General features: G+C 46.6%; 49 protein-coding genes (2 of these 49 only partly in view). 30 read left to right on the top strand and 19 right to left on the bottom strand.

Annotated elements, in window-relative coordinates; genetic code table 11:
* The 4 genes from FXO21_RS02120 to FXO21_RS02105 all read right to left on the bottom strand — a co-directional run.
* On the bottom strand, positions 1 to 1,159 hold the 5' portion of the coding sequence (locus tag FXO21_RS02120; protein WP_149638548.1) for a RagB/SusD family nutrient uptake outer membrane protein. 533 nt of this gene lie to the left of the window's left edge; 1,159 of the gene's 1,692 nt are visible here — the first part of the coding sequence; the start codon lies at positions 1,157 to 1,159; the stop codon falls past the left edge of the window.
* 10 nt (positions 1,160 to 1,169) lie between these two features.
* On the bottom strand, positions 1,170 to 4,157 hold the full coding sequence (locus tag FXO21_RS02115; protein ID WP_149643329.1) for a SusC/RagA family TonB-linked outer membrane protein: 2,988 nt from the start codon (positions 4,155 to 4,157) through the stop codon (positions 1,170 to 1,172).
* 375 nt (positions 4,158 to 4,532) lie between these two features.
* Entirely contained in the window at positions 4,533 to 7,076 is a 2,544-nt protein-coding gene (locus FXO21_RS02110) for an ABC transporter permease (protein ID WP_149638547.1), read from the bottom strand.
* 12 nt (positions 7,077 to 7,088) lie between these two features.
* Positions 7,089 to 7,757: an ABC transporter ATP-binding protein gene (locus FXO21_RS02105; protein WP_149638546.1), complete on the bottom strand. Its 669-nt coding sequence runs from the start codon at positions 7,755 to 7,757 to the stop codon at positions 7,089 to 7,091.
* Positions 7,758 to 7,949: 192 nt separating this feature from the next.
* Between FXO21_RS02105 and FXO21_RS02100 the strand changes: the two genes are divergently transcribed.
* Complete coding sequence (locus FXO21_RS02100; protein WP_149638545.1) at positions 7,950 to 8,648, top strand: arylesterase; 699 nt, start codon at positions 7,950 to 7,952, stop codon at positions 8,646 to 8,648.
* Between the two features lie 77 nt (positions 8,649 to 8,725).
* Here the strand turns inward: FXO21_RS02100 and FXO21_RS02095 are convergent, their stop codons facing one another.
* On the bottom strand, positions 8,726 to 8,890 hold the full coding sequence (locus FXO21_RS02095; protein WP_131959176.1) for a lmo0937 family membrane protein: 165 nt from the start codon (positions 8,888 to 8,890) through the stop codon (positions 8,726 to 8,728).
* Positions 8,891 to 9,065: 175 nt separating this feature from the next.
* Between FXO21_RS02095 and FXO21_RS02090 the strand changes: the two genes are divergently transcribed.
* The 4 genes from FXO21_RS02090 to FXO21_RS02075 all read left to right on the top strand — a co-directional run bounded on the left by FXO21_RS02090 (position 9,066) and on the right by FXO21_RS02075 (position 13,535).
* Complete coding sequence (locus FXO21_RS02090; RefSeq protein WP_149638544.1) at positions 9,066 to 9,896, top strand: alpha/beta hydrolase; 831 nt, start codon at positions 9,066 to 9,068, stop codon at positions 9,894 to 9,896.
* A 95-nt stretch (positions 9,897 to 9,991) separates the two neighbouring features.
* Positions 9,992 to 11,236 carry a sugar MFS transporter gene (locus tag FXO21_RS02085; RefSeq protein WP_149638543.1) on the top strand — a complete coding sequence of 415 codons (1,245 nt, stop codon included), beginning with the start codon at positions 9,992 to 9,994 and terminating at the stop codon, positions 11,234 to 11,236.
* A 184-nt stretch (positions 11,237 to 11,420) separates the two neighbouring features.
* Entirely contained in the window at positions 11,421 to 12,320 is a 900-nt protein-coding gene (locus FXO21_RS02080) for an ROK family protein (protein ID WP_149638542.1), read from the top strand.
* 39 nt (positions 12,321 to 12,359) lie between these two features.
* A complete protein-coding gene (locus tag FXO21_RS02075) occupies positions 12,360 to 13,535 on the top strand; it encodes a DUF1624 domain-containing protein (RefSeq protein ID WP_149638541.1) in 1,176 nt (391 codons plus the stop codon).
* Positions 13,536 to 13,767: 232 nt separating this feature from the next.
* Here the strand turns inward: FXO21_RS02075 and FXO21_RS02070 are convergent, their stop codons facing one another.
* Positions 13,768 to 15,873, bottom strand: a complete 2,106-nt coding sequence (locus FXO21_RS02070) for an alpha-amylase family protein (RefSeq protein ID WP_149638540.1) — start codon at positions 15,871 to 15,873, stop codon at positions 13,768 to 13,770.
* A gap of 153 nt (positions 15,874 to 16,026) precedes the next feature.
* Between FXO21_RS02070 and FXO21_RS02065 the strand changes: the two genes are divergently transcribed.
* Positions 16,027 to 17,157 carry a BamA/TamA family outer membrane protein gene (locus FXO21_RS02065; RefSeq protein WP_225865532.1) on the top strand — a complete coding sequence of 377 codons (1,131 nt, stop codon included), beginning with the start codon at positions 16,027 to 16,029 and terminating at the stop codon, positions 17,155 to 17,157.
* Between the two features lie 4 nt (positions 17,158 to 17,161).
* On the opposite strand, the gene FXO21_RS02060 is transcribed toward FXO21_RS02065, so the two are convergent.
* On the bottom strand, positions 17,162 to 18,298 hold the full coding sequence (locus FXO21_RS02060; RefSeq protein ID WP_149638539.1) for an MFS transporter: 1,137 nt from the start codon (positions 18,296 to 18,298) through the stop codon (positions 17,162 to 17,164).
* Between the two features lie 120 nt (positions 18,299 to 18,418).
* Between FXO21_RS02060 and FXO21_RS02055 the strand changes: the two genes are divergently transcribed.
* Both FXO21_RS02055 and FXO21_RS02050 read left to right on the top strand, forming a co-directional pair.
* Positions 18,419 to 18,649: a DUF433 domain-containing protein gene (locus FXO21_RS02055; RefSeq protein ID WP_149638538.1), complete on the top strand. Its 231-nt coding sequence runs from the start codon at positions 18,419 to 18,421 to the stop codon at positions 18,647 to 18,649.
* Positions 18,649 to 18,984: a DUF5615 family PIN-like protein gene (locus FXO21_RS02050; protein ID WP_149638537.1), complete on the top strand. Its 336-nt coding sequence runs from the start codon at positions 18,649 to 18,651 to the stop codon at positions 18,982 to 18,984. The genes FXO21_RS02055 and FXO21_RS02050 overlap by 1 nt, the downstream gene beginning before the upstream one ends.
* Before the next feature lie 45 nt (positions 18,985 to 19,029).
* On the opposite strand, the gene FXO21_RS02045 is transcribed toward FXO21_RS02050, so the two are convergent.
* Positions 19,030 to 20,751: a GMC oxidoreductase gene (locus FXO21_RS02045; RefSeq protein ID WP_149638536.1), complete on the bottom strand. Its 1,722-nt coding sequence runs from the start codon at positions 20,749 to 20,751 to the stop codon at positions 19,030 to 19,032.
* Positions 20,752 to 20,781: 30 nt separating this feature from the next.
* A complete protein-coding gene (locus FXO21_RS02040; RefSeq protein ID WP_149638535.1) occupies positions 20,782 to 21,312 on the bottom strand; it encodes a gluconate 2-dehydrogenase subunit 3 family protein in 531 nt (176 codons plus the stop codon).
* 400 nt (positions 21,313 to 21,712) lie between these two features.
* Here FXO21_RS02040 and FXO21_RS02035 point away from each other — a divergent pair, with 400 nt between their 5' ends.
* Positions 21,713 to 22,762, top strand: coding sequence for an aldo/keto reductase (locus FXO21_RS02035; RefSeq protein WP_149638534.1), 1,050 nt, complete (start codon positions 21,713 to 21,715; stop codon positions 22,760 to 22,762).
* A gap of 10 nt (positions 22,763 to 22,772) precedes the next feature.
* On the opposite strand, the gene FXO21_RS02030 is transcribed toward FXO21_RS02035, so the two are convergent.
* Positions 22,773 to 23,411, bottom strand: coding sequence for a LuxR C-terminal-related transcriptional regulator (locus FXO21_RS02030; protein ID WP_149638533.1), 639 nt, complete (start codon positions 23,409 to 23,411; stop codon positions 22,773 to 22,775).
* A 674-nt stretch (positions 23,412 to 24,085) separates the two neighbouring features.
* Here FXO21_RS02030 and FXO21_RS02025 point away from each other — a divergent pair.
* Positions 24,086 to 26,647, top strand: coding sequence for a T9SS type A sorting domain-containing protein (locus FXO21_RS02025; RefSeq protein WP_149638532.1), 2,562 nt, complete (start codon positions 24,086 to 24,088; stop codon positions 26,645 to 26,647).
* Between the two features lie 161 nt (positions 26,648 to 26,808).
* The gene (locus tag FXO21_RS02020; RefSeq protein ID WP_149638531.1) at positions 26,809 to 27,309 is read left to right on the top strand and encodes a hypothetical protein; all 501 of its coding nucleotides are present in this window, start codon (positions 26,809 to 26,811) and stop codon (positions 27,307 to 27,309) included.
* A gap of 507 nt (positions 27,310 to 27,816) precedes the next feature.
* Here the strand turns inward: FXO21_RS02020 and FXO21_RS02010 are convergent.
* Positions 27,817 to 28,374 carry a YfbU family protein gene (locus FXO21_RS02010; protein WP_225865531.1) on the bottom strand — a complete coding sequence of 186 codons (558 nt, stop codon included), beginning with the start codon at positions 28,372 to 28,374 and terminating at the stop codon, positions 27,817 to 27,819.
* Between the two features lie 138 nt (positions 28,375 to 28,512).
* Here FXO21_RS02010 and FXO21_RS02005 point away from each other — a divergent pair, with 138 nt between their 5' ends.
* Positions 28,513 to 28,734, top strand: a complete 222-nt coding sequence (locus FXO21_RS02005; protein WP_149638529.1) for a hypothetical protein — start codon at positions 28,513 to 28,515, stop codon at positions 28,732 to 28,734.
* Here the strand turns inward: FXO21_RS02005 and FXO21_RS02000 are convergent.
* The 4 genes from FXO21_RS02000 to FXO21_RS01985 form a co-directional block, all read right to left on the bottom strand.
* Complete coding sequence (locus FXO21_RS02000) at positions 28,728 to 29,999, bottom strand: replication-associated recombination protein A (RefSeq protein ID WP_149638528.1); 1,272 nt, start codon at positions 29,997 to 29,999, stop codon at positions 28,728 to 28,730. The two genes, FXO21_RS02005 and FXO21_RS02000, sit on opposite strands and share 7 nt — an antisense overlap.
* Before the next feature lie 89 nt (positions 30,000 to 30,088).
* A complete protein-coding gene (locus FXO21_RS01995; protein ID WP_015815162.1) occupies positions 30,089 to 30,670 on the bottom strand; it encodes an RNA polymerase sigma factor in 582 nt (193 codons plus the stop codon).
* A 162-nt stretch (positions 30,671 to 30,832) separates the two neighbouring features.
* On the bottom strand, positions 30,833 to 32,470 hold the full coding sequence (gene ade, locus FXO21_RS01990) for an adenine deaminase (protein ID WP_149638527.1): 1,638 nt from the start codon (positions 32,468 to 32,470) through the stop codon (positions 30,833 to 30,835).
* The gene (locus FXO21_RS01985) at positions 32,467 to 33,375 is read right to left on the bottom strand and encodes an AraC family transcriptional regulator (RefSeq protein ID WP_149638526.1); all 909 of its coding nucleotides are present in this window, start codon (positions 33,373 to 33,375) and stop codon (positions 32,467 to 32,469) included. Before FXO21_RS01985 ends, ade begins: the two co-directional genes overlap by 4 nt.
* 158 nt (positions 33,376 to 33,533) lie before the next feature.
* Here FXO21_RS01985 and FXO21_RS01980 point away from each other — a divergent pair, with 158 nt between their 5' ends.
* The 7 genes from FXO21_RS01980 to FXO21_RS01950 all read left to right on the top strand — a co-directional run bounded on the left by FXO21_RS01980 (position 33,534) and on the right by FXO21_RS01950 (position 40,006).
* Positions 33,534 to 35,189: a UxaA family hydrolase gene (locus FXO21_RS01980; RefSeq protein ID WP_149638525.1), complete on the top strand. Its 1,656-nt coding sequence runs from the start codon at positions 33,534 to 33,536 to the stop codon at positions 35,187 to 35,189.
* Between the two features lie 80 nt (positions 35,190 to 35,269).
* Positions 35,270 to 36,043 carry an SDR family NAD(P)-dependent oxidoreductase gene (locus tag FXO21_RS01975; RefSeq protein ID WP_149638524.1) on the top strand — a complete coding sequence of 258 codons (774 nt, stop codon included), beginning with the start codon at positions 35,270 to 35,272 and terminating at the stop codon, positions 36,041 to 36,043.
* 173 nt (positions 36,044 to 36,216) lie between these two features.
* Positions 36,217 to 37,086: a fumarylacetoacetate hydrolase family protein gene (locus tag FXO21_RS01970; protein ID WP_149638523.1), complete on the top strand. Its 870-nt coding sequence runs from the start codon at positions 36,217 to 36,219 to the stop codon at positions 37,084 to 37,086.
* Between the two features lie 154 nt (positions 37,087 to 37,240).
* The gene (locus FXO21_RS01965) at positions 37,241 to 38,071 is read left to right on the top strand and encodes an amidohydrolase family protein (protein WP_149638522.1); all 831 of its coding nucleotides are present in this window, start codon (positions 37,241 to 37,243) and stop codon (positions 38,069 to 38,071) included.
* Positions 38,072 to 38,076: 5 nt separating this feature from the next.
* Positions 38,077 to 38,427 carry an L-rhamnose mutarotase gene (locus tag FXO21_RS01960; protein ID WP_149638521.1) on the top strand — a complete coding sequence of 117 codons (351 nt, stop codon included), beginning with the start codon at positions 38,077 to 38,079 and terminating at the stop codon, positions 38,425 to 38,427.
* 65 nt (positions 38,428 to 38,492) lie between these two features.
* Complete coding sequence (locus FXO21_RS01955) at positions 38,493 to 39,227, top strand: endonuclease/exonuclease/phosphatase family protein (RefSeq protein WP_225865530.1); 735 nt, start codon at positions 38,493 to 38,495, stop codon at positions 39,225 to 39,227.
* Between the two features lie 2 nt (positions 39,228 to 39,229).
* Positions 39,230 to 40,006 (top strand): (Fe-S)-binding protein, encoded by a 777-nt coding sequence (locus FXO21_RS01950; RefSeq protein WP_149638520.1) that lies wholly within the window; start codon positions 39,230 to 39,232, stop codon positions 40,004 to 40,006.
* A gap of 54 nt (positions 40,007 to 40,060) precedes the next feature.
* Here FXO21_RS01950 and FXO21_RS01945 read toward each other — a convergent pair whose 3' ends face one another.
* Positions 40,061 to 40,456, bottom strand: a complete 396-nt coding sequence (locus FXO21_RS01945) for a hypothetical protein (RefSeq protein ID WP_149638519.1) — start codon at positions 40,454 to 40,456, stop codon at positions 40,061 to 40,063.
* A gap of 243 nt (positions 40,457 to 40,699) precedes the next feature.
* Here FXO21_RS01945 and FXO21_RS01940 point away from each other — a divergent pair, with 243 nt between their 5' ends.
* From FXO21_RS01940 to odhB, 9 genes are all read left to right on the top strand, one after another.
* Complete coding sequence (locus tag FXO21_RS01940; protein ID WP_149638518.1) at positions 40,700 to 42,076, top strand: lactate utilization protein B; 1,377 nt, start codon at positions 40,700 to 40,702, stop codon at positions 42,074 to 42,076.
* Between the two features lies 1 nt (position 42,077).
* Positions 42,078 to 42,665 carry a LutC/YkgG family protein gene (locus tag FXO21_RS01935; RefSeq protein WP_149638517.1) on the top strand — a complete coding sequence of 196 codons (588 nt, stop codon included), beginning with the start codon at positions 42,078 to 42,080 and terminating at the stop codon, positions 42,663 to 42,665.
* 3 nt (positions 42,666 to 42,668) lie between these two features.
* Entirely contained in the window at positions 42,669 to 43,175 is a 507-nt protein-coding gene (locus FXO21_RS01930) for a GNAT family N-acetyltransferase (RefSeq protein WP_149638516.1), read from the top strand.
* A gap of 137 nt (positions 43,176 to 43,312) precedes the next feature.
* Positions 43,313 to 44,023 (top strand): (d)CMP kinase, encoded by a 711-nt coding sequence (gene cmk / locus FXO21_RS01925; protein WP_149638515.1) that lies wholly within the window; start codon positions 43,313 to 43,315, stop codon positions 44,021 to 44,023.
* Position 44,024: 1 nt separating this feature from the next.
* A complete protein-coding gene (locus FXO21_RS01920) occupies positions 44,025 to 45,092 on the top strand; it encodes an NAD(P)/FAD-dependent oxidoreductase (RefSeq protein WP_149638514.1) in 1,068 nt (355 codons plus the stop codon).
* A 17-nt stretch (positions 45,093 to 45,109) separates the two neighbouring features.
* Positions 45,110 to 48,322: a hypothetical protein gene (locus FXO21_RS01915; RefSeq protein WP_149638513.1), complete on the top strand. Its 3,213-nt coding sequence runs from the start codon at positions 45,110 to 45,112 to the stop codon at positions 48,320 to 48,322.
* A gap of 111 nt (positions 48,323 to 48,433) precedes the next feature.
* Entirely contained in the window at positions 48,434 to 49,357 is a 924-nt protein-coding gene (locus tag FXO21_RS01910; RefSeq protein ID WP_149638512.1) for a PorP/SprF family type IX secretion system membrane protein, read from the top strand.
* A 110-nt stretch (positions 49,358 to 49,467) separates the two neighbouring features.
* Positions 49,468 to 52,230: a 2-oxoglutarate dehydrogenase E1 component gene (locus FXO21_RS01905; protein ID WP_149638511.1), complete on the top strand. Its 2,763-nt coding sequence runs from the start codon at positions 49,468 to 49,470 to the stop codon at positions 52,228 to 52,230.
* Positions 52,231 to 52,278: 48 nt separating this feature from the next.
* Positions 52,279 to 53,889, top strand: a complete 1,611-nt coding sequence (gene odhB, locus FXO21_RS01900; protein ID WP_149638510.1) for a 2-oxoglutarate dehydrogenase complex dihydrolipoyllysine-residue succinyltransferase — start codon at positions 52,279 to 52,281, stop codon at positions 53,887 to 53,889.
* 63 nt (positions 53,890 to 53,952) lie between these two features.
* On the opposite strand, the gene FXO21_RS01895 is transcribed toward odhB, so the two are convergent.
* A complete protein-coding gene (locus FXO21_RS01895; protein ID WP_149638509.1) occupies positions 53,953 to 54,276 on the bottom strand; it encodes a nucleotide pyrophosphohydrolase in 324 nt (107 codons plus the stop codon).
* A 168-nt stretch (positions 54,277 to 54,444) separates the two neighbouring features.
* Positions 54,445 to 54,897, bottom strand: a complete 453-nt coding sequence (dtd, locus tag FXO21_RS01890; RefSeq protein ID WP_149638508.1) for a D-aminoacyl-tRNA deacylase — start codon at positions 54,895 to 54,897, stop codon at positions 54,445 to 54,447.
* A 134-nt stretch (positions 54,898 to 55,031) separates the two neighbouring features.
* Here dtd and FXO21_RS29060 point away from each other — a divergent pair, with 134 nt between their 5' ends.
* Complete coding sequence (locus FXO21_RS29060; RefSeq protein ID WP_255485718.1) at positions 55,032 to 55,166, top strand: hypothetical protein; 135 nt, start codon at positions 55,032 to 55,034, stop codon at positions 55,164 to 55,166.
* Positions 55,138 to 56,562: an L-serine ammonia-lyase gene (locus tag FXO21_RS01885; RefSeq protein ID WP_149638507.1), complete on the top strand. Its 1,425-nt coding sequence runs from the start codon at positions 55,138 to 55,140 to the stop codon at positions 56,560 to 56,562. Before FXO21_RS29060 ends, FXO21_RS01885 begins: the two co-directional genes overlap by 29 nt.
* An 8-nt stretch (positions 56,563 to 56,570) precedes the next feature.
* Here the strand turns inward: FXO21_RS01885 and mgtE are convergent, their stop codons facing one another.
* A protein-coding gene (mgtE, locus tag FXO21_RS01880) for a magnesium transporter (RefSeq protein ID WP_149638506.1) crosses the window boundary here: on the bottom strand, positions 56,571 to 57,671 show its 3' portion. It continues 252 nt past the right edge of the window; 1,101 of the gene's 1,353 nt are visible here — the last part of the coding sequence; its start codon lies off the right edge, out of view — the gene reads right to left on this strand; its stop codon occupies positions 56,571 to 56,573.

The raw sequence follows: 57,671 nt of genomic DNA, 5'->3' as shown, positions 1-57,671 counted from the left end.
TATCGCCCGCGCACCTTACAAATGCGCCATTTACCCGCAAAGCACCATATTGCTGGCCTCTCAAAATACCACGGTTGATCTTGTAATCGGCATCACTGATGCAAGTGTCCGCAGCGTTGGTATAAATCGACATATTCTGCTGATAGAATCTAGGGTCGCGGCTTGGGTCCACCGCACCGTAAGCCTGCACCCAGGATTGGTAAAAGTCCGAAGTGATACCGGGGCCGTCTGTACCGTTTGCGCCGGGAAACTCGGCAAGTGGGAACTGGTCACCGGAAATTGAAAAGTACGCCATCCTGTTATGACCGTTGAGATCAGCCCGTTGATCCACAGCAAAAATAAGCTCTTGATTGCTGTGGTTATCATTTGAAAAAATCGAAAAGTAATCAGCTGAAAGTTTAGCCTGACCGGATGTGATCACTTTGTCGGTGTATTGGATCACCTTGTCTAAATCTTCCGGACGAAACTCGATCGTAGGGGCATATACATTACGGTAAACGCCGGCATTGATATACAACCTCGCCAGCAAGCTCCATACAGCAGCCTGATTCAGGCGCCCGGGACCTACCGCCGATTTGGCCTGAACAAGTGGCTCCACGGCCAGTAATTCGCTTTCAATGTATTTGACGGCTTCGTCGCCCCTGACGATTTTGGACGTTGTTCCCGGATCCTCTTTAATAAAAACAATCCCGAACATATCCAGCATGACCATGTTATAATAAGCCCGCATTCCCCGTGCCTCAGCCAGGTAAATCGCTGCATTCGGATCGGAAGATTCCTTGAAACCGGTAATTGCAGTAATTGACCTGGAAATAGACTGTACCAGTGAGTTCCAGGTATTGTTCACGTTAGGATCTGTGCTGGTTGTATTGTGCTGGTGCAGGGCGAGGTAAATTCCATTGTCGCCCCAGTCTGTGCCGCCTCGGTACGGCAGGATCGCCTCATCGGTCGTGATTTCCTGTAAAGCGAAATAGGTTGTATGTTGAAACAAATTAGGCAGCAACGCGTACACTGGCGCAATCAGCCCGTTTGCAGCCGCCTGGTCAGAGAGTTCTACGCTCAGTGTTTCATCGAGTACTTGTTCTTTCAGATCGGTACAGCCATTTGCAAACAACAACAAACCGGCAGCCGTAAATATGAGTGATAGTTTCTTTTTCATCGGGTAATAATTAAAAACCAACATTTAGACCAAAAAGGACAGTTTTAGCTTTCGGATAGCTCAGATAGTCAATGCCGTACGATGTAATTCCATTGATCTGGCGGTCATTGTTTACCTCTGGATCGTAGCCGTCATACTTTGTCCACACAAACAGGTTTTGACCGGTAACCGACAAACGCACTGTCTGTATCCACTTATTGATACCCAGTTTGGTTGTATTCAGATTGTATCCCAGGACCAGGTTATTCAGCCTCAGGTAAGCGCCGTTTTTGAGGTAGCGGGTTGAAACAGGGGCTGAATTATTAACTGATTCTGCCGCGTCGTTAAGTGCTTCTCTTGTAACATTCACACCCTTTGACAATTTCAGTTTATAAAAATTCGAATTGGCCGTGTTATCGTAAACCTTGTTTCCGGCTACACCGTTGAAGTTGGCAGCCAGGTCAAAACCTTTAAAGCTTACACTGCCATTGAAATTGTACATCCGGGTAGGGATTGCGGTGCCGGCGGCAATCCGGTCTTTATCCGAAATAATCCCGTCGCCGTCCACATCCCTGAACTGGCTGATCCCTTTTTCGTCAAATCCGATGTGCTCTTTCAGGAAAAATGTACCGATCGGTTCGTTGTTGATATAGCCATTGATTGTCGCCGAAGTAAGTCCTGAGCCCTGTGCCGAACCCGAAGGAATTACTGAATAGGGTGAGTTAGTCACATTATTTTTCATAAAAGTAATGTTACCGCCGATGGCATATCTAAGCCCGCTTTCGGTCGAGTTCCGGTAGTTCAGATCCAGTTCAAGTCCCTGGTTTACAATTTTCATGTCAGCGACATTGGTCCAGAACGTACCTGCTGGCTGCACGGGATCGGCTGGAATCACTTCCAGCAGAATTTTTTGGGACGTTTTGGAGAAATAATCGATTTCCCCGCTCAATGCGCCTTTGAACAATGCGAAATCAAGTCCGATATCGGTTTGCTGTGACACTTCCCACTGGATATTCGGATTGGCGAGGCGGGTGTAAGTGGTTCCTGCCGGATACGTTCCCGAGCCGTCGAGCGGATAGCTCGTTGTTCCTGAAACAACGGAAGTGAAACGGGCCTGCGTGATTTTCGATGGAATCTCCTGATTACCCGTCGAGCCCCAGCCTGCGCGCAATTTTAAGTCGGAGAAAGGAGAGGATTTCATGAAGGGCTCTTCCGAAATGCGCCAGCCAAGTGAAAAGGAAGGGAAGTACCCATATTTATTATTGGCCCCGAACTTCGATGAACCATCGACACGCAATGTTGCAGTTGCCAGATATTTATCCTTGAATCCATAAGTAGCCCGTCCAAAAAACGATTGCAGCTCATTGATTCTGGCAAAGCCGCCGGGCTGGTTCAATACCAGGTCGATTTGCTGTCCCAGGCCGGGGTTATAGATCGGCTCAATGTCGGAGATCGGAAATTTATTAACACTGAAATTACGCTCCTGTAAAAAAATGTGCTGGTAGGAATGCCCGACAAGTGCACTGAAACTGTGATTTTTCGTATTCGTTGTGTAAGTCAGATAGTTCTCGATCAGCCTGTTGGAGTTTTTGGTGCCCCAGTTTTCAAGCCGGCCCATTTCATAAGGGATTTCGTTTGGCAAAGTTTGCTTGTCCTGCACGGAGGTAGCGTGATCGAGGCCGAAGTTCAGCTTGTAGATCAACCCTTTTATGATCGTTACCGAAGGCGAAATACTTGCCAGGACCCGGTTCGTACTCAGAAGTTCTTTGTAAAGTGCCAGGTGAACCAGCGGGTTGGTGCCGTCCTCATACTGAAATGGCTTGCCGTCTTCTTTGTAAGGAGCGTAGGTCGGGTTGGCGGTGACGGCACCGCCGATGATACCTTGTACGTTTGGTTTTTTATTCTTGGTGTTGGTTGCGTTCAGGTTGACATCGAGTGTTACCCGGTCGTTCAAAAGTTTTTGGGAAAGGTTTACCCGGCCTGAAAAACGGTCCTGCTGACTGCCTTTCAGGATACCCTGTTGCTTTTGCGCTCCGAACGAGCCGTAATAGGTCATTTTTTCAGTTCCCCCGCCGATCGCTATATTGTGGTTGTGCGTGGTTGCTGTTCTTGAAATTTCCTTCTGCCAGTCGGTATCCGCACCTCCGTTGATCACGGTACTGCCCAGCTTGCCAGCCTCGGTCAGAAATTCGGGTCCGGACAAAACGTCGAGCGGACGGGCCAATGTAGATATACCGAGCGTTCCGGAGTAATTGACGCTTGCCTGGCCGGATTTCCCTTTTTTGGTAGTGATCAAAATGACTCCGTTTGCTCCCCTTGCTCCGTAAATGGCGGTTGCAGAGGCATCTTTCAAAACGTCCATCGACTCAATATCCTGGGGATTAAGAAAGTTGAGCGGGTTGGTGTCACCGCCGGTACCGCTATTGTCAAGCGCCATTCCGTCGACCACGAAAAGTGGGGTACTGCCTGTCCGCACGCCGCCCGGGCCGCGAATGGTGATATTGGTTTTCGCGCCTGGCTCACCTGTGGCCGAAGTAACGTTCACGCCGGATACCTTTCCCTGTAAAAGCTGTTCCGGCGAATTAATGATACCGGAGTTGAATTCGGTACTTTTCAGTGATTTGACGGAGCCGGTAATGTCTTTTTTGACGGTTGTGCCATAGCCCACTACCACTACTTCACCCAGGTTGGACGCTGCTTCTTTCAGTTTGATCTGAATGGAACTGGCGTTTGCTTCCGTCAGCAGGAAGTTGCTGAGAGATTGCTTCTCAAAGCCAATGTAGCTGAATTCGATATTATACCGGGTATCTGTTTGCAGGTTGGCGAACGAAAATGCACCTGCTTCATCGGTGGTTGCGCCTTGTTTGTTCCCGCCGTTTAAATCGGAAATAACAACAGTTACGCCAGGCAGAGGCTCCGAACTCGTTTCTGTGAGCACTTTTCCGGAAAGCGTTATCTCTCTGAGGGCAAATAGGGGCGCGGCATTCGCCTGCATACTTAAAGCAGCAGCGAAAATCATCACATAACTTCGCCATAGGCCGGATCTGACCAATCGGGATAGATTTTTCATCATACTTGTGAATTATTGATTTTGAACAACATAAAGAGATGGAGTAGTGATAGAGGATTAGCTGCAAGATTGCATTTGTATTTTTAAAATAAATTATAGAATAAAGTTGATGTGCATTTCAAACGTTTGAAATTCTATGCAAACGTTTGAAAAAAATCCAAGATTAAATTGGATGAAATTGATATCACGTCAACGCCCCGGTTTGGTCGGGGCGCGCAAAAGTGATTCTTGCATCCGGAAAGAATGCAAAAGAGGAGTTTAAGGAATTGTTAAATTGTAATGTCCGGGAAGTAAAGTGGTATCAGGCAGCGCTTTCCAGCTTCCTCAAACATCCTGCCGTAAAACTTCGAGTGGTGGCCTTGACAAAATGCCGCGGCTGTTGATCAGGCCAATGAAAACTGTTAATAGCGAAACAAAGAAGAACACGCCAAGAATTGGTAGTATCTCAGGTTTGAATTCAGCTTCAAAGCTGAATTTGGCGAGTGCAAAGCTTCCTATTATGGCGATCAGAATGCCTGTAACCGCAGCAAGAGCGCCTAGGAAGAAATATTCAAGCGCAGTAATTGCAAAAATCTGCTTCCGGCTCGCCCCCAGCGTTCGTAGTAAAACACTTTCTTGCAAACGCTGGTACTTACTGATCAGCACGGAGGATATCAGTACAATCAATCCGGTCAGAATACTGAAACCTGCCATGAAACGGATTACAAAGCCAATTTTGTTGAAAATGTCATCCAGCAAGCGCAAGACCAATGCAAGGTCGATGATCGCGATATTCGGATATTTACGAACTACCGCCTGCTGAAAAGTGGCTGAAACCTGTGGGTTCGGAACGTGTGTAAGCATGGCGTGAAACTGGGGCGCTTCTTCCAGTACGCCGGTCGGGAATACCACCAGGAAATTGGTTTGTACCTTTCCCCAATCCACCTCCCGGAAGCTCGAAACCCGCGTTTCCATTAAAGTACCCTGTACATTGAAGACCATCGTATCGCCCAGATCAATGCGGCTGCGTTCGGCAAAACCTTTTTCTATGGAAATAGGGACTAATCCTCTGGCCGGATCATACTTACCTTCCCATTTTCCCTTTACCACTTTTTCGGAGGAAGTAGTGGAATCGCGGAAGGTGACACGGTATTCACGGCCGAAAATCCGTCTCGACTGTTCCGCGGTTGTATCGCCCTCAAAGTCGGAAGCTGTTTTGCCGTTCAATTCTTCCAATCGCATATTGACGATGGAGACACTCTGGTTCACAGGTACATTTTGTGCCTTCGCAATCGCAAGGACACCTTCTTTCTGATTCCCCTGAATGTCGAAAAGGACAATATTTGGCTGGTTACCGCTGGTGGAAAGCTTGACACGTTCCAGTAGAATACTCTGGACAAAAAACAAGGTGCAGATCAGCGAGGTACCCAGACCAATGGAGACGATCAATATCGCAGTCTGGTTATTGGGCCGGTATAAATTTGCAAGTCCCTGCCGCCACAAATAGCTCCACGAAACCGGGAAAAACTTTCTGACAAGCCAGGTTAATAACAGGGCAATCCCATAAAGCACCAGAAACGAGCCTACGATGGCGGCTGTGAAAACAAGCGCCTCGATCCAGGTGCGCATTTGCAGAAAAGAAAAACCAAAAATGAACAGAACGATCAGCCCGTATAAAAGCCAGGTAACGGGATCACGGTCGAGTTTGATCGGATCGAGGGAAACGCGGAGTACATTCAGAGGCGAAACACCGCGGATAGAAACGAGCGGTGGCAATGCAAACAATACGGATATTAAAATGCCGATCGCCAATCCCTGGAATATCGAAAGCCAGGAAATGCTGGTAATCAATTCAAAGGGTAATAAATCTTTGATCACAACAGGCATAAACTGCTGAATTGCAGTTCCCAATGCCGCCCCGAGTACGGAACCGATCACGCCGATCCCAACAATTTGAATGAGATAAATCATGAATGCCTGCGATGCCTTTACGCCTAAACACCTCAGAATAGCAATAGAATTGAGCTTTTCACGAATGTAAATATGGATCGCGCTGGCCACGCCGATGCAGCCGAGCAGTAATGCAACAAACCCGACCAATGCTAAAAACCGTGTAAGGTCCTGAAATGAGCGGCCGGTATCTTCTTTTTGCTCCTGGACTGTATTATAATCGAGGTCGTATTTTTCAAATTTCGGATCGAGCGCCTTAACCATTTTCTCGACATCTGTTTGCGGAGGAAATTTGAAATAATACCTGTATGCCACGCGGCTGCCTTTTTGCATTAGGCCCGTTTGATCCAGAAACCGCATGGGGATATAAACCGTTGGCGCAACAGAACTGGTTATCCCAGTGGCCCCGGGCGCTTTTTCCAGAACCCCCGCAATGGCAAATGTTACCTCGCCAATCCGGATCGAGTCGCCCACTTTGGCTTCGTATTGCAGCATTAAAGTCTGGTCGACCAGTGCCTCCTGCCTCGTCCGGAATGTATTTTCGGCAGTAACCGGTACCGTTTCAAATTTACCGTAATAAGGAAAATCGCCTGACAGCGCCTTGACCTGCGCCAGCCTGTTGCCGCCATTTTTCAGAAAATAAACCATCGAAGCAAAGCTCCGTTCTTCGGAGCGGTTTTTCCCAAGTGAATCCACCAGTTCCTTCGCCTTTCCTTCCACAGCTTTGTTACCATAAAGCGCCAGATCAGCTCCGATCAGCGTTGCGGCCTGGTTGTCAATGTTTTCTTTCAGGTTTTCGCCCAGGGAATAGATCGCCACGAGGGCAGCGATACCCAGAATAATGGAAGAAATGAACAATACCAGACGTGAGCGGTTTTTACGACTGTCGCGCCACGCCATTTTCAGCAGCCAGGTTACATTCAGCTTATTTTGGTTCATCAGGAATTCGGGTTATGCTACCAGTTTGCCGCCTTTGATACGGATTATTCTTTGCGTTTTTGCGGCGAGTTCGAGGTCGTGGGTCACTACCACCAGCGTAGTGCCTGCCTCTCTGTTGAGGTCGAAAAGCAGCTTGACCACTTTTTCACTCGTTTCCGCATCGAGGTTTCCGGTAGGTTCGTCGGCGAAGAGGATTTGCGGCTGGTTGGAAAAAGCGCGGGCGAGCGAAACCCGCTGCTGCTCGCCGCCGCTGAGCTGGGTAGGGTAGTGGTGGCTCCGCTCGCCGAGGCCAACCTTATCGAGCAGGTCGAGGGCGCGGGACTTGATATTCCGCTCTCCCCTGAGTTCCAGCGGCACCATCACGTTTTCCAGTGCTGTAAGCGTGGGGAGCAACTGGAAATTCTGAAATATGAAACCTACATACTGATTTCGTACGGCTGCGAGCTGGTCTTCATTCAACCCGTTCAATTTTGTTCCATGGAGTTCTACAGAGCCGGAAGTAGCACGGTCGAGGCCGGCGCAGAGGCCGAGCAGGGTAGTTTTGCCGCTTCCGGACGGACCAACAATGGACATCGTGGAGCCGGCTTCTACCGAAAAATGAATGTTATCGAGAACGGTCAGGGATCGGTCCCCGCTTTTATATATCTTACTAACCTGATGGAGATCGAGTATTGTATTCATTTATTGTTTTTAAAAATTATTGACCTTCAATGCTGAGTTTGGCAACCTGTTTTAATCTAATTTGGTTCTTTTGATTTTATGCCGAACATAAATATAGTTTAAACGGTATTTAAAACTAAATGAGTGGCTAGTGGTGCCACACTTGCCAAAGGGCAGGCCTTTTTCGAATTTTACAAAAATTAATGTTCCAATATGATCCGGATTCCCGCATTCCTTTACACACTTTTCATTTCAGCCGTGCTGCTGGGCTGCCTGCCGGGCTGCAATTCTGAAAACAAAGAGCAGTCTGCCGCCACTGTCGACTCTACAAAATCGGAGGGCAAAGCTTCCACGGCAAAGAAGAAAACCATCGTTTTTTTCGGGAACAGCCTTACCGCTGCTTACGGTCTCGACGATCCGTCGCAAGGATTTGCAGGTTTGATCCAGAAGAAAATAGATTCGTTAAATCTCAATTATAAAGTAATCAATGCAGGCGTGAGCGGAGAAACGACTTCGGGCGGAAACAGCCGTGTTGACTGGCTTCTGAAACAGCCGCTTGACATATTCGTGCTTGAACTGGGCGGTAACGATGGGTTGAGGGGGATACCTGTTTCGGAAACAAAGAAAAATCTGCAATCCATTATCGATAAGGTACATACAAAATATCCGGAAGCGAAGCTGGTGCTGGCAGGCATGCAGATCCCGCCTAATATCGGGCAAAAGTATGCTTCGGAATTCCGGGCTGTTTATGCCGATCTGGCGGAGAAAAATAACATTACGCTGATACCCTTTTTGCTGGAAGGGGTAGGAGGCGAAGCGAAACTGAATTTGCCCGACGGTATCCACCCGACCGAGGAAGGTCATAAAATACTCGCAGAAAATGTCTGGGTGAGGATAAAAGACCTGCTGTGATACTGCTTACAAAATAAAACATAAAAACGAAGGCCCGGAACATCAGCTCCGGGCCTTCTTATTAAAATGGTCTTTCCCTACACAACCCTGTCGCCACGAATCACACGCAGAATTATTGCTACTACTGCGATCACCAATAAAATGTGAATAATGTTACCCATTCCAAAGCTTGCAAAGCCGAAATAGCCTATCAGCCAGAGGATTACAAGGATGACAGCTATTGTATAAAGAAGATTTCCCATTGTCTTATTATTTTTAGTTACAGTTATGATAGATATGTTTTAATTGTATCAATTTGAATGCCAGCGAGAATTACCTGCCATGCAAGTCTGATATTTCCCCGGATTCTACAATATTTGCGATGATCAGAAGCTGTATAGCTTTAAGTTGTAGAATTTTCTCTCAAATTATTTTCTTATGAACAAGGCATTTTTACGACTCCTATTATTCATTACTATCCTTCCTCTTGTATCGCAAGGTGCTGTTGTTGACACAATTGATACTTACAGTGCGGCGATGAAAAAAAATATCAAGGCGGTGGTGATCAGGCCCGACAATCATGCTTCGGCGGGCGAAATGCCGGTTGTATACCTTTTACACGGTTATAGCGGCAATTATGCGGATTGGGTCAAAAAAGCAGCAGGTTTTCAAAAAGCAGCAGATTTACACCAGATGATGATCGTGTGTCCCGACGGAGGGTTCGGTAGCTGGTACTGGGATACGAAAGATCCACAGTTTCAGTATGAAACCTACGTTTCCAAAGAACTGGTAGCATTCATTGACAGCAAGTATAAAACGATCAAAGATCGTAAAGGCAGGGCGATCACGGGACTAAGTATGGGCGGGCATGGCGGATTGTACCTCGCTTTGAAGCATCAGGATGTATTTGGCGCTGCGGGCAGCATGAGCGGCGGCGTGGATATTCGTCCCTTTCCCAATAATTGGGATATGGCTAAAAGGTTGGGGAAATATGCAGAAAATCCGCAGTTATGGGAAGATAATACGGTGATCAATATGCTGCATTTGCTGACTCCTAATGCATTATCCATCATGATCGACTGCGGTACTGATGATTTTTTCTTCGAAGTAAATGAAAAGCTTCACCGCGAGCTGCTGTACAGAAACATTCCTCACGACTATATTGTCCGCCCCGGCGCGCACAACTGGCCTTACTGGAACAATGCGGTGCAATACCAGTTGCTTTTTATGAGTAACTATTTTGGTAAGAAAGATGCGGCTGTCCGTTGACGGGTATTTGTCATCGCATTCAGTTTTTTACATTTCTCTCCGTTACATTTGCAGAAATAGAATTAACCTACCTTTTATTTTTATTATTCAACTAAATGAGCAACATTTCCTCGTCTGCGCCAGCTAATGCTCCACGATTTACGGATAAGAAATACCTGATTACCCTGGTTTTCGTAACCTCTCTTTTCATGTTCTGGGGCATTGCCATTACGATGGGCGATGTTCTTAATAAGCACTTTCAACACGTTCTGAGCCTGACCAAAACGCAGTCGGCGTTCGTCCAGTTTGCAATTTTCGGTGCGTACGGGGTGATGGGTATACCTGCGGGGTTATTCATGAAGCGTTTTGGCTATAAGAATGGCGTACTCTTCGGTCTGGCGCTTTTTGCTACGGGATCCTTCCTGTTTGTTCCTGCTGCGGCGGCGGCTTCGTTTCCTTTTTTTGGTTGCGCACTGTTTATTCTGGGATGCGGCATTTCCACGCTGGAAACAGTCGCTCACCCTTTCGTAGCTTCCCTGGGTGACCAGCGTACCAGCGATATGCGCATTAATTTCGCGCAGGCTTTTAATGCAGTAGGCACCATCATTGGCCCGGCAGTCGGCTCCTATTTTCTTCTCAGAAACAACGTGGAAGGCAGCACGGACCTGACCTCTGTCAAGACACTCTATATTGTAATCGGTTCGGTAATCGCCACGATCGCGGTTTTGTTTTCTCTCGTAAAAGTCCCTGCGCTCACCGATCCGCACGTGGCGGTAGATCCCGCAGCGGAGAATGTCGATATGCACCCGGAAAAGGGTCTTTTTCAGCATAATCATTTCATATGGGCCGTAGTGGCGCAGTTTTTCAATGTGGCGGCACAATCGGGGACATGGGCGTTCTTTATCAATTATGGACACGAGAAAATGGGTTTCACCGACGAAGTGGCAGGAAATTACATGATCTTGTTTTTCGTACTTATGCTCACGGGCCGTTTTGTGGGTACTTATCTGATGCGATACATTGCACCGCATTCACTTCTTGCCATTTTCGCAGCATGCAACATAGTCATGTGCCTGATCATCGCACAAAGCCTGGGCTGGCCTTCTTTCATTGCGCTCTTAATGCTGAATTTCTTTTTCAGCATCATGTTCCCGACGATTTTCAGTCTTGGCCTTAAAAACCTCGGCAAGCATACCCAGCAGGCTTCATCCTTCATTTCAATGGGTGTAGTAGGTGGCGCGTTTTTCCCATTCGCGATGGGAGCCGTAGCAGAAACAGACGTAGCGCATGCTTACTACCTGCCTATTATCTGCTATACGGTCATATTTCTGTTTGGATATAAGTTTTATAAGGTGAAGTGAGTGGATATTGGCTATTAGCCGTTAGCCTTTGGCTATTAGCTATTAGGTTTTGGTTAGCCTTTGTATGAGTGATTCTTGAAGACTTTTTATTGTAAATATTTAAAACAAAAGCTGAAAGCAAACTGCCCAAAGCCAATAGCTAACGGCTAATAGCTAAAAGCCAACAGCCTCAAACAACACAACAATGAATCTCTGGGGAATAGATTTGGGTGGGACCAAGATAGAATGTGCGGTTCTGGATTCTAAAAGGAATCTGGAAGTGGTGGCCAGGATGCGGTTGCCAACGGAATCTGCGAAAGGGTATGACCACATTTTGTCGCAAATCAAAAAGTTGATCGATCTGGTAGCGGAGCAGGTTGGGGAGCGGCCAACTAAAATTGGTTTCGCTACGCCCGGTGTGCTGGAGCCAGATTCTCAGCTGATGAAGAATTCCAACACAACATGTCTGAACGGAATGCCGCTGAAAGCGGATTTGCAGGAGATATTGGGTGTATCATGCCAGCTGGCAAATGACGCCAACTGTTTTGCCCTGGCCGAAGCTTTAATGGGAGCGGGGAAAGAGTACCATACCGCAGAAGTTGTATTTGGCGTGATCATGGGAACTGGTGTTGGCGGCGGGTTGGTCGTCAATAATAAAATCATTTCCGGTCACCACGGTATAGGTGGCGAATGGGGACATAACATCCTTGAAGAAAATGGCGAACCCTGCTATTGCGGGAAGGCCGGATGCGTCGAACAAGTCATTTCGGGGCCTGCGCTCGAACGTTTTTATCAGCGCCAGAGTGGCGAAAAAACGACAATGAAAGTCATTCTCGAACGGTATAACGAAGGGAAAGACCCGCACGCAGCAGCCACGATTGACAGGCTGCTCGAATTCTACGGTCGCGCTATTTCAACATTGATCAATGTAATCGATCCGGGACTGATCGTGATCGGCGGAGGGGTAGGGAACGTGGATTTGCTCTATACAGCCGGGTACGAGCGGATCAGAAAATACATTTTCAATAATGGGGTGATCACAACGCCGATCGTGAAACCCAAGCTAGGAGATAGTGCAGGCGTTTTCGGCGCAGCTCTTTTGTAGTGAAATCTGGAATATTATCCATTTCAATACCTTACCGGAATGCAATACCGCATCAGATCCATCGATACGGTCCGGGGCCTGATCATGGTGATTATGGCCCTTGACCATGTTCGTGATTTTTTTCACATTTCAGCATTCACAGCCGACCCGCTTGATCCGGCCACAACATCCGGAATGCTCTTTTTTACGCGCTGGATCACCCACTTCTGCGCGCCTTCGTTTATGTTGCTTTCAGGCATTTCAGCCTATCTTTCAGGTCAGAATAAAACCGCAGGTAACACTTCTTCTTTTCTGATCAAACGCGGTCTCTGGCTGATATTCGTCGAGATCGTCTTCATGACATTTGCCTTCTCTTTCGACATCACTTACAAAACGATTTTTCTGGCAGTATTGTGGGCGCTGGGGACCAGCATGATCTCGCTTGGTTTACTTGTTCGCTTTCTGTCTCCCAAAGCAATTCTCGTCGTAGGGCTAGTATTGATTTTTGGGCATAATCTGCTGGATTATATAAAAGTAGCACCCAACTCGCTGCCCGATATTTTGTTAAGCATATTCCTGACCGGCGCAGGCAAATTTTACCCCAGGGGCGACGGTGGTACCCTGGCATTTTTGTACGTGATTTTGCCCTGGGCAGGTATTATGATGTCGGGTTATGGACTAGGGACGATCTTTAAAAGAAGCTTTCCGGTCGACCAACGCAGGAAGATACTCGTCGTGACAGGCGTAGTTCTCACTTTGCTTTTTATCGCATTGCGGCTGTTCAACGGTTATGGTGATCCCGCTCAATGGAGCGGCCAGAAGGAGGGCTTCCGGACATTTCTTTCCTTTATGAATGTCAGCAAATACCCGCCGTCACTGATGTTTACTTTAATGACGCAAGGTCCGCTACTCCTTGCTCTGGCATTTGCCGAAAACTCTGGGAACAGCCTGGCCAGGTTCTTCACCGTGTATGGAAAAGTACCTTTCTTTTTCTTCATGCTGCATTTTTACGTGATTCACTTATTGACCATGATAGCCGTACTGGCATCCGGTTATACGTGGCAGCAGGCCACCGACGACAAGCTGTTCTTTAAATTCCGGCCCTTTGACTTTGGCTATGAACTTGGTTGGGTGTACCTGATCTGGATTTTGATCGTACTCGCCCTGTACCTGCCCTGCAGATGGTTTGGCGATTACCGCACACGGGAAAAGAAATGGTGGCTTAGTTATCTTTGATTTTGAATGGCCGGTAGCCGGTGCGATGAATGACCGGTCGCCGGTGCGATGAATGACTCAATGACTCAATGACCGAATGACTGAATGACCGAATGACTGAATGACTGAATGACCGAATGACCGAATGACCGAATGACCGAATGACCGAATGACTGAATGACTGAATGACTGAATGACTGAATGACTGAATGACTGAATGACTGAATGACTGAATGACTCAGGCTGAGTATGCTTACCAGGACATCACGATTCCGTTAAAATCAGTGAGTTCTTGCAGGTTCAGATCTATATAGCCGTTCTTCCACGAAAATTTTACTCTTTCTCCGTTCAGGGTGAACACTTTCGCTGGCTTTTTGCCGGACTTTATTTTGAATTGCAGGTTGTAAAGCGGCAGCGGTTCGAAATAGGTATTGCCGCTGAAACCTGTCAGGTTTACGAGGTGCAGGATCATCCCTTCGCTGGTAGTCTTACCTATATTTTCAGGGATGTTTTTAACAAATTCCTTTAAAATCGTCTCGACCCTGGCCGGTGCATTGGTCTGGATGGTATTCCTGGCCTCGGGCAAAATGTGGTTGATCACGTCCAGTAGAATATTCTTATGTTCCTGATAGCCATGCATATAATAAATTTTTCCCAGGTTAATCGGTAAAATTACCGCCTTGCTTTTACTGTGATTTTTGATCGCCATAGCGTAAGAGCCGGTTGGGTTGTGGCCGCCAATGATTTCAGGAGGGCCTGGCCGGCCTTTTGCCAGAACGGGCAGCAGTTTCTGATCAGCTCCTGAGAAATCATAAATTCCCAGATTAAACTTCCAGAACAGCATTGTCTGTCCTGCGAAACTTTTGAATATCGTCCGGTTATCCGGCACCAGATAGTTGCCCGCCCCATCATTATCTTTCTTTTCAATCTTTACCCCGAACAATTCCTGCAGTATTTCCGGGCTATCGAATAGGCTTCGGTTTGTCGCAATGAGGTGAGTGCCCTGCTGACTGGCTTGTCTGAGTATGGCAAGCGCTTCCGGTTTCAGGTAGGTTATTTCAGGCAGGATCAGCAGTTTGTAGTTCTTTACCTTTTCCGCCAGATTGTGAATCTGTCCGTCTTCAATGATATCAAATGGGATATGCGCCTCGCGGAGCATTAACTGAATGCCGCGGTATTCCTGCATGGGCTCACCGTTCGGCCACGCGCCGGGTGCCACAACCGCTATGTGCGCAACTGATTTGTATTTCCCGAAATAAGGCTCATGTTTTTTGTGAAAAGCATATACCTTTCTGAAAACCCCGAAATTACGCTCGTCCTCATATCCCCGCATATCCCCCATCATACTCATGTCAAGCCCGGACCCGTTTGCGATATTTTCATACAACCGGATCTGTACTTCCTGCGGCTCTACGGCATTATACCGCGATTGAAACGAAATTTGCTGAATACTGGCATTGCTGATAATGTGTTCCGGAAACGAGTTGACCGCATTTCCGACATTATCCGAAGCCGAATAGGGCCAGTAGGGCAGGGTGGTCATACTTTGCGATTCGTGGCGGATAATATCGACGAATTTGTCTGAGTAGGTACAGATCGCTATCTGCTCATTTTTGGACTTTACCAGTTTGTGCAGCCGCTCCGACCAGTCTTCCACCGTGTGCTTTTTAAATTCCAGGTATTTCTGAAACAGCGGATCAGACTTGTTTTCTTCGGTGGGAAGCTGTTTGCCGCCTGAGAATTCGGCAAAGCGTCTTTTATCATATTCATTTTGATCAATTCCGTGATATTTGCCCTCATACGGATTGTTGACCTGGTATCCGGGCATATTCAAAAAGATACCGTCTATCGGGAACATCTGTATTATCTCATTGATAATCTGGTAGGCTTTTTCCTGTACGTAAGGCGCATTGATCGAGACAACGTACATATCGGTATTGATAATACGCTCCCCTTTTGGAGAGATATAGCACCAGTCGGGATGTGCCTTGAAAATACTTTCGTGTACCCGGCTGAAATCGAAGCGGACAATCACTTTAATGTTTTGATCGTGACATTTTTTGATCACGTCGCCTAGTACATTGCTTTTGACATAAGGATTCTGATACTGAAAATCGAGTTTTGTAGGGTAAAAAGCCATTATCCCTCCGGCATTGATCAATAATGTATTTGCTGAAACCCGCACCAGATCTTCTACAATCGAATCAGCATTAATGGTCGCCGCTTCGTAATCCGGCAGGTTCATCTGAATGACTCGAAGGTTATTTCTTTTCCACCAAAGTGGTTCAGAATCACTTTTTTGAGCAAAAATGGGAGGGAAGGTAAGGAGGCAAAACAGCAGCAGGAGTATGTTTTTCATTGTTATTTTCATTTTGCAGAAAAGGGGCCAACGTTTTTGTATCTACTGCTGGATTTGTATTTCTTGAATATGCAGTGAAGCCGATGTGTTCTGGCTTAATTTTTTAATATCCTTACTTTTAATAACATACTCATCCTTTAAAGTGTACTGGTATTGTATAAACTGAGAATTCTCCTCCTTTTGTCGATCGGCATTGCGCGCTTTCCCCACGCAAATGCGCAGGGTGACTGGTTCAAACGTTTTGTAAAAAAGACAGTTTCAGATACGACTGCTCCGGGCGAGCCGAGTTTCCGCATTTACCCAACTTTGGGGTATTCCCCGGAGACGAGCTTCGAGTTCGGATTATCGTCGTTGCTAATTTTTCAGGCAAAAAAAGATACGCTCAACCGGCTCAGCGAGGTGCAGGCGTTCACCTTTGTGACGCTGGAGGCACAGTATGGTATCTGGCTTGATAATGCCATCTATGGAGATAAGGATAAATGGTTTTTTCTTGGCCGGACCCGTTTTCAGCGGTTTCCCTTGCTGTATTATGGCATCGGTCCGGAAACGCCCGACAAGGATCCCGCTTTGATAGACGCTAATTATCTGCTTTTAAGACAAAGGGTTTTACGGAAAATTGTGCCCAATCTGTTTGCTGGTCCGGAGATAGACTATCAGCAACTCTACAACACGCATTTCGAGCAGCCCGATGATCACTTTTACGAAAAGCCCCTGGGAAGCGACGGCGCGCGGAACATTGGTTTTGGCGCGGCGCTGGTTTATGACAACCGGCACAATGTACTGAATGTAAGGAAGGGTTTCTTCGGTGAGATATCATTTCTCAAATACAGCCCGGCACTCGGCAGCAACCAAAACTTCCGTTCGATCAACGTGGATGTGCGCGGCTCACACCCTACCAGCATTCGAAATGTGCTCGCCTGGCAGGTGTACAGCAGTTTCAGCGCAGGGAATGTGCCTTTCAACCAGCTTGCGTTGATGGGCGGCGAAATGATTATGCGCGGCTATTATTACGGCAGATACCGGGATAAGGGAATGATCGCTACGCAAATAGAGCACCGGTGGCTTCCTTTTGGTTTCAGCAAACGGTTCGGGGCTGTTGCATTTGCCGGTACCGCCGTGGTAGGCCCCCGGATTTCAGAGCTTTCTTTAAAACACATCAAACCTGCCGGCGGAGTAGGGCTGCGTTACCTGTTGTTTCCTAAAAAAGACATCTTCCTGCGTCTGGACGTAGGTTTTACCAAAGACGGGCCGGGCTTTTACCTCTTTACCGGAGAAGCTTTTTAGTACTTCAATCCCGATGTTTGTAACCAAATGCAACCACAAATAGCAGCACCCCAACCAGACCGAGGGCGATCGAAAGCGAAGTGAGTTCTGCAATAATGCCAATCAAAGCAGGCCCTGCCAGTTGACCGGAATAACCAAGGATTGTTACTGCTGAAAGTGCGATGGATGGAGGAATGCCGGGAATACGTCCCGCAGCGGTAAAAAACACGGGGACTACATTGGCAGCGCCCAATCCTACCAGCACGAAGCCGAGTAAGGCAGTTGCGGCCCATGGCGTGAGTACGGCGATCAGAAAGCCAAACCCTGCCAGCAAAGTTCCGTAAAGCACTACCTTGGCGGGGCCAAGTTTGTGGATCAGGCCATCGCCTGTGAGTCGCATAATGGCCATAGCAACGGAAAATGCAGCATACCCCATTCCCGACAGCGAAGGGTCAAAGTTGCGGGAGAACTGCAGAAACACAGCACTCCAGTCTAACAGGGAGCCTTCCGCCAGGAAGATGATAAAGCACATAATTCCCAGTACCAGGACGGGGCCTTTCGGGAGCACAAAATTACTGCTATCCATTTTGGCTTCTTCGGAATGCGGCAACAGGTATTTGATCTGCGTGGAGGTAATGACGACCAGCAATGCCGAAATACTGCCCGCCGCCACATTGGGAGACAATCCTGCTTTAATCAGAAAACCCAGCCCGATAGCACCTATCAGCCCGCCGACACTGAACAAGCCGTGAAAAGAAGACATAATATGTTTGCCGAAACGTTCCTGGACAAGAACGGCCTGGGCATTCATCGCGACATCGATCGAGCCGATTCCGGCGCCGAAGACAAACAAGGCCGCAGCCAGTTGGTAGGAAGTTGTGGTGAGCAGCAGGATAGGCAGTATCGCGGCAATCACCATAGCGGAGGTAAATGCAACATTACGGCTACCGTATTTGTTGATCAGAAAGCCGGCGACGGGCATTGTGAGGATTGCGCCGGCACCCAATGATAACAAAACCACACCCAGGTCAGCGTCATTCAATGCAAGTCGTATTTTAGCAAAAGGTACCATCGGTGCCCAGCTCGACAAGCCAATCCCGCATACAAGAAAAATAAGTAAAACAGCTCTGCGAGCATTGGCAATCTTCGACTTTTCGTCCATTTGAGTAAATTGAATAGCATCGCAATTTAACGGGAATTTTCATAGAAGCCGTTGCATTCAATTGGATTGACTGGCTTGAAAATATGATGAAATATGTATTTTTGAGTAAAACGGATTTTTATGAATAATTGGCAGGAGAGGATTAGTATCGATCAGGGGATACGGTTTGGCAAACCGTGCGTCAGAGGTACGCGCATTGCTGTTTTGGATGTGTTAGGTTGGCTGGCGAATGGTATGTCTTATGAAGAGATTTTGGAAGAGTTTCCGTCTTTGACCAAAGAAGATATTTTAGCAGCCCTGGCATTTGCAGCAAATCGGGAAGAAAATACTAAGATTTTGATTTCTGCCTGATGAAATTACTCTTTGATGAAAACCTTTCTTATAGAATTGTAAAAAAAGTAAGTCGAATTGCTCCTCGCAGTTTGCATGTCAGCAGAACCGGTTTAGAAGTACCCGCTAAGGATACAGATATCTGGGATTATGCGAAATTGAATAAATATGTGGTCGTTTCTTTTGATGAAGATTTTCAGGATCTATCCAGTTTATATGGATTTCCGCCTAAGGTTATTTTGTTAAAATTGGGAAATTCTTCAACCCAAGCGATAAGCGAAGTGTTATTCGCTAAATGGGAGGAAATTAAGCTCTTTTATCAGCCAGAAGCAGCGGGAGTTCTTGAAATATTTTGAAGAAAAAACGGTTGCCTGATCAAACAAGCAACCGTTTCGATTTTTTTAAATATTCTTCTTCTTACTTTCTTTCACAGCAAAATCAACCGCGCGGGCTGTCAGCGCCATGTAGGTGAGCGACGGATTAACGCAGGAGGCAGAAGTCATGGATGCGCCGTCTGTGACAAATACATTTTTCACCGCATGAAGCTGGTTGTTTCCATTTAAAACCGAGGTTTTAGGGTCGCGGCCCATTCTAGCCGTTCCCATTTCGTGGATCGCCATGCCCAGGTAAGAGCCATTGTCATAGGTTTTTACATTTTTAACACCCGATCTTTCAAGCATTTCGGCGGCATCGTTCATCATATCCACACGCATTTTCTTTTCGTTTTCGCGAAGATCAGCATCGAAAACGACAGTCGGGATGCCGAATTTGTCTTTCTTTTCTTTGCTCAAATACATGTAGTTATCATGGTACGGTAATGTTTCACCAAAACCTCCAAAGCCCATTGTCCAGTTTCCCGGCGTCGTAAGCTCTTCTTTGAAATCGGCACCAAATGCCAGTTCAGCAACATTTCGCTGCCAGCCCTGGCGTCCTCCGCCACCCTGGTACCCGAATCCACGCAGGTAATCACGCTTGTCGGAACCGATATTGCGGTAACGCGGAATGTAAATTCCGTTTGCGCGGCGGCCAAAATAGTACTTATCCAGGTCGCCTTCCCAAACACCACTCGCTCCCGTACGGAAATGGTGGTCCATCAAATTATGTCCCAGTTCACCCGAATCGTTGCCCATTCCATTCGGGAACCGGTCGGAGGTTGAATTTAACAGCAATGCGGCCGAAGCGATGGCGCTGGCGCATACGAAAATGAGGCCTGCAAAGTATTCTTTTTCCTGTAATGTTTTGGTATCCACAACCCTTACACCGGTAGCACGGCCACCGTCTTTTTTGCCGTCGTAAATAATTTCACGCACTGCAGAATCCGGGCGAAGCGTTAGCAATCCTGTTTTTACAGCAGGCGGTAGCGTGCTGGACTGGGTACTGAAATATGCTCCGTAAGGACAGCCCAGCGAGCAGCGGTTGCGGTACTGGCATGGAGAGCGGCCGCCTTCCAGCTGTATTTTAGTCGGCTGGGAAAGATTGGCTACGCGGCCAATGGTCATGTTCCGGCCCGGAAATTCTTTCTCAAGACGCTTCCTGACTTCCTTTTCTACGAAATACATGTCCATTGGAGGCAGGAATTCGCTGTCGGGAAGTTGCGGCAGGCCCAGTTTTTCACCAGAAATACCCACATGTTTTTCAACATAAGAATACCAGGGCGCAATGTCTTTATATCTGATCGGCCAGTCTACGGCAATGCCATCTTTCAGGTTGGCTTCAAAATCAATGTCGCTCAGTCTGTATGACTGTCTGCCCCACATAATGGATTTACCTCCGACAATATCGGGACGGAACCAGTCGAAGCGTTTTTTCTCTTCGTAAGGGGCATCCATATCATTCATCCAATACTTTGCCGTGTTCTCATTGTAGGGATAGTCCCGGGAGAGGAAAGGATGGGTTTCTTTTTGTTTGATGGTAAGGCGTCCGTTGTATTCCGTTTCCCAGGGCGCTTTCAGTGCATTTTCGTAACCGGTAACGTGTTCCAGGTTTTTCCCTTTTTCAAGCATCAGGACTTTTAATCCTTTGGCAGTCAGCTCTTTCGCGGCCCAGCCCCCCGAAACTCCTGATCCGATTACGATAGCATCGTAGGTAACTTCTTTTAATGCGTCAATATTAAGATTCGCCATTTTGAAATTTTTTAATAGTAGGGTATAGGATTAAAGTGCCCAGCTTTTCTGGCCCTTTGGCATCGGCCAGGATCCGTCGAAACGTCCGGGAATAGGCAGGTAATCAAGCGCTTGCGTTGCCCCGATTTCAGAGGTAAAGTAACCCGTGATGGTCAATCCCTTCATTTGCAGGAAAAATGGCTTGTCTGCTACCGTTGTCTTCTTGATGATTTCGATTTTCTGGGTCTGGTCCAGTGAAGCGAAACTTTTGGAATAAGTTTCTTTGCTGAGCGCATCGACCTTTTCCAGGCTGGCGTAAAATTTCTTTTGCTCGTCGATAGGAAAGCAGTCGCGCATAACTCGGGTTATGAATTTTTCAGCGCCCGCTGCTTTGGCGCCTGGGGTACCCGTGGAAGGGATGATCACGTCGGCAACTTCGGCAAGCAGTGCCTCCTGACCTTCTGAGATTGATATCGAAGGCCCAAAATTCAATTTTTCCCCCATAATACCCGCCATAAGCGGGGCTGACAAGGTACCTCCCATCAGGAAAGTTATTTTTTGAACAGCTTCTCTACGGTTCATGGAATAGGATTATTAATGGTGAAATACAAAAAGCTATAAATGATCTTTAAATATAACACTGATCCGCGATTGATCCGCCAACTATGCAGCAGCATACCCAAAATTTCCGAACGTTAACCGGATAGTGCCGCTGGCTCATCAGATGATGTCAAAGCCGGTCTATGACACCATATTTGATTCATATTCTAAACCGAAACTAAATATCGCGTCAGATCTCCCCGGTCTGAGCTTAGTTTAAAGGTTAAGTAATAGAGGAACGTTGAGTAAATAATGCGAATAACTTCCCTGAATTTTCAGGGAAGTTATTTTTTTGCCTTTTACCTCTCTTTGTTTTTGCGCTATTTTTGTCCGGTCACTTCTGGCAATCTGTTATTTTACTCATATTAATTTCAATAATCATATGGAATTCAGGCAGTTAGGCGGATCAGGGTTAAAAGTGCCAGTATTGAGTTTCGGGACAGGAACCTTTGGCGGCGGAGGCGATTTTTTTAAAGCATGGGGAAACACGCAGGTCGACGAGGCATCCCGCCTTGTAAACTTATGTGTAGATTCCGGGATAAATTTCTTCGACACTGCAAATGTTTATTCTCAGGGTAGGTCGGAGGAAATTTTGGGAAAGGCGATCATCGGTATGAGAGATAAAATCATTCTTTCTACCAAAGCTACCTTCAAAATGGGTAGCAAGCCCAATGACTTTGGCTCTCCCAGATTTCATCTGATAAAGTCTTGTGAGGATAGCCTGCGCAGGTTGCAAACCGACTATATCGATATTTATCACATGCACGGTTTCGATGGTGTAACACCTATTGAAGAAACTTTGAGCGCGTTAGATGATATGATCCGCGCCGGCAAGATCAGATATATAGCCTGCTCGAACTTCTCAGGCTGGCATTTAATGAAGTCACTTTCCGTTTCCGAACGTTACGGCTGGGCAAAGTACATTGCGCACCAGGCACATTACTCGCTGTTAAGCAGGGAGTTTGAATGGGAACTCATGCCGCTGGCGCTGGACCAGAAGGTCGGGACCATCGTATGGAGTCCGTTGTCTGCGGGGAGGCTGAGCGGTAGATACCGGAGAAACCAGCCAATTCCAGCCGACGGGCGTATTGCTCAGGGAGGAGGAGAAGGACCGGCGATTCCAGAGGATTTTTTCTTTGATCTGATCGATGTCATCGACGTAATTGCTGCTGAAACGGAAAAAACAGTCGCTCAGGTAGCCTTGAACTGGCTGTTGCAGCGCCCTACGGTAAGCAATATTGTAATCGGCGCCAGAAATGAAGAGCAACTAAAACAGAACCTCGGTGCAGTCGGTTGGAACCTTACCCCTGGCCAGGTGAAGAAACTGGACGAGGCCAGCGAGAAGTCACCTATTTACCCGTACTGGCATCAGCGCAAAAACCCGGATCTGAACCCCCTGCCCGATTTTTACGGCAAGCTTTCTGAGAAATGAGCTGGTGATGCTATTTTGATTCGGGTATAAATAACTTGTGCTGTATTGCGTAAACGATCAAATCGGTTGTGCGTTTTACTTTCAACTTATCCATCACACTACGGTGGTAGTACTGCACAGTATGTACACTTAGTTTTAAGTCGTATGCTATTTCTTTGATGGTATTACCACCGCAAACCCGCTGCAAAACCTCATTTTCCCTGGGTGAAAGGTGCAGCGTAGCGCTGTCGTTTGTGAACACGCTATGAATAAGCGAATTTTTCAAAGAATTTCCAATGTACTGATTACCAGACTTTACGGTATCTATGCATTCTTTCAGTTCTTCGAATGTAGTCTGTTGAGAGAGAATTCCATGCACACCCCGCTTAATTGTCAGTTTGATATTTTGAATATCGCTGATTTCGGAAAAGACTATAATTTTAAGGTTTTCAGGAAGCCGGTTCCGGCTAATTTCAAGCAACTCGTGGCCCTCTTTTGCGGTCGTTTCCAAATCCATAATCAGTATCTCAGGAGGAGTGATTATTGCTTCGCTCAAAAAGTCATCTCCGGACGTATATGTGTTGACTTCACTGAATTCCGGCATAAGTAAAAGAAGGCCTCGCAAAGCATCAATCAGAAGTAAATTTTCATCTACCAGGGCAATTTTCATAAGGTGCTAAATAAAACTATTGGTTTTCAATGGTTATCTAAAAAGTGGTCAGGCATGCAGAATTTGGCCTGAAAATCGCCGCCAACTTGTGATTTTTGATAGACCTCGCATACACTGCGTGAGGTGTTTCCATGAATTTTACCGAAAATAATCTAATTAATCTGATTAATGTTCCTATCAGTTGCAAAGATGTTACTTGATTTTTTCTTGTAGAGATAATTAATTCTACACTCCCTATAAATTGGGGGTTTTGGTATAGTAATAATATGCGGGTTTATTTTGAGCTAATTATGGATAAATTTGCAAATAACTCATATTTGAAGGCCTCAAATAGTTGTAGAAGTAGAATTGATTCTGTAAATTTTTTTAACTCAAATCTTTCATCACCAACCCAAACCAGCATAGAGAAGACTTTACATCCAAACAGATAGATTCGGTGAAATTATCATTTTAAGCTGTCAAAATTTTTGATGCAGCGCGTTTCTGACAGCAGATTAGAATGGTAAGGCTTCGGTTTCTCGAAAGAGAGCAATGGTAAGCGGATCTTCGTCTCGCACTTCTTCCAGTCGAGATCGTTCCATCCCAAAAAATATAATCATTCGTATTCAGGTATGTACCAGTTGGTCTACCTGGCAACAGGATACTCATGTTCACATCTTTAATCACATTTTTGTATGAAGCATTACGTTACGAATAGTTTTAATTATAAAGTCAGGGCAGCATGGGCCGCCCTTGGACTGGCATTTTTGCTAACCCTATCCTCGGGAAATAAGACATTTGCACAGGTTTATGCAGATGAGGAAGGTCCATCGGATATCATTAATTGTGCCTTACTTGGCTGCGGATCCTCTGAGGTTTCATCTCCCGGAGCGGCAGCGGACGGATCGGACTCTGATCTAACAAAAGCAACTTTGCGTTCGTGGAAAGCGATACTTGGGACAACCGGAAGCAATGTTTATACGACAATTAGTTTTGATGAAAATGTGCCCGCCGGGAAGACTGTTTATGTTAGAATCGATCCCCCAACAGCGACAGGATTACTGACAAACCTGCTTGGAATAGTGAGTCTCTTTTCCGAAAACAGAATCACTGCGCAACTGAGAAGTGGTGCGAGCGCGGTTTCCCAGGGTACCGCTGTGGCAACTCAACCTGCGAGGATTGTGACTGATGCCACGGGCACTAAATTCTATATCGCCGTAACGCCTACCAGTAACAGTTCTACATTTAATGCGGTTCGGATAACTGTTGCCGCGCAGGTGCTTGAACTGCTTATTTCTGAGGTGACTTTGAATGTATACAATGCATTCTATTATGAAGATGGCGTGGAAGATATTTGCGGAGTGCCTACTTTCGCGTCACTTGGTGAAGTGGGCGGTGCAGGACTGAATGTCAGCTTGTCTGACGCTGTTTCAACTCCGGAAGCTGCGGTTGATAACGACATTGCAACTGCATCCGGACTTGGTGGTGGAGGAGTGGACCTTACTCTTCTTTCTTCTTTGTCTCAGACTTTGTATTTCAAAAAGACTTCCGCACCTACGGACCAGGCTGTCGTCTATCTGTCGTTTCAAACGGCGCTCGTAAATGCAAATTTGCTGAATGGTCTTACAATCCAGGCATTTAACGGAGCGCAAAGCGCGGGCCCTGCAACAGGGGTTTCTAATCTGCTGAACGCGAATGTGCTCGATCTGATCACGGTGGGCGACGGAGTCAATGCGGGCGTAGTCATTCCGTTCTATTATACACCAACATTGCCTTTCGATCGTATTACCATAAGTCTTGGAAGTGCAGTCAATGTATCTTTATTGGGATCTACGGGAGTAAGAATTTTTGGAGCCGGTCAGGTTACTCCGAAACCGACGCTTAGCTCGGAGATTGTTTACCAGTTTTCAGGTGCTACTCCTTCCGTTACCGCCAGCGTCTCAACTGGTGATTTGATATACTGGCAGGGGCCTTTGGACGACAGAACGAATCTTACGGCAAATCCTGTCGCTTCGCCCGCTCCGTTCCCAATTCCTGTGTCTGCGAATGGCGACTATGTTGCAGTGTCGGTACAGGGAGCTGAGTGTACACTGAATCCATCCGATTCTACCAGGCTTCGTGTAGTGGTTTTGAACGATATTTCTGATGCGATACCGGCGGGAGTATCTGGAGAGGCTTTCCCGGCAGATGTGTTTATCAGGGCTGCCTCAGACGGTTATGCTGTCACTTACACTACTCCAACGGGTTTGCCCGCCGGAATTGATTTTAACACTACAACCGGTGAATTGCTGCCTAATGGTAATCTTCCAGTCGTAACGGAAACAACAACGTACAATGTTGTGGTTGGTATTCTGGTTGACGGAAATCCTACCGGGCTGACTTTAACTAAAACCATCACGGTTGATCCGAAGCTCTCACTGCCCGGCGGCGTGTTCCCTTATACGATGGAAAATTTGAACACCTATGTGAAAAATATTTCCGAGTCTGTCTCATCAGGTGGAAATGGCTCGGCAGCAGGTGGCCGCACAGGAGCAACGCTTGAATATTCATTGACTGAACCAGGCGCACGAATTGCAGCAGCCCCATCCGGTTTTTCTATGTCCGCAAATGGAGACCTGAACGGAGATCCATCTGCTGCTGGTGAAGATGACTACGATTTTACCGTGTATGTTACCGATGGCATCCAAACTGCCTCTGCAACTTACATACTGCGAATCGTTGATCCGCTTCCAGTTACACTTGTAGATTTCAAAGCAACAGCAGAAGGTACCACAGCATCCTTGTCGTGGTCAACTTCCGAGGAATCAAACAGCGATCGCTTTGATGTTGAACGCAGCCAGAATGGAAAAGTATGGTCGAAAATCGGTTCAGTAAAATCAAATACAGAGAGCAAAACGACCCAATACTACAATTATTCAGATGCAAGCCCGATCGGTGGACGGAATTTCTATCGCCTGAAAATGGTTGACCTGGACGAAACGTTCAATTATAGCCGCATCATTGAGGTGAAGTTTGAGAACATGTCGTTTGTTTCACCTAATCCAATCAAGGCAGATGAAAATCTGAAAATTACATTAACCGATTGGTCAAATGTGAAAACTGTTAAAGTGATCAATACGGCAGGTAAGACTGTATTCGAAAGCTCGAATGCCCTTTCAACAGGTATTAGCACCAGAAATCTGGCAGCGGGGGCGTACGTCGTCAAAATAGTGCAGAATGATGGGACTGTGCTTACCCACAGGTTTGTAAGACAATAGCCTTGTTGAACACGATACACATTCAGACCGCTGGGACAATCCCAGCGGTCTGTTTTTTTATCCGGCAGTAGCAATTCGACCTGTATAGTATGAGTTTGATATTTCATATTCTATATATTTGCGAAGCGTGTTTCGTAATAAACCACCTTTAGCACACCAATATGCCTGGAAGAAAGAGTAAAAGAGGTAAGTGGAAAAAAGTTCTTATCCCCTTGCTTAAATGGGTAAGCGCACTGGTTCCAGTATGCGCATTCATTTACTTATTATACTATTATAAGCAGTTTGATTTTTTGAAGGAAAAGCCAGTAGTCGTTTCCAAAACCGAAGTGCTGGGAAGTACTGACTCGCTCAGCTCGATTTCCTCACGCAATAAAGAAGAGCTGCTAAAAAAAATTAAAATACAGGACAACGAATGGCGGTCGGTCGGTGGCGTTGCGATTCACAATTTGACCGTTGTGAATGGTACCAGCAAAGCCTTATCCAGCGTGGAGGTCCAGTTTAAATACTTGTCTGAAACACAGTCTGTGGTAACTTCCAAGATCATCACCATCAAAGCTGCGGCTCCAGCCAACAAATCGACGAAAGTATCGGATGTAAGTGTTGGATATGTAAGCCCGAGTGTGGTGGGTTGCGATACGGAGGTTGTGAGTGCTAAATTTTGAATGGATTCTGTGGCGTAAATTCCTCACAGTCACACAGTAGCAGGCATAGATAGCTGGTATGATATTTTCTGGATCTCGGTTATAAAAGAACCTGACTAGACAGAAATCATGGCACAGCTCGTCCAGAATCTATATTGGCTACTTCCCTACATTACTATCGGATTACTAATGCTTGCAACTGTAACGGGGGTGTGGCTGATCACTCAGTTAAAGAAGAACAGCGGATATCAAGGCTTTGCAAGCGGAGATCGTTTGTTTATGAAGCGGAACGCTTCGAGATTACGAAAAATGCAACTTCACTGATGATAGTCGATAACTAAATAAAAAACATCCCGGATGCAATGTATCCGGGATGTTCGATTTTACTCAACGTTATTGAAAATCAGTTGCTGATTTTCAAATACAAACTTAACAAATTGTTAATTTAGAACCTAAGTTTTCGGTTAATAATTACACTGGTTACCCGTTCAACTATCAGAATAGTTATGATAAGAAGTAACTTTCTCCTTAGCGGTTCTGCTCGGCATTCGCCTCTACCAAATCGATGAATTTTTGGAGATCCTGGGCTGAATACTGAAATTTATCAGTCTTTTCATACTCAGAGAAAACAGAAAGCATCCGGTTGTATTTGACCATACAAGAGCTGTTGTGAGATTTGAGCTGTTTGCCTTTATACTCTCCATGCTCGTCCATCCGGTCTACTAAATAAGACATCATATAATAATACATTCCATTATCTTCGTCGAAGCCTTCGAATTCAAGGGCTGACAGGTTTAGGCTGTTCTTTTCTTCATCAGTAAGCAGGCGGACTGAATCGTTGATCCGCCCATACATTTTCATAATGTCCGAAATCTCATTGTACACACTAATCGGCACTTCTTCGTACAGCGTATTGAATACTTTAGGATAAAGGCCGGTATATCCTTTTTCAAGGATTTCGATCCTTTTTTCGTTAACCTCTTTCTCTTTTTCATCACCGAGCAAAGCCAGGAGCCTGCATTGATTGATTAAAAGCTGGCGTTCGAGCAAGGGAATACTTTCAGGGATCATCTTCTGGACGGACATAATTTTTGCAGCAAATTAATAGCAAATACCGCTAACTTGTCGGACTTTAGTGAGCGAACATTAAGATTTAATCTTATCGGGCGCGTATTTGCAAAAAAAATAGGACTCAACTTTCTTTTACCTCTGAATACCGGTAACATGCAAGAGCCTGGCGAACATTCAGCCAAAAAAAACAAGACTTCTCCCGGTCAAGAGGGGCTTGCCAGAATCGTGTCCGAAATGGAGACGGACGACAACATGAGGAAGCTCGCCGAAAAGCTTTTCGCCGAGTGGAAGCAGCCCCCTGCAACTTCCGAAAGCGAGCCGGATCTCACATTTGAAAGCTTTTCTGAAAAGATAAAGGAGCGAAATGCTCAGTAATCGTACCAATCCCCCCACCAGTTTTGCAGCTTTTTGCGGATTTCTTCCTCCCGCGCATTTTTTCCCGGCTCGAAGAATTTACTGCCTTTGATTTCATCCGGCAAAAAGTTCTGTTTGGCAAAATTGCCTTCGAAATCGTGTGAATATTTGTACCCTTTTCCATAACCGATCTGCTTCATTAATTTGGTAGGTGCATTACGCAAATGCAATGGTACCGGTAAATGCGCAGTGTTTTTGGCAGCTTCCATCGCATCGCCGATCGCCACGTAACTGGCATTGCTTTTGGGTGAAGTGGCCAGATAAATAGCCACTTGCGAAAGGATGATCCTGCATTCCGGATAACCGATCACATTTACGGCCTGCATACATGCATTAGCCATAATTACTGCGGTAGGGTTTGCGTTCCCAATGTCTTCCGACGCCATGATCAGCATTCGTCTCGCAATGAAAGAAGGATCTTCGCCGGCTACGATCATTCTTGCCATCCAATACACAGCGGCATTCGGATCGCTTCCCCGGAGAGATTTGATAAATGCCGAGATGATATCATAATGCTGCTCTCCCGACTTATCATACCTGGCGATATTCTGTTGCGCAACCTCTGTTACCCATTCATCATTGATTTCGATTTTTTTAGCTTCGCCTTTGCCGAGTACCACAAGTTCGAGCAGGTTAAGGAGCTTCCGGCCATCGCCGCCCGAGAGCCGCATTAGTGCATCGTAAGATTTAAATTTGATGCTTTTTTCTTTCAGCCACTGGTCTTTTTCCAATGCCCGAGAGATCAGATTTTTCAATTCCTCCTCACCGAATGCTTCGAGAATATACACCTGGCAACGGGATAAAAGTGCCGAATTGACTTCGAATGACGGATTTTCAGTAGTAGCGCCGATCAGCGTTACCTGGCCTTTTTCCACAGCTCCCAGTAGCGCATCCTGCTGGCTTTTATTGTAACGGTGAATCTCGTCGATGAAAAGAATCGCCGGAAAAAGTCCCGAAGGTCTGGCCAATACTTCCCGAAGATCTTTTACCCCGGAACTGATCGCGCTTAAATTGTAAAATTGCCTTTTGGTAGTTTCCGCAATCAGCAAAGCCAATGTGGTTTTTCCTACTCCGGGTGGTCCCCAGAAAATCATGGAGGGAATAGCATTCTGTAATATTGCCCGGCGGAGCGGTCCTTTCGGGCCTAACAATTTCTCCTGGCCGACGAAATCGTCCAGTGTCCTGGGGCGAAGGCGCTCGGCAAGAGGAGTGGTTAGTGTGGTCATTGAAGTGTATTTAGTTTGTTTTTGGTAAAATAAGTAACAAAAAAAGCGTGGCTAAGTTCGCCACGCTCGTATTCTGAAATGTGTAAGCCTTAGAAAGTAAGCCTGTCCAGCGTCATTTGCTTTTTCAGGTTACCCAATGCACCGAAAACCAGGTTGTACACCGACTGGATATTGATTTTCATCAGATCGGCGATCTCGTGGTTGTTCAGGTTCATATAAAATTTAAGAAAAATAGCTTCACGCTGGCGACGTGGCAGACCGTTGATCGCTACGTTCAAATGCTGGTTCGTCGATTCGAACTCTTCCTCGGAGATCAGGTGATTTTCGTGCGAAGGCGTGTTGATATGCCAGTATTCAACCGGAATATCTTCATTGCTCGTATGCTTTTGCTGTGCATTCAAGTGGCGAACCAGCTTTCTTTTGATAGACGCCATCAAATAGAACCGGACGGAAGTGGTGTCACCCAGCGTCATTCGGTTTCTCCATAGTTCCACGAAGAGGTCGTGAATGCAATCTTTAATTAATGGTTTGTCAATCGTAAACTGTGAGCAATACTGGTAAAGAATGTGAACGTAAGAGCGGTACAGGCATGCGTAAGCATTTTCATCGCCTTTTCTGAACTGATCCCAAAAACAGAGTTCTTCTTCTTGCTTGTAGCGTAGGTGAGCCATTGTTTGGAAAGGATTTTGATTGGGGTTAGGAATTGAATAATGAAATAAGGGTCATTATAACACTTGTAAATATATTTATAAAAAAACGTATTTAAAAAATATTTTCACCCTAAAATTATATTTCAAAGTTTAATCTTGCTATTTCTTAAAATATGTAACTTATCAAATACTTAATGGGATAAATTTGAAATTTTCACCGTCAAAAGGGCCTTTATCGCTCAGTTTAAGAGAAGGGATCACCAGCAGCGCCATGAAAGAAAGTGTCATGAAAGGCGATTGTAAAGTTGATTTCAGTTCATTTTTAACAAATTGATCAATCTCCGTGTAACCGGCCGCTACTTTATAACCATCTTCATCGCTCATCAAACCTGCGATTGGAAGGGCTAATAGCTTTTGTTTGCCCTGACCAACTGCCGCCACGCCTCCTTTCGCCCCGATAATCAGGTTAACTGCCTCGGCTATACGCTCGTTGTCCACACCGACCGCAATGATATTATGCGAGTCGTGCGCGACCGAGGAGGCAATAGCGCCTCCCTTCAAACCGAAATTTTTGATGAATGCCACAGCCGGTTTTGCATCATTGTAACGGTTTACCACCACGATCTTCAAAATGTCAATGTCCGGGTTGCTTTCTATTGCATTGTGAGAAATAGTGAGCTGCTCAAATGCCTGTCCGGTAATCAGTTGACCGTCGAAAGCCTCAATTACCCTTACTTCAATTTGCTCACCGTTTGCATTATCATAGTTTAATGCAAAATCGCCTGCTGTTTTCGGCAGGCAGCTAAAATGGTTCGGATGGTCACTTTGCAGGTCAGGGATGTTGGAAATGCCATTTTCGGCCACTTTCTTGCCATTAATCCACGTCTGCAACAAATTGAAATTTTTCAAATTGTCTATAATGATGAAATCGGCGGGGTCGTCCTCTTTCAGCAACCCAACGGGCAGGTTATAATGTAAAACGGGGTTTACACAGGCTGCGCGCAGGATATTCCATAGATCGTAACCCAAGGCAAGCGCCCGTTTGATGAGTACATTAATATGTCCTTCGACCAGGTTGTCGGGGTGTTTATCGTCCGAGCAAAACATGATCTGTTCCGGGAATTCCGCGATCAACGGAATTAGTGCGTCAAAATTTCTGGCTGCACTGCCTTCGCGGATGAGGACTTTGACCCCATAACCGATTTTTTCCCGCGCCTCATCATACGTAAAACATTCATGATCAGTACTTATTCCGTTGGAGGCATATTGTCTCGCAGCTTCGCCTCTCAACCCCGGTGCGTGTCCGTCTATTACTTTATTATAATGCTTCGCCCAGGCGATCTTTGCCATCATATCGGGATCTGCATTCAGTACACCGGGGAAATTCATCACTTCCGCCAGATAGCCTATTTCATCTCTCGCAAGTAGCTGTCCCACCTGTTCCGCATCGATCGTAGCACCGGCAGTTTCAAAAACGGTTGCCGGAACGCAGGATGGTGCGCCAAAGCAAAATTTGAAAGGCACCCTTTTTCCATCCTCAATCATAAAATCCACCCCTGGCAAGCCTAATACATTGGCGATCTCGTGCGGATCGGAAACTGTGGCGACGGTACCATGCACAACTGCCAGGCGGGCAAATTGTGCGGGGGTCAGCATGGAGCTTTCTATATGTACATGTGCGTCTATAAAACCGGGCAGTGCATAAGGTAATGCAGGATTTTCCGGACCCAGATTTTTGATGGAATCAATGTGCCGACCAGAGATTTTCAGCTCGGCTTCGTATATATTTTTTTGCAGGATATCGACAATATTAAGCTTCATAGGACGGAATTAAGATTGGTGTGGTGCCTTGAAATCGGGATTTTCCTGAATTCTTTCTGGTATTGGAGCGGGCTTTTACCGGTATGCAACTTGAAGTATTTATTGAAGTTGGCAAAATTGTTAAACCCGCTTTCGAAGCAAACCTGTGCCACGGGGATCTTTGCTTCTGACAGTAATTTGCAGGCATGACCTATCCGCAATTCGAGCAAAAACTGGGAGTACGTTTTGCGGGTGCGGCTTTTGAAATACCTGCAAAAGGAATGCGGACTGATATTGGCCACTTCTGATATTTCCTCAATCGAAATTTTCCGCTGAAAATTGCTGAGTGAGTACTGATAAATATGGTTAATGCGATCGGTGTCAAACTGATCGAATTCGTCAAGATAAGGCTTGTCTGTCAGCAGCTCAACGCCGGGGCAATGCGACAAGCTTTCCAGTATCTGCAGCAGGGCAATGATCGAGTTACCATTTTGCTGATTAAGCAACTCCCGCAGGAGCTTTTTTACTTTTTCAGTGCCATTTCCTGAGATCTTCATCCCGAGCCTGGCTTTAAAAAGCAGCTCTGCAATGGACTTGTTTTCAGGAAGGTCGAGAAAAGTTTTACCAAGAATTGCCTCGGAAAAATGGAGTACCGTTGCTTGTGCGTACAATTTACTTTCACGGTGAAAATACTTTTCATCGCAACGCCAGTAATGCGGCAGGTTGGGGCCGATCAACAGCAGGTCGCCATTTTGAAAACTGCTTATATTGTCGCCAACAAACTGAGTGCCAGATCCCTGCTCGATATGTATCAGTTCAAGTTCAGGGTGATAGTGCCAGCGATTATAGAAATAAAGCACGACATCCTGCCTGATACTGAATGATTTTTGCAGCCCTTTCGGAACTTTGAGCAGCTGTGGTTTCACAAATAATTACAAGAATCTCGTGTAAAATAGAAATATATGCCAATATAGTTGAAAAATTTGCTACGATATTCATTATCGGTATTGAAATATTATGTTGTTTTGTTGATAGATTTCAATACCATTCACCATCCTGATCTGTATTAATTGTTAAATAAATTATGGCTTCACAGCTTTTAAAAATACATCCTTCTGATAATGTAATAGTTGCATTGCGGGATCAGCCTGCTGGATCTCAGGTGTCGCTTGAAGGGGCTGCTTACAACCTGCAATATGGTGTCTCGGCCAAGCACAAATTCGTCACCGAGGATATTGATACCGGCGGCGCTATTATTATGTACGGGGTTTTGGTGGGCCGGGCAACGCAGCCGATCAAAAAAGGCGAGCCGATCACGACTTTTAATCTCAAACACGACGCGCACGATTACAGCACAGCCAATCGCCAGCCTTATTCCTATACACAACCTGATGTGAGCAAGTGGCTTGGGCGTACTTTCAATGGATATCATCGGGAAGACGGTCGAGTAGGTACCTATAATTACTGGCTGGTAGTTCCGCTCGTTTTTTGTGAAAACCGCAACGTGCTGATCATGAAAGATGCATTTGAGCGGGAGCTGGGTTACGCGCAAACAGATATGTACCGTGATCAGGTGCGGGAATTCCTGCATTTGTATCAGCAGGGAGATATGCGGACCATTAAAAATCTGCAAACTTTTGTAGATGCGCCGGTCGCAGCCAGGAAGAAACCGGAACGTCCGTTTAAAAATGTGGACGGAGTGAAATTCCTGACGCACGAAGGCGGCTGTGGCGGCACCCGGTTGGATGCCAATACATTATGCTCGCTTTTCGCGGCTTACGCGGTGCACCCGAATGTAGCGGGAATCACGGTTTTAAGTTTGGGTTGCCAAAATTCCGAACTGAAAACGCTGGAAGACGAGATCAAAAAGCGTGACCCGCATTTCAATAAACCGTTCTTCGCATTTGAACACCAGAAAGGCACCGAATACTCGCTCATGTCGGGCGCGATCAAGGAGACTTTTATGGGTTTGGCCAAAATAAATGAATTCGAAAGATCAGCTGCGCCACTTTCCAAACTTTCGGTGGGGTTAAAATGCGGTGGTTCTGACGGTTTTTCAGGAATATCCGCAAATCCGGTCCTGGGACACTTATCTGATCTGGTGGTAGGTATCGGCGGACAAACTTTACTCGCTGAATTTCCGGAACTGAACGGGGTAGAGCAGGAGCTGCTTAACCGTTGCGTGACCGAAGAGAAAGCTGCGAAATTTGAGAAACTGATGCGCGACTATGCAGGCAAAGCCGAAGCGGTGGGTTCTGCATTTGCATTCAATCCTTCCCCTGGAAACATCAAAGACGGACTGATTACCGATGCGATCAAATCTGCCGGCGCCGCGAAAAAAGGTGGGAATGCCTATATATCTGACGTGCTGAATTACACCGAAAGAGCAACCGAGCCAGGCTTGCAACTGGTTTGCACACCCGGAAATGACGTTGAAGCAACTACGGGGCAAACGGCCGCAGGAGCAAATATCATTCTATTTACAACCGGATTAGGAACACCGACAGGCAACCCGATCTGTCCCGTAGCGAAAGTAGCGACCAACTCACCGCTGGCCAACAGAATGCCCGACGTCATCGATTTCGACTGCGGACCGGTCGTAGATGGGACGCAGAGCATTGAGCAAAATGCCGAAGCCTTGCTCGAATACGTGATTAATGTCGCCAGCGGCGAGCTTACCAAAGCGCAGCAGCTCGGACAAGACGACTTCATCCCCTGGAAACGCGGCGTGTCGCTTTAAGCAGAATATCATCAATTGGCTAAGAAACGGGGTAGATATCGTCAAAAAAGGCCTTTTTCTTTAATACTAATCATTAACGCATGTTTGATTTAAGTGGAAAAACAGCGCTTGTAACTGGTGGCGCGAGTGGTATCGGTCTTGCAATATCCAAAACATTTGCAAAGCAGGGAGCTACGGTACATATATTGGAACTCAATCTGGAACTGGCGACTCAGGTTGTGAATGAAATTATTGCCGACGGTGGAAAAGCCGAAGCGCACGCACTTGATATTTCGAAACAGGCCGATGTGGTAAATGTGATCAATGCGATCGCGGCTTCGTCTCCTATTCATATTCTCGTCAACAATGCCGGAATTGCGCATATTGGTAAAGCGGATACCACTTCCGAAATTGATTTTGACCGGATTATGAATGTCAATGTGAAAGGGGTTTACAACTGTCTGATGGCGACCATTCCGCATTTGAAATCCAATGGCGGCGGCGTGATCCTGAATATGGCGTCTATCGCGGCTACTGTCGGTATTCCGGACCGTTTTGCCTATTCAACTGCAAAAGGGGCGGTTTTTTCTATGACATTATCAGTGGCACGGGACTATCTGTACGACGGGATCCGTTGCAACAGCATTTCTCCTGCCCGGGTACATACTCCTTTCGTGGATGGATTTATAGCTAAAAATTACCCTGGCAAAGAAGAGGAAATGTTCGAAAAACTATCCAAGACGCAGCCCATCGGCAGAATGGCCAAACCCGAAGAAATCGGCGCACTCGCATTATACCTCTGCTCCGACGAAGCAGGTTTCATCACCGGCTGCGATTATCTGATCGATGGGGGATTTGAGAAGTTGAATAATTGAAGGGGGCTTTTAGCTATTAGCCGTTAGCTTTTAGCTAGGTTCGATTTGAAAAGTAATATTTAACTAAGTGGCCGATAGCTAACAGACAATGGCCAACAGAAATTAACTTAAACTATAAAGGCCAACAGCTAACCGCTAATAGCCAACAGCTAAAAGCTAACAGCCAAAAAACTATGAAACTATTCCGATTTGGTGCATTTGAGCAGGAGAAACCTGGTGTTGAACTTGCTGATGGTAAAAAAATAGACGTCTCCGCATTTGGCGAGGACTTCAATGAAAAATTCTTCTCGACAGACGGTTTGAACCGTTTAACCGAATGGTTAAATACAAATGCAGCCTCCGCACCGGTTGTGGAAGACGGGTTCAGGTACGGATCCTGCGTGGCGCGGCCTTCGAAAATTGTGTGTATTGGAATGAATTACGCCAAACACGCTTACGAATCCGGTGCAACTGAGCTGCCGAAAGAGCCGATCATTTTCTTTAAATCTACCTCTGCCGTTTGTGGGCCTTACGATCAGGTTGTTATTCCAAGGAATTCTGAAAAAACAGACTGGGAAGTGGAGCTGGCGGTGATTATTGGTAAAAAAGCAAGCTACGTCGAAGAGAGCAATGCATTGGAATATGTCGCGGGTTATGCGGTGCACAACGATTACTCAGAGCGCGCCTACCAGCTCGAAAGAGGCGGACAGTGGGTGAAGGGAAAAAGCAATGATACTTTCGCACCGATCGGCCCTTACCTTGTAACTGCGGATGAGGTTGGTAACGCCAATAATCTCGACCTGTGGCTGAGCCTGAACGGAAAGAAAATTCAGGACAGTAATACTTCGGATATGATTTTCCAGGTACCATTCCTGATCAGCTACCTGAGCCAGTTCATGACTTTGCTGCCAGGTGACGTAATCACCACCGGAACGCCGGCAGGAGTAGGGTTGGGAATGAAGCCGAATGTGTACCTGAAACCAGGTGATGTCGTCGAGCTGGGAATCGAAAAGTTGGGCAACCAGAAACAGGAGGCGGTGGCCTGGAGTAGGAGTCAGGGGTAGTTATTGATCGACATTGGGTCACTGGTTGTCACTGACTGTCATTAATTGTGCGGGTAGCTAATGTAATTTCAGCCAGCACCAATGACAACAAATGACGATCAATGACAATAAATAACAAAATGTAATCAAAATCGACACTACTAACACAGCAATAATGACAATCGACAGCCACCAGCATTTCTGGGTATTTGATGAGGAGCGGGATTCGTGGATCACGCCGGACATGCAGGCGATCAGACGGGATTTTTTACCGGAAGATCTGCAACCAGTATTGAAAGCCAATGGGGTAGGCGGTTGTGTAGCGGTTCAGGCTTCTTCAACGGATTCGGAGACTGAATTTTTGCTGCAACTTGCCGAAGCAAATGATATTGTCAAAGGTGTCGTAGGCTGGGTAGATTTGTTTTCCCCGGATCTCTACGAAAAGCTTGAACGGTATTCCCAGTTTGAGAAGCTAAAAGGATTTCGCCACGTGGCGCAGGGCCAGCCCGAAGGTTTTTTACTGCAACCTGAATTTATAAAAGGAGTTGGCCAGCTGGTAGCATTCGATTTTACCTACGATATTCTGATCTACCAGAATCAACTCAAAGAAGCATTCAATTTCGCCGTCAAGCTGCCGAATGTGCATTTTGTACTGGACCATATTGCCAAACCGCTGATTAAAAACGGTGAAATCAAGCCTTGGGCCGACGATATCCGTCAACTGGCAGAGCTTCCGAATATGAGCTGTAAAATATCAGGAATGGTCACAGAGGCCGATTGGCAGAATTGGGAAAAGGCCGATTTCAGACCCTACCTCGACGTGGTATTTGAAGCATTTGGTACGGAAAGACTGATGTTTGGTTCCGACTGGCCGGTTTGCCTGGTAGCCGCCGAGTATGAAGGTACCAAAGGTATTTTAACAGACTACCTGAGTATGTTCTCAGATTCGGAAACACGGCAGGTAATGGGAAAGAATGCCATCGATTTTTACAACCTCGATATTTAAGTAAAATGAAAAGATATTGTCTCGCAGTCGATCTGGTCAATGATCCTGAAATGATCAAAGAATATGAAGCTTATCACAAACAGATCAGGGCGGAGATCGAAAAGAGTATCAGGGAAGCAGGTATCACTGTTATGGATATTTACCGGCTCGGCGACAGGCTTTTCATGATCATGGAAACCGAAGACGATTTCAGTTTCGAGAAGAAAGCAGAGATGGATGCGGCGAACGAAAAAGTGCAGGAATGGGAGCAGCTGATGTGGAACTACCAAAAAGCATTGCCCGGAGCCAAACCCGGCGAGAAGTGGGTGTTGATGAACCAGATATTTGCCCTCCCCGAAGAGAAAAACGGATTGTGAACTAGTATTTGATCAGGTTGAGCAGATTAGGCTATTTTTTACTGGTAACAATCATATCGTGCAGTTTGGTCGCGTCGCAACCGCGCCGTGCGGTGGAAGTGAAGGTAATGAGCTTCAATATCAGGCACGGGCTGAATATGGAGGAGGAATCTAACCTGCTGGATATTTTAAGAATTATATCAGACCACAAACCAGACCTGATCGCGTTACAAGCAGTTGATAGCCTGATAGATAACGGAAAAACGCAGTTTCAGCTCCGGCAGATTGCAGTGCAAACCGGAATGCACTATTTGTACGGAGAGGCCGACAGGTCTGAAAATGGGTCGCAGGGGGTGGGGATATTATCAAAATGGCCCTTCGAAAATTCCCAGACGATCCAGTTGCCGACCACGCAGGGCGCAGATCCGAAAGTGTTGTTGTGCGGCCTGGTCAATCCGGTCCGCGGGCTGACATTCCGGATGTGTAATTCCAGACTGGAATACGCGTCAATGATGGACAGGGCATTGCAGGCGGCTTATATCAATCAAATGCTCGTCAACAGCATTCAGCCCGTACTGATCGGAATGGATATGGGGGCGAGGCCCAACGAGCAACCTTATTTTTCGTTTCGCAGAAACTGGCAGGACGCAGCACAGGGGTCGCAATTGCAGACCTGGAATGAGGGACTTCCGGGCGACAGGCTCGATTACATTTTTGCATTGCTTAATAACAAAGTGCGCATAAAGAACTATAAGGTCCTGCGAAACTATCCCGGCGTGTCCGACCACTATCCCATACTTGCCACCATTGAATTTTGGTAAAAATGAATTACTCAAGCCTCAAAATCGGATTATTTATACCCTGCTATGTGGACCAGTTTTATCCGCAGGTCGGAATAGCTACCCTGGAATTGCTGGAAAAACTGGGCTGCCAGGTTACTTTTCCAACGAATCAAACCTGCTGCGGACAGCCGATGGCGAACTCCGGCTTCGAACACCTATCCCGGCCCTGCGACAATCTTTTCTTCGACCTTTTTGCAGATTGTGATTACGTGGTATCGCCCTCAGGAAGCTGTGTTCTTCATATTAAAGAACATTTGAAAGCGGATAATAAAGCTGACGAATCGAAGGTACTAAGGAAGAAAGTGTACGAACTCGTGGAGTTCATCACAGACATTTTAAAAATAGAACATATTGAGGCCGAATTCCCGTATCGGGTAGGCCTGCACCAGGGTTGCCACGGGCAGCGCGGGCTTCATCTCTCGCAAATGTCGGAACTGAATGCGGAGCCGTTTTCAAAACCTGTTTTCTTATTGAAGCAGGTAAAGGGATTGCAGCTGATCGATCTGGACAGGACTGACGAATGCTGCGGTTTTGGGGGTACTTTTTGTGTGAGTGAGGAAGCGGTTTCCGTGAAAATGGGGAAAGACAGGGTCTCAGACCATATCCGGCATAATGCGGAATTCATTACCGGTTCTGATATGAGCTGTTTGATGCATTTGGGCGGAATCCTGAAAAGAGGCAATTCCAATGTGCAGATCAAACATATTGCCGAAATTCTCAACAGTGCCGTAAAACAAATACCGGAACCCATCGCGTGAGTCCCGGCATTTTACAAAGTTTACGGAAGTTCAGAATCTGAGAACAGCTTGTTGTTAGTTGATTGAAGAAACAACGCGGCTGGTTGTAGTCAAAATATCAAACGATTGTGAAGCTTTCTCTTTTCCGTCCGTGATTTCGAAGGTATAGGTACCGTCATTCAGGGTCGATAAGTCAAAATACTTCAGATAGTTGGTGCTCACACGCTTGTTTTCTGAAAAAAGAACATTTTTATCAGTGTCCAGAATACGTACCACGACTGTATTGGAAACTGGGTTATTATATGAAACGCGGAATTGCATTGGCTTAATCTGCAGAATGTTCAGATTGTCGGAAACCGACTTCGTGTTTTCAACAGATACGTTGTTGTCCTGCGCGATTGAATTGATGGCAGAACCTGATAGAAGTAAGCCTGTTAAGGCTGCGATGATAAGAGTGTTTTTGGTTTTCATAGGAGTGAAAATTTTAATGTGTCTAAAAAAAGTTAAACTAAACTTTATTTAAGACTCCGATGCCCCGATCGAAAAACTTTGTAGTTCAAAAGTATAAGATATTGCAATACAATGAAATAGCTATTTTTTGATTTTGAAAAAGTTGTTATTTAAACAAATTCGAAACTATGAATAGTGCAATGAATGTGAATAGTGCAATCCTTATTCTTTTAAAAGTACTATTACTAAATTGTTAAGATAACTATGTCTAAAACAATCATGGAGCATTCCGAGGCTTCGGAAGTCTTCAACAGGGATGAACCGTATGTCAACTGGCATGACGAAACACTCTGGTTTGTGCGCCAGAAGCGGGATAGGTCATCCAAGCTACTACCCGAGTGGGAGGCGCTCCGCGAGACAGCCTCGCAGATCAAAAATTACGTGTTATCTAATCTGGATGAGCTGTTGGTTCAGTTCGAGGAGAAGGCAAAGGAAAACGGCGTACATGTACATTGGGCCGCCAATGCGGCGGAACATAACGAAATCGTACTGAACCTGCTCAAGCAGCACGGCATTACCGCCATGGTGAAAAGTAAATCCATGCTGACGGAAGAATGTCACATGAACGAATTTTTAACAAAGAATGGCATTGACGTAATCGATACCGACCTGGGCGAAAGGATCGTGCAGCTCCGCCAAGAGCCTCCGAGCCACATTGTTTTACCGGCCATACATTTAAAAAAGAAAGATATCGGAGATCTTTTCCACGAACATCTGGGAACAGAAGCCGGCGCAACCGATCCGCAATATCTGACCGAGGCCGCGCGCCAGCATTTGCGAGACAAATTCATGACCCGGCGCGCCGCACTGACCGGCGTTAATTTTGCCATTGCGGAAACGGGCGGGTTTGTAGTTGCTACCAATGAAGGAAATGCAGATATGGGGGCTCATTTGGCGGACATACATATTGCCTGCATGGGTTTCGAGAAGATGATCCCGAAACAGGAACATTTGGGCGTATTTCTAAGATTGTTGGCTAGAAGTGCGACTGGCCAGCCGGTTACTACTTACAACAGTCATTTCAAAAAGCCGCGCGAGGGCCAGGAAATGCATATCGTTATTGTAGATAACGGCCGGACTACACAGCTGGGGCGCGAGGATTTTCGTAACTCCCTTAAATGCATTCGTTGCGGCGCCTGCATGAATACCTGCCCGGTATACCGGAGGAGCGGCGGGCACAGCTACCACAATGCCGTCGCCGGCCCGATCGGCTCTATCCTGGCGCCCAACCTGGATATGACCAAATATGCAGACCTGCCTTTTGCAAGTACGTTATGCGGAAGCTGCTCTAATGTTTGTCCTGTTAAAATTGATATCCACGATCAGCTTTATAAATGGCGGCAGGTACTGGCGAAGGGCGGGCATGTGCCGCAAACCAAGGGAATCGGAATCCGCGCGATGTCGATGGTACTGTCACAACCTCGGTTTTATCAGTGGTCGGGGAGGCTGGGCCGGTCAGTGATGCGTACGATGCCTTTTGTTGTCAACAACAGCCTGAATCCCTGGTACAAGCAACGGGATGTGCCTGAGCCGCCGAAGGAGAGTTTCCGCGACTGGTACGTTCGTAACCGTAAAGAGTGATATGAATACAAGAGAAGAAATGCTGCATAAAATCAGGCTCAACAAGCCCGAGAGCAGGTCGCTGCCAGACAATATCCGGTTTGACAGCGATTTTGAAAATACGGAAACCAAGTTCATCGAAACGCTAACGGCGATCTACACGGAAGTTGTAGTGGTGAAAAACTGGGAAGAGCTGGCAGTCAAGGCGAGTGAATTATACGAAGGCGTGGTTAATAAAGCGACAACCATTCCCGAGCTTAATAGCTGGGCTGATTTCAGTTTAAATGTAAGTGATCCGCACGAACTGGAAATGATCGAAATTGCGATCCTTAAAGCGGAATTTGGAGTTGCCGAAAATGGGGCAGTGTGGATTTCAGATCAAAATCTTCCACATCGGGTATTGCCTTTTATTACACAGAACCTGGCCCTGGCAATCCCGCGAAGTGCAGTTGTGAACAATATGCATGACGCCTATGAGCAGCTTACTGATACTACCGGCTGGGGTTGTTTTATTGCGGGTCCCTCGAAAACTGCTGATATCGAGCAGTCCCTGGTAGTAGGTGCGCATGGTGCGCGGAGTATGGTGATTTTTTTGGTAGAAGAAGTGTAAGTTATGGACCAGGAAGTCGAGCTGAGGCATTTTCATCGCAATATGGTCGAAAGGCTGGCTCACCTGGCTGATAATCCTAAAATAGCGGCCCACGTCAGGGACAATTTTCCATCGCCTTACTCAGTCGCCGACGCGCATTTCTGGATTGATCTTTGTAGTAAAGTGAACGCAAACGCTTTTCAGCGGGCGATTTATTATGGGGATGAATTTGTTGGCGGGATAGGCGTGTTGCGGCAGGAGGATATTCACCGTAATAGTGCAGAAATAGGGTATTGGCTCGGCGAACCCTACTGGGGGAAAAACATAGCTACGACCGCATTAATCCGGATGACCGACTGGATTTTCGAAAATACATCCATTAACCGACTGTTCGCAGGCGTATTCGAAACCAACCGCGCATCGATGCGCGTGCTTGAAAAAGCAGGCTACGAACTGGAAGCAGTTCACCGCAAAGCAATTATCAAAAACGGCGCAGTACTTGACGAGCACCTGTTTGTCAGGCTCGTTTGATGATAATTACATTTATGATTAAAAACTTGCCTGAAAAAAGACCTTGGCGAGTACTTTCCTCTATTTTTGCATAGTTCACGATATTCTGTTTTCCGACCGTACCGTTTTTGACGAACGCAGAAATTACTCTTTAAACTATGCCGAAAATCATTGTTGCAATCGATGGCTATTCCAGTTGTGGCAAGAGCACAACTGCGAAACAGGTTGCAAAGCAGCTCAACTATCCCTATATCGATACAGGTGCCATGTACCGGGCTGTAACGTTGTATTTTATTCAAAATCACATTAGTCTTACAAATCCAAAAGAGGTTGAGCAGGCTCTGAACAACACTCAGATTTCGTTCAGGCGGCACGCGGAGCTGGGCCGGAACGATACTTATCTGAACGGGGTCAATGTGGAAGATGAAATTCGGAAAATGTATGTTTCTGAAAAAGTTAGCGATGTGAGTGCTATTGCGGAAGTCAGGCATGCCCTGGTCGCGCAGCAGCAGCGGATGGGCAAGACGAAAGGAATTGTCATGGACGGGCGCGATATTGGTACAGTCGTTTTTCCACAGGCGGAATTAAAGATATTTATGACAGCGGATCCGCTGATCCGGGCGCAGCGCAGGCAGGCAGAACTGCTGGAAAAGGGTGAACTCGTAGGGCTTGAAGAAATCGCCGAGAATCTCAGAATGCGTGACCATATTGATACCCACCGTACAGAAAGTCCGCTCAGGCAGGCGGAAGATGCTATTTATATTGACAATTCATTGATGACGCTGGATGAGCAGGTGGAACTGGTAGTTCGCCTCGCCGACGAGCAGATCGGGCTTTCGCTGCGCCGCCGCAATGCCGGCAAGATCTAAAATGGCTGTAACAGACTACGATTATCTGATTGTCGGGCAGGGCCTCGCAGGCACTTCGCTCGCACTGCATCTGCTCGAAATGGGCAAAAAGGTCCTGGTTGTCGGGGATGCTTCCATGCCGTCATCTTCGAAAGTAGCGGCCGGGATATTCAATCCTTTGACAGGCAAGAAATTGGTAAAAACCTGGCTGGCGGACGACCTTTTTCCATATGCCGATCAATTTTATAAGGATCTTGAAGCAAAGTTCAGCTGTAAGCTGGTTTATTCAATGCCCATTTTTCGGCCATTCAGATCGATTGAAGAACAAAACACGTATTTAGCACAAACCGCAGATCCGGCAATTTCACAGTACATTGCCGCGGACGGTCGAACCGATTTGTCGCATTATGTCGAGTCACGTTTTGGCGGCCTGGAAGTGATCCGTGCGGGTTGGGTGGATCTGCCTGTATTTCTGGAAAAAGGGCGCGACTATTTAACTGAGGCTGATTCCTATATTGAAAAGTCTTTTGATATGGACGATCTGTCTGTCGGTCCGGAGTGCATTTCCTGGCATGATCTGAGTTTCGGTAAAGTCGTTTTTTGTCAGGGTTTTTTTGGGGTAAATAATCATTTTTTCAGCTGGCTGCCATTTACGCCTGTCAAAGGGCAGATCCTGGAAGTTGCTACGGAGGAAGTTTTGCCGGAGTATATTGTAAACCAGGGAATATTTATGCTGCCAGCGAGCAGGAAGGTAATGCGGGTAGGTGCGACCTATTCCTGGGATCCCCTTAACTGGGAACCGACGATTCAGGCGACGGAAGAACTGAATGAAAAATTGCAGGCATTGCTGCGGATACCTTACCAGATCACATCCGCCGCTGCGGGTGTCAGGCCTTCGGTAAAGGACAGAAGGCCGCTGCTCGGTATCCACCCGGATCATGCCAATGTGTGCATATTCAATGGGTTAGGTACAAAAGGTGTAACGCTGGCGCCCTTTTTTGCCAGGCAGCTCGCTGAGCACCTTGAAAACGGTAAAGATTTGAATCCGTTCGTTAATATTCAGAGGTATTTTTCGTTATATTTCCGTTGAAGTCAGCCTAAGCATTTATGAGCATAAAACACATATACAGATTAACCTTTTCGGTCGGTTTACTAGCGGTTTTAGGAGTTGTCACCCAGTCAATTGCCCAGCGCTATCCTTCTCAGGAGACTTTTGGAAAGAACCGCGTGCAGTATAAGACTTTCAGCTGGAAGGTTTTCAGAACGACCAACTTCGAGATATATCATTATCAGGGAGGTACTGCACTCGCCAGGCTTACGGCGCAATATGCCGAAAGTGAATTTGATAAAATCACCGACATTCTGGGCTGGACACCTTACAGCCGGGTCAAAATTTTCCTTTATAACTCTCCTGCCGAGCTGGAACAGAGCAATATGGGCCTGTCGACACTCGATCATATCAACGAACATAAACTGGACCTGTCACAATCGCGCGTTGAAGTCGCCTATACTGGTGACCAGATCGGGTTCCGCAAAAAGCTGGTAAAGGATATCAGCCTGCTTTTTATTTATGACATGCTCTACGGAGGTAATATGAAGGAGGCGCTGCAAAGCTCGCTGTTGCTGACTTTACCTGAATGGTTTATGTCCGGAGCGGCCACTTACATTGCAGACGGCTGGTCGCCTGAGTTAAATGACTACATGCGTGATTTTTTCAAGAATCGCAAAGTGAGAAAGCCCACGCTGATGACCGGTAACGACGCGGCCCTGATCGGACAGTCGATCTGGAATTACATTGCTGAACGGTATGGCAAGGATAAAGTATCCGATATTCTTAACCTGACCCGCATCATCCGGACGGAGCAGACAAGCATTACCAGTACATTAGGTATACAATCATATAATAGGTTTCTGCGGGACTGGCGGGCTTATTACCTCAATCAAAATAAAAACGCGGAGCAATTTTACGCCGAACCTAGCCCATCCTGGAAGTACAGGCTGAATGAATTTAATGTGTCTGCGGCCAATGCGGTCATCAAAATATCTCCCGACAAAAAGTTCACCGCAGTAAGCGAGATTAAAAACGGAAGGTATCGGGTATATGTGTTCAACAGTGAAAGCGGCTCGAAGAAAATCATTCGTCAGGGTAAGCTTGACCTCGTAGGGGGAAGAGCAAAAACACAGCCTCCGTTGCTGGGCTGGTTCAGGAATAACCAGCTTGCAATCCTTGCTACTGAAAATGATCGTAAAAACTTGTATGTCTACGAAAACCTGGGTACGAAAAAGGTCAAGATCAAATTGAAGCGAAATATCCGCGGGCTTGACCAGGTGATGGATATGGACGTTTCCCACGATGGCACTATGCTCGCCGTTAGTGCTGATAAAGGAGGACAGAATGATCTTTTCCTGATCAGTGTTGCGCGCGCCTCTCCGCTGGCGTTAACCAACGACCTTTACGATGATCTTTCACCAAGATTCGTTCAGGGGTCTTCCCGCAAAGTAGTATTTTCATCAAATCGCCCAGTCGACTCGGTAGGGACAGGGGATAAGGGCAGCTATAAATCAGTTTCGACTACTTATACCATATTCGAACACGACGGGACACCAAGGTCAGCCAATATGGTAAAGTTGGTGCAGGGCGATGGAAAAGCGAGAATTCTGCCGGTTTATGCTGATGGAACCGATGTAGTATATCTTTCAAATGGAAAAGGTGTCAATAATTTATTTAAATACAACAGGGCCTCAGCTTCAATATCTCAGCTGACTAATCACATTCAGAACATCCGGAATGCGGATGTGAATATCAAGTCCGGAGGTGCGCTTGCCTATACCTACCTCAATGAAGGCTATTATGTAGCCGCTTACAAAAATTCGTTCGATATTAATGCGACGATCGACACTCCTGCCTTGAATGCGACCAAAGCACCTGCGACCGGTGGCGGTAATGCTGCAGTTCAGGCCGATTCCGCAAAAAACGTGGCGCAGCAGCCTGCCCAGGCTTCAAAACTCGCTTTGAAGGAAGGAGAGGTAGATACTGATAATTATGAATTCGATGAGGATGTACTGAAATCGTTTGAATCCAGGAGGAACAGAGGCAGCTTCCCTACAACGCCGAGCACTTTGTCCAGGACCAGGGCGACGCGCGAAAATATTGCTATCAAAGGGCCAACACCGTACAAAGGTTTATTTATAACGGATGACGCTAAATCCGACTGGCGTATTGATCCGATCAGAGGCTTCGGTTTCGCCCAGTCTATTTCGATGAATGACCTGCTTGAAAATCACGTTATCAAAGCAGGTGTGTTCGTCTCGTCCAATTTCAGGAACAGCGACCTTTTTGCGGAATATTCAAACAATACTTATCGCATCGATTTCGGTGTTCGCTTTGATCGCAGGAGCCTGTATGTTGATACAGAAGGTGCGCCGAAAAAATACAGGTTCAATCAGATGATGTTCACGGCCTCGTATCCGTTCTCGACCACAAGCCGGTTCTCCGTATCACCGATGTTTACTTCGACCCGGATGATCGATGTGTATATTCTGCCAAATCCCGATCTGGCTTCCAATTACGGCGGATTAAGAGGCGAATATGTGTTTGACAATACGCGCGTCAACGGCATGAATATGATGGAAGGTACGCGATTCAAGATCCGTTATGACATGCAGCAGGGGCTGACGAACGGAAATGAGAGTTTTAACCGCGCCAGTCTTGATTTCAGGCATTATCAAAAAATCCATAGGGACCTGATCCTGGCAATACGTGCAGCTGCAAGCCACTCAGGAGGAAAAGCACCCAAGCAGAATATTTTGGGTGGCATGGAAAACTGGCTCGGCAACAGGAAGGAAAACCGGACCGGAGATAATCCGCTGAATTTTCAGAGAGACAACCGGGATATTTTCTTCGCCGATTTTGCTACCAATCTACGTGGATTTAATCTGAACAGACTTTCCGGAACGAGTTATATGCTCTTGAATGCAGAGCTGCGTATCCCGCTCGTTAAATATCTGTACAGAGGCGCCATCACTTCCAGCTTCCTTCGTAATTTCCAGATCGTCGGTTTTGGTGATATCGGAACTGCCTGGACAGGAAAAGGACCGTTTAGCGAAAACAACAGTCTCAATACCCAGATCATTGGTACTGAGGACGATCCTTTCCGGGCAACGGTTACAAATTATAAAAATCCTTATCTGATGGGTTATGGAATGGGGGTCAGGACAACTTTGTTCGGCTTTTATGCCAAGTTTGATTATGCATGGGGAGTCGACAACGGTTATACCAACAAAGCAATCCCGTACGTGACATTGGGTTATGATTTTTAATAAAATCATAAGTATAAACTTTATACGGTAAGGTTATTAGAATGGCAGGAGAACATCTCTTCTGCCATTTTTAATATCCTTACAGCATTGTTTACAAAACACTTTAAAAGAATGAACACACATTACAATTTGAAACGATTTTTGCTTCCGGCCCTTTTTACAACAATATGCTGGCAATCAGCATTTGCGCAGAGAGAGGTGCTCTATGAACAGTATGTGCAGAATCCGATGGCTATTAATCCCGGATTTACCGGTGTTCGCGAGGATTTCAATATGACAGCCGTGTTCAGGAGAAAGTGGTTTAACATCCGCAACTCGCCTTCCAGCCAGACCTTTGCTGCCGACGGGACGGTCGCAAATGGAAAGTTTGGCATTGGTTTTCAGGCGCTAAATGATCAGACCAGCTATTTTACGACAACCGGCTTTTCTGCTTCGTTTGCTTACCACCTGGGTATTTCCGACGAATGGAAGCTCGGTCTCGGCGCACAGGGTGGTATTAATGTGCTGCCGGTCGCGGATCAGTCGGGGTATATAGGCAACAACCGGGCTTTGGGCACGTTTGGGATCGGCGCCTGGCTACGGTCTGAACAATTATATATCGGAGTTTCCAAACCCGAATTACTCGCTCAGAACCTGGGTAATCAGCCGGCGGTGAGTGTTTACCGGCGACCTTTATACATTATGGCCGGAGGTAGCTACGATGTGGGCGATGAGATACTGATGTTACCGCACGTTTTGTTTGTCCAGGAAAAAGAGAGGAAGCTGAGATTCGACCTTGGTACGCGTTTTTGGTTTAGTGAAAAAGTGGGTATCGGCGCATCGTACAGGATGGGAGGGGGATACACAGGACTCTCCTCCAAAGTGGATTATCTGCAATTATCTGCCGAAGTTCAGGTGGGGAGAAATGTGCGGCTCGGGTATTTTTACAGCACGCGCACCGCGGAGCAGATTTACGCTTCGTACACAGGTCCGAAAGGGATTCACGAGCTTATGCTGAAATTTGTCCCAAACCCGAAAGGATTCCAGAAATATTAGTTTATTGACCAATAGAAAATGTTTTTCAACCAAGTTAAAAGGAGATTTTATTCGTAATGTTTAACTAAGTCTCGTACCTTTGTGCCATAAATGAAATAATCACTTTTGTGATGGATAAATACACTTATATAGCTAATTCCGACGCCTCTTACATAGAGGAATTGTACAATTCCTACAAGCAAGACGCCACCTCAGTCGACGAAGGTTGGCAGAAATTTTTCGAAGGTTTCGACTTCTTTCAGAAATATCCCATTAACGGCAACGGACATGCCAGCGCAGCGGCTTCGGGCAAAGAAGCTGCCACTGTTGGAAAGGCCGATCCCGGCAGGATACGCAAGGAAATGGAGGTTGTCCATTTGATTCGCGGATATCGGTCACGCGGCCACTTAATGGCCACGACTAACCCGATTCAGAAAAGAAAAGACCGTCGCCCACAACTTGATATCTCTGATTTTAACCTCGGTCCGGAGGATCTGGATACTGTTTTTGAAGCAGGAGTTGAAGTTTTTGGACGACCCGCGACCTTGAAAGAGATCGTGGAATCACTCAAAACGATCTACACAAGAAATATCGGTTTTGAATATCTCTATATCCGGGATCGCGAGCAAAAAAGCTGGCTTCGCAAGAAAATCGAGAAGGAAGCATTGAATATGGATTTCTCGGTAGATGAGAAAAAGCATATTTTGTCGAAACTCAATGAGGCGGTTGTATTCGAGAATTTCCTGCATACAAAATACCTCGGACAAAAGCGTTTTTCACTGGAAGGAGGGGAAACCACCATTCCGGCGCTGGACGCAATGATCAACAAAGCGGCCGAAATGGGCGTGGTAGAAGTGATGATCGGAATGGCCCACCGCGGTCGTCTGAACGTGCTGGCAAATATCATGCAAAAGACCTACGGACAGATATTCAACGAGTTCGAAGGTAACCTGCCGGATCAGGTCTGGGGAGACGGTGACGTGAAATACCACATGGGTTTTGCCAGCCAGATCACTACCAAAGACGGAAACAAGGTCCATCTTAAATTGGCGCCTAACCCTTCTCACCTGGAAGCAGTTAACCCGGTAGTGGAAGGCTACATCCGAGCCCGCGCCGACGGCATGTATGATAGTGACTATGACCGTGTGCTTCCCGTTTTGATTCACGGTGATGCAGCAGTTGCAGGTCAGGGGATTGTGTATGAGGTAACTCAAATGTCTGCGTTAAATGGTTATTACACAGGTGGTACCATTCACTTTGTGATCAATAACCAGGTAGGTTTTACTACTGACTTTATTGATGCCAGGTCAAGCATTTACTGTACTGATATTGCCAAGATCGTTGACGCTCCTGTATTGCACGTGAATGGGGATGATCCGGAGGCGGTCGTTTATTGCATGCGTCTGGCCGTGGAATATCGCCAGAAATTCAATAAGGATATTTTTATCGATATGGTCTGCTACCGTCGCCACGGGCACAATGAAGCGGACGAACCGAAATTTACACAGCCGGTTCTTTACAAGTCGATTGAAACGCATCAGAATCCAAGAGAAATATATCAGAAAACGCTTGCAGAGCGTGGGGATGTAGATGCACAGCTGGCAGCTAATATGGACAAGGAGTTCAAGCAGCTTTTGCAGGAACGCCTTGACATGGTAAAGCAAAAAACATTGCCTTACACCCTGCCAAAACTCGAACAGGAGTGGCATACATTGCGTAAATCGAAACCGGAAGATTTTGAGAAATCACCAGAGACCGGCGTGCCTCTTGAAATTCTTCAGAAAATAGGTAAAGCGCTGACGACAACTCCTGAGAATTTTAACAGATTAAAACAGATTGACAAACTGCTCAAAGACCGTGAGCAGATGATTTTTGACAAAAAAGAAGTGAACTGGGCAACTGCCGAGCTGCTCGCTTACGGTTCTATATTAGTTGAAGGAAATATTGTCAGATTAAGCGGGCAGGATGTGCAGCGCGGTACATTCTCGCATCGTCATGCGGTGTTAAGGGATGTGGAAACAAATGCGCCTTATAACAGCCTTCAGCATATCCAGGAAGGCCAGGGGCCATTTATGATTTACAACTCGCTGCTTTCCGAATATGGAGTTCTGGGTTTTGAATTCGGCTATTCAATGGCGAATCCGAATGCCCTGGTGATCTGGGAAGCGCAATTTGGAGACTTTGCAAATGGTACCCAGGTGATCATTGACCAGTTTGTGACTTCAAGTGAGACCAAGTGGGACCGCTGGACAGGCCTGGTAATGCTATTGCCGCACGGATACGAAGGTCAGGGGCCGGAGCACTCCAATGCCCGTCCTGAAAGATATTTGCAGCTTTCAGCCAATTACAACCTGATTGTTGCGAACGTGACGACACCGGCCAACTTCTTCCACCTGCTGCGCCGCCAGTTGAAATTTCCGTTCCGCAAACCGCTCGTGGTTATGTCGCCGAAATCGATGCTGCGCCACCCGCTGTGTATTTCACCTATGGACAGTTTGGTGAACGGCTCGTTCCAGGAAACTTACGGGGATACTTTCGCTGATCCTAAAAAAGTCAAAAAAGTGTTGCTGTGTACCGGGAAGCTATATTACGAACTTTACGAAAAGCAGCAGGCAGATAAGAGGGACGACGTTGCAATTGTGCGTCTTGAACAAATGCATCCCTTCCCGCAAACTCAGATCGACGCGCATCTGAATCAATATCCGGATGCAAAAGTATATTGGGTTCAGGAAGAACCTTTCAATATGGGTGGATGGACGTTCATGTTGCGGATGTATAAAGGTGCAAAACCTTTGGAAGTAATCGCCCGTGAATCAAGCGCTTCTCCTTCGACAGGTTTCTCGAAAATCCATGCGAAAGAGCAGGCTGAGATTATTAGCAGAGCTTTTGAATGAAAATTCCTATAAATTGAGATTTAATCCGACAACAAGATTGCAGATAAAATGGCTGAAATTGAAATAAAAGTACCGCCTGTTGGCGAGTCTATTACCGAGGTTACAATAGGAAATTGGTTCAAGAATGATGGTGATTTTGTTAAAATGGACGAAGTCATTTGTGGACTCGATTCAGATAAAGCTACTTTCGAATTGACCGCAGAGGCAGAAGGTACCCTGCATATCAAAGCACAGGAGGGCGATACGCTCAACATTGGCGACCTGATCGCAACGATAGATTCAGCTGCAAACGGAGCATCGAACAATGCACCTAAACAGGATGCAAACGCTGCCAAACCAGAAGCAGCTGCCCCGGTTGAGCCAGCCGCCGAAAAAGTGGAAGACAAAGCAATTGAACCTGCTGCTGTTGCCAAGGCTCCTGCTGCCGGAGGCGCTGCGAAACTATACGAAATGAAAGTCCCGGCTGTCGGTGAATCGATCACCGAGGTAACCATTGCTTCGTGGAGCAAAAAAGATGGTGACCATGTTGAAGTGGATGAAATTCTTTGCGAACTGGAATCTGATAAGGCGACTTTCGAGCTTCCTGCGGAGGCAGCGGGTACTTTGAAGATCGTGGGTCAGGAAGGTGAAACGCTTTCAATAGGTGCAGTAATTTGTACGATCGAGCAGGGAGCAGGCGGATCTGCTGCGCAGCCGGCTGCGCAGAATGCAGGACAGACGCAGAATGCGGGTCAGGGAGAAAAAGCTTATAGTGAAAAACACGCTTCTCCTGTCGCAGCCAAGATCCTTGCTGAAAAAGGAATTGATCCAAAAGATGTGAACGGATCGGGTTCCGGCGGAAAAATCATGAAAGATGACGCACTGAAAGCAGGCAGCAAACCAGCCGCCGCGCCTCAGCCAGCAAGTGCCCCGGCTTCTAAACCAGCTGCTGCTCCGGCCGCCGCTGCACCTGCGGGAGCAAGATCACAACGCAGAGAAAAAATGTCGTCGCTGCGTAAAACCATCGCACGCCGTTTGGTGGCTGTCAAAAATGAAACCGCCATGCTTACCACTTTCAATGAGGTAGACATGAAGCCGGTAATGGATCTGCGTAACAAATTCAAAGATAAATTCAAGGAGAAGCACGAAGTAGGCCTAGGTTTCATGTCGTTCTTTGTGAAGGCGGTGACCGTTGCTTTGAAAGATTTCCCGGTCGTGAATGCTTCTATCGACGGCGAAGAGCTGGTTTACAATGATTTCGCTGATATTTCAGTAGCAGTTTCCACCCCGCGCGGCCTGGTTGTTCCTGTGATCCGTAATGCAGAAACGCTTTCTTTCGCGGCAATCGAGAAAGAAATTGTCAGGCTCGCAGTACGGGCACGTGATGGAAAGCTTGGAATGGACGAAATGTCAGGCGGGACATTTACGATCACAAATGGAGGAACATTCGGTTCGATGATGTCGACACCGATTATCAACGCTCCTCAGTCGGCAATCCTCGGCATGCACAATATCGTGGAACGTGCGGTAGTAGTCGATGGTCAGATCGTCGTTCGTCCGATTATGTACGTGGCGCTTTCTTACGATCACCGTACGATCGACGGAAAAGATTCGGTAAGCTTCCTCGTTCGCGTGAAGCAGCTTTTGGAAGATCCGATGAGATTATTACTTGATATGTAATTCTTGTTAATATAGTAGTAAAAAAGCCCGATCTGTTCGGGCTTTTTTCGTTGGCGATCTGGGTTATAACTTTGGATTTTGCTTGTGCCGGTCTTTGTCACGCGCCGTTTTCTTGGTGATATTTTTTTCCAGTGCTTCGGTCAGGTTAATGCCGGTTTGGTTGGCAATGCATATTAACACCCAGAGCACGTCGGCCATTTCGTCTCCAAGATCTTTCCCAAGATCGCTTTTCTTGAAAGACTGGTCACCATATGTACGCGCCATAATCCGGGCCATTTCGCCTACCTCCTCCGTCAGGATCGTCATATTGGTCAGTTCCGAAAAGTAGCGGACACCGTAGGTTTTTATCCACGTGTCGACGTCGTCTTGTGCTTGCTGGATTGTCATATCTTACCGATGTTTTGTCGCGCTACGACTTTTTTTGTTGTATGCCTTTACGTTTTTTCGTGACTGAAACCGAATGCCGAGAGTAGACAGCTTCGTAACTTCCCCCGTTCTTCATTCCCTCCGTCCTCCCTTTCCTCCTTACTCCTTTCCTCCTTACTCCTTTCCTCCTTACTCCCTCCTTTTAGAATCAATTATAATCGTCACAGGGCCGTCGTTTAATAAAGCGACTTTCATATCAGCACCGAACTGGCCGCATTGAATGGGTTTTCCTGTTTCTTTTGTTAAAAACCGGATCATTTCTTCATACAGAGGGACCGCGATATCTGCTTTCGCTGCTTCGATGAAAGAGGGTCGGTTTCCCTTTTTGGTACTTGCATGAAGCGTAAACTGACTTATGAGCAGAATGTCGCCGTCTACTGATTTAAGGTCCAGATTCATCTTGCCCTCGCTATCCCCAAATACCCTCAGCCCAACTATCTTCTTGCCGAGCCACTCCATATCCTCCACCGTGTCCAGGTGGGTAATTCCCAGTAACACCAAAAACCCTGTGCCGATTTCTCCATTTATTTTCCCGTCAATTGTAACCGAGGCGCTGCTTACACGCTGAATAACTGCAATCATAGATTGGTAATGCAATATGAATAGTAAGTTTCAAAAATAACCGGATTTCAGTAAAGTAAAGTTTTCAATGTTCTTTTTCGATAAACTACCGCAGATTGATTTCACATGACACTATACCGTGAGCCTAATCGAATATGGAAGACAAAATAAATATTCCGGAACTCAAAGAAGGATTGTACATTGTAACGATCAATAGCCAGGCTGGCTGGAACGTGATAGTTGTTGACCAGAAGCATTTCAATGAAAGAGGAAAGAATTTCGGTTTTTGATATTTTTAAAATTGGCATCGGGCCTTCGAGTTCACATACTCTGGGTCCCTGGCGGGCAGCGCAGCGTTTTCTTGACCTGGTTAAAAGCAGTACTGATCTGAGCAATGTTCAGCAGGTTCATGTGCATTTATATGGATCGCTCGCTAAAACCGGAAGAGGACACGGGACCGACATTGCCGTTATCTTAGGACTCAGCGGATATGATCCCGTAACGATCGAAACCGCTTCCATTGACGATATACTGGCTAATATTGCCACAACCGAAAGCACCATGCTGCATGGGGAAATGCAGATCCGTTTTGCTCCAAAAGAACATGTGGTATTTCACAAAACAGAATCACTTCCCTTTCATCCGAATGGTTTAAGATTTGTGGCTGAGTGTGGCGCGCAGGGAGTTTTCGAAGAAACTTATTTCTCGATTGGAGGTGGCTTCGTAATTCAGGAAGGGGAGGAAAGTAACGCTGTGGCTCCCATACATTTGCCCTATCCCATTGACTATGCCGGTGATTTGCTGAAATGGCACCAATCTTCTGGTAAGGCGATTTGGGAAATTGTTTTGGAAAATGAGACGGCGTGGAAAGATGAAAAGTCGATCCGAAGCGGATTGATGAATATCTGGCGTGTGATGCAGGAAAGTATTTTCCTCGGCTGCCAGACCAGTGGAGAACTTCCCGGCGGGTTGCATGTAAGAAGACGCGCTGCGGCTTTGAACCAAAAATTGTTAAAAGAACAGACCTGCATTGATTGCACCGACTGGATGGACAGGGTCCGGAATGGAGGGGCAGGATTCAATTATACGCTCGACTGGGTTAGTTGTTTTGCCCTGGCTGTCAATGAGCAGAATGCATCTTTCAGCCGGGTTGTGACGGCTCCTACCAATGGAGCGGCTGGCGTTATCCCTGCTGTGATTCAATTTTACATTACTTTTTGCGGGGGTACGGAGGATGATATTTTCAAGTTTTTGCTCACAGCCGGGGAAATTGGCAGTATTTTCAAAAAGGGAGCGACCATATCTGCTGCAATGGGCGGCTGTCAGGCCGAGATCGGCGTTTCTTCTGCTATGGCAGCCGCCGGCCTCGCGCAGGTTTCCGGTGGAACGGTGGAACAATGCCTGATGGCAGCGGAGATCGCAATGGAACATCACCTCGGACTTACCTGCGATCCCGTAGGAGGATTAGTGCAGATTCCGTGTATTGAAAGGAATACCATGGGGGCAATTAAAGCCATTACCGCATCACAATTGGCGCTGCAAAGCAATCCTGAAAACGCGAAAGTGTCGCTGGATAATGTGGTAAAAACCATGTGGCAAACCGCACTGGATATGAACAACCGCTACAAGGAAACTTCGGAGGGAGGTTTGGCAGTAAACATCCCGATTAGTCTGAGTGAATGCTAGTACCCTGTTTACAGGTGCAAAAGCATGTGCGCAAGTCCGAAATATACGCCATAGCCGATGAGATCATTGGCAGTTGTAATAAATGGCCCGGAAGCAACTGCCGGATTGATACCTATTTTTTCCAACAATATCGGCGTAATTGTACCCATAAATGAGGCCAGGAAAACGACCGACATCAATGCCGTCGACACGACAATCGCCAAATTGATTTCATTCCCGATCAGCAGGTTAAAGCCAAAAACAACCAGGCTGATGATCAGTCCGTTGATAAAAGCGACTGCGAACATGCGCAGCAATCGTTGTCCGACGGTCGTATCAATCCCGGTTTTATCGGCAAGGCTTTGCAGAATAATCGAGGAGGTTTGAATGCCGACATTTCCGCCCGTAGATCCGATAATGGGAATGAATGCAGCCATTGCGGGGATTATTTTCAAATCGCCTTCAAAAAAGCTGATGAACTTCGCTGCAAGTATTCCTCCCATCATTCCCACCAAAAGCCAGGGAAGGCGCGCCTTAGTTTGCTGCCAGATCGTATCATCTTCTTCCACATCGCCGGTAATACCCGCCATCGCGAGGGTATCGGAACTGGCCAGATCTGTAATCACATCGATCACGTCATCGATCGTGATCCGGCCCAATAATTTGCCCTGTACATTCACAACCGGCAATGCGTCCAGGTCATAGCGTTGCATGAGTTCTGCTACTTCCACGGCCGGGCGATAGGTTTCGACAAAAATCACATCCTTATCGTAGAGGCTTTCGATTTTGGTATTCTTATGCGCCAGGACAATCTTTTTAAGTGACAATATACCGTGCAGCTTTCCAAAATCATCTACCACATAAACCGCGTACACCTTGCCCACATCCTCAGCCTGCTTGCGAAGCTCTTCAATGCATTGATTTACATTCCAGTTCACATTCGCTTTTACCAGCTCTTTCTGCATTAAACCACCAGCCACATCTTCGTCATAATGCAGCAAGTCGAGGATAAACCGGGCCTGCTCGCGGTCTTCCAGTAATGCAATTACCTCTTCTCTCACACGGATAGGCTGCTCATTGAGCAAATCCACGGCATCATCAGAATCGAAAAGATTGACGAAACCTGAAAT

This window comes from Dyadobacter sp. UC 10 (assembly GCF_008369915.1).
In the GTDB taxonomy this organism is placed as follows: domain Bacteria; phylum Bacteroidota; class Bacteroidia; order Cytophagales; family Spirosomataceae; genus Dyadobacter.
Note: the sequence above shows the minus strand (reverse complement) of the source record. Positions and strands in the feature narration are given on the sequence as shown.

What these genes read in the sequence shown, in the direction of transcription:
- FXO21_RS02115 (WP_149643329.1), bottom strand. Translation starts at nt 4,157, where the DNA reads ATGATTTTCGCTGCTGCTTTAAGTATGCAGGCGAATGCCGCGCCCCTA.
- FXO21_RS02110 (WP_149638547.1), bottom strand. Translation starts at nt 7,076, where the DNA reads ATGAACCAAAATAAGCTGAATGTAACCTGGCTGCTGAAAATGGCGTGG.
- FXO21_RS02105 (WP_149638546.1), bottom strand. Translation starts at nt 7,757, where the DNA reads ATGAATACAATACTCGATCTCCATCAGGTTAGTAAGATATATAAAAGC.
- FXO21_RS02100 (WP_149638545.1), top strand. Translation starts at nt 7,950, where the DNA reads ATGATCCGGATTCCCGCATTCCTTTACACACTTTTCATTTCAGCCGTG.
- FXO21_RS02095 (WP_131959176.1), bottom strand. Translation starts at nt 8,890, where the DNA reads ATGGGAAATCTTCTTTATACAATAGCTGTCATCCTTGTAATCCTCTGG.
- FXO21_RS02090 (WP_149638544.1), top strand. Translation starts at nt 9,066, where the DNA reads ATGAACAAGGCATTTTTACGACTCCTATTATTCATTACTATCCTTCCT.
- FXO21_RS02085 (WP_149638543.1), top strand. Translation starts at nt 9,992, where the DNA reads ATGAGCAACATTTCCTCGTCTGCGCCAGCTAATGCTCCACGATTTACG.
- FXO21_RS02080 (WP_149638542.1), top strand. Translation starts at nt 11,421, where the DNA reads ATGAATCTCTGGGGAATAGATTTGGGTGGGACCAAGATAGAATGTGCG.
- FXO21_RS02075 (WP_149638541.1), top strand. Translation starts at nt 12,360, where the DNA reads ATGCAATACCGCATCAGATCCATCGATACGGTCCGGGGCCTGATCATG.
- FXO21_RS02070 (WP_149638540.1), bottom strand. Translation starts at nt 15,873, where the DNA reads ATGAAAAACATACTCCTGCTGCTGTTTTGCCTCCTTACCTTCCCTCCC.
- FXO21_RS02060 (WP_149638539.1), bottom strand. Translation starts at nt 18,298, where the DNA reads ATGGACGAAAAGTCGAAGATTGCCAATGCTCGCAGAGCTGTTTTACTT.
- FXO21_RS02055 (WP_149638538.1), top strand. Translation starts at nt 18,419, where the DNA reads ATGAATAATTGGCAGGAGAGGATTAGTATCGATCAGGGGATACGGTTT.
- FXO21_RS02050 (WP_149638537.1), top strand. Translation starts at nt 18,649, where the DNA reads ATGAAATTACTCTTTGATGAAAACCTTTCTTATAGAATTGTAAAAAAA.
- FXO21_RS02045 (WP_149638536.1), bottom strand. Translation starts at nt 20,751, where the DNA reads ATGGCGAATCTTAATATTGACGCATTAAAAGAAGTTACCTACGATGCT.
- FXO21_RS02040 (WP_149638535.1), bottom strand. Translation starts at nt 21,312, where the DNA reads ATGAACCGTAGAGAAGCTGTTCAAAAAATAACTTTCCTGATGGGAGGT.
- FXO21_RS02035 (WP_149638534.1), top strand. Translation starts at nt 21,713, where the DNA reads ATGGAATTCAGGCAGTTAGGCGGATCAGGGTTAAAAGTGCCAGTATTG.
- FXO21_RS02030 (WP_149638533.1), bottom strand. Translation starts at nt 23,411, where the DNA reads ATGAAAATTGCCCTGGTAGATGAAAATTTACTTCTGATTGATGCTTTG.
- FXO21_RS02025 (WP_149638532.1), top strand. Translation starts at nt 24,086, where the DNA reads ATGAAGCATTACGTTACGAATAGTTTTAATTATAAAGTCAGGGCAGCA.
- FXO21_RS02020 (WP_149638531.1), top strand. Translation starts at nt 26,809, where the DNA reads ATGCCTGGAAGAAAGAGTAAAAGAGGTAAGTGGAAAAAAGTTCTTATC.
- FXO21_RS02010 (WP_225865531.1), bottom strand. Translation starts at nt 28,374, where the DNA reads ATGTCCGTCCAGAAGATGATCCCTGAAAGTATTCCCTTGCTCGAACGC.
- FXO21_RS02005 (WP_149638529.1), top strand. Translation starts at nt 28,513, where the DNA reads ATGCAAGAGCCTGGCGAACATTCAGCCAAAAAAAACAAGACTTCTCCC.
- FXO21_RS02000 (WP_149638528.1), bottom strand. Translation starts at nt 29,999, where the DNA reads ATGACCACACTAACCACTCCTCTTGCCGAGCGCCTTCGCCCCAGGACA.
- FXO21_RS01995 (WP_015815162.1), bottom strand. Translation starts at nt 30,670, where the DNA reads ATGGCTCACCTACGCTACAAGCAAGAAGAAGAACTCTGTTTTTGGGAT.
- ade (WP_149638527.1), bottom strand. Translation starts at nt 32,470, where the DNA reads ATGAAGCTTAATATTGTCGATATCCTGCAAAAAAATATATACGAAGCC.
- FXO21_RS01980 (WP_149638525.1), top strand. Translation starts at nt 33,534, where the DNA reads ATGGCTTCACAGCTTTTAAAAATACATCCTTCTGATAATGTAATAGTT.
- FXO21_RS01975 (WP_149638524.1), top strand. Translation starts at nt 35,270, where the DNA reads ATGTTTGATTTAAGTGGAAAAACAGCGCTTGTAACTGGTGGCGCGAGT.
- FXO21_RS01970 (WP_149638523.1), top strand. Translation starts at nt 36,217, where the DNA reads ATGAAACTATTCCGATTTGGTGCATTTGAGCAGGAGAAACCTGGTGTT.
- FXO21_RS01965 (WP_149638522.1), top strand. Translation starts at nt 37,241, where the DNA reads ATGACAATCGACAGCCACCAGCATTTCTGGGTATTTGATGAGGAGCGG.
- FXO21_RS01960 (WP_149638521.1), top strand. Translation starts at nt 38,077, where the DNA reads ATGAAAAGATATTGTCTCGCAGTCGATCTGGTCAATGATCCTGAAATG.
- FXO21_RS01950 (WP_149638520.1), top strand. Translation starts at nt 39,230, where the DNA reads ATGAATTACTCAAGCCTCAAAATCGGATTATTTATACCCTGCTATGTG.
- FXO21_RS01945 (WP_149638519.1), bottom strand. Translation starts at nt 40,456, where the DNA reads ATGAAAACCAAAAACACTCTTATCATCGCAGCCTTAACAGGCTTACTT.
- FXO21_RS01940 (WP_149638518.1), top strand. Translation starts at nt 40,700, where the DNA reads ATGTCTAAAACAATCATGGAGCATTCCGAGGCTTCGGAAGTCTTCAAC.
- FXO21_RS01935 (WP_149638517.1), top strand. Translation starts at nt 42,078, where the DNA reads ATGAATACAAGAGAAGAAATGCTGCATAAAATCAGGCTCAACAAGCCC.
- FXO21_RS01930 (WP_149638516.1), top strand. Translation starts at nt 42,669, where the DNA reads ATGGACCAGGAAGTCGAGCTGAGGCATTTTCATCGCAATATGGTCGAA.
- cmk (WP_149638515.1), top strand. Translation starts at nt 43,313, where the DNA reads ATGCCGAAAATCATTGTTGCAATCGATGGCTATTCCAGTTGTGGCAAG.
- FXO21_RS01920 (WP_149638514.1), top strand. Translation starts at nt 44,025, where the DNA reads ATGGCTGTAACAGACTACGATTATCTGATTGTCGGGCAGGGCCTCGCA.
- FXO21_RS01915 (WP_149638513.1), top strand. Translation starts at nt 45,110, where the DNA reads ATGAGCATAAAACACATATACAGATTAACCTTTTCGGTCGGTTTACTA.
- FXO21_RS01910 (WP_149638512.1), top strand. Translation starts at nt 48,434, where the DNA reads ATGAACACACATTACAATTTGAAACGATTTTTGCTTCCGGCCCTTTTT.
- FXO21_RS01905 (WP_149638511.1), top strand. Translation starts at nt 49,468, where the DNA reads ATGGATAAATACACTTATATAGCTAATTCCGACGCCTCTTACATAGAG.
- odhB (WP_149638510.1), top strand. Translation starts at nt 52,279, where the DNA reads ATGGCTGAAATTGAAATAAAAGTACCGCCTGTTGGCGAGTCTATTACC.
- FXO21_RS01895 (WP_149638509.1), bottom strand. Translation starts at nt 54,276, where the DNA reads ATGACAATCCAGCAAGCACAAGACGACGTCGACACGTGGATAAAAACC.
- dtd (WP_149638508.1), bottom strand. Translation starts at nt 54,897, where the DNA reads ATGATTGCAGTTATTCAGCGTGTAAGCAGCGCCTCGGTTACAATTGAC.
- FXO21_RS29060 (WP_255485718.1), top strand. Translation starts at nt 55,032, where the DNA reads ATGGAAGACAAAATAAATATTCCGGAACTCAAAGAAGGATTGTACATT.
- FXO21_RS01885 (WP_149638507.1), top strand. Translation starts at nt 55,138, where the DNA reads ATGAAAGAGGAAAGAATTTCGGTTTTTGATATTTTTAAAATTGGCATC.